Source organism: Ornithinibacillus caprae (assembly GCF_009728145.1).
Classification (GTDB): domain Bacteria; phylum Bacillota; class Bacilli; order Bacillales; family Amphibacillaceae; genus Ornithinibacillus; species Ornithinibacillus caprae.
Genome location: NZ_WOCA01000018.1, coordinates 1 through 57,671, shown reverse-complemented (window position 1 = coordinate 57,671; position 57,671 = coordinate 1). Strand labels below are relative to the sequence as shown.

The window sequence follows — 57,671 nt, the reverse complement described above, 5'->3', positions numbered from 1 at the left end:
AATAAGAGGTCAGGTGACAAACGAACGTGAGCAATCCATTCAAGCTGAAGTGACTGTAGAAGAAACAGGACATTCAGTAATGACGGACCGAGAAGGAAATTTCTTCTTAGGTCTACCTGAAGGAACGTATACGCTTCAAATTGATGCCTTTGGTCATCAATCCGATAGTTTTGAAGTGACAGTTACGAATGGAGAAGTAGTAGAAGAGGGCTTCGTTCTTCAATCAGAAAATATTGGAGAACTAACTGGAGAAATTCGAGCAAATGCTAGTGGAGATTTAATCGAAGGTGCTACTGTAGAAGTACTTGGAACTCCTTTGTTAGCCGAGACCGATTCAGAAGGTATGTTTACATTAGCAATTCCAGAAGGTAGCTATGAGGTTCGTGTAACAGCAGCAGGTTATCAGCCGCAATCATTGGATGTAACGATTGAAGCGAATGAGACAACAAGCGTACATGTATCTTTACAGGATTCCGAAGCCATTGCATTGATCGGATCTTCACTGAATCATAATCGTCTTATCCCATTCTTAGAAGAAAATGGGTATGAAATTACTCCATTTGATCGAGACGAACATGGATTAGTAAAAGAAAATATTGCCGATTTTGCGCTAGTTATCTTTAATGATTCTGCATTTAGTATGAGTGAAACAGACTTTACGGAACTAATTGATGCTGCCGACGATGCTCAGGTTAGCATGATATTTGCTAATCAATTTGGGGCAGGATCAATCAACCATTTACGTGATTACTATGGAGATCCTGAGTCAACTTCGACTGGTTTTGTACCAAATGTTATTGAATATAGAGTATTGGAAGAACACCCTATCTTTAGAGGGTATAGTGTTGATGATACAATTGATGTATTAGTAAATGAAGGAGCAAATCAACAATATGCTGTATTTGAAAACTATAGTGGTACAACGATTGCAGATATTACGCATCCTGAGGAAGGTCGCATCGGTTCTGGTTTAGCATATGATTTCAGGTCCAGCAACCATGTCCATGTTTTATTAGGAAGCCTTGCATCAAGTTCTTATGGAAGCCCTGAAAATAGATGGACAGAAGATGCTCGTACAATTTATATCAATGCAATTGACTGGGCACTAAATGCATCTCTTGGAGAAATCAATGGTGTGGTTCAGACAGCGGAAGGAGATCCAATAGCTGGAGCAACTGTTATGATTGAAGAAGCCAATATTTCTGTTCAGACGAATGACCAAGGAAGATATACTATTGGTGTGGGAATTGGAGAACATATGGTATCGGTTCAAGCTATTGGTTATGAGCCAGTTCAGGAGACAGTAATGGTCGAAAATGTCGGCGATGTAGTAGAATTGAACTTTACATTAGAAGAATCGGAACAAATGACGTTATATGGACAGGTGATGGAACAATCTTCTGGTGAGGGATTACAAGATGTTTCTATAACTGCTGAAGAAGTAGAAACCGGCATGGAATTCACTTCTGTGACGGACGAGGATGGAAACTATCAAATTGCCGAGCTATTAGAGGGAACATATGAGGTTACCTTTAATAAAGAAGGATATCATCCAGTAGTTGAGACGGTTACGATAGAAAATGGTCAGAACACAGAATTAAATGTCACGATTAGCTCCTATAACATAGCTGTTCTAGGTGATTATAAAGGGGAATTAAGTTCGTTATTACAGGAAAATAATTTAGCTGCTGAGGAAACAGACTGGAGTGTTATTGATCATACGAACCTTTACGATATTATTATCGTTAACTCCAGTAAGGGAACGGTTGAGGACATGGAAGCATTGGTGCAAGCTAGTGATGAACATCAAACAAGCCTTGTGTTCTTAGATACCTGGGGTACAGATGGTTCAATTCGATTACTTGGTGAAACGTTAGGTAATCCAAGTATGGACCAACAAGGCTACAATGAAGGAGACGTAATGATCTCCGGTGATCTTGATCATCCAATTTTTGCAGGGTTTGACACAGAATCAATTCAGGTATTAGCAGAGAAAAGTCCGTATGCTACATTCAAGGATTATCAAGGAAAAATTATTGGAAACGTAAAGGTTGATTCGGAAGAAAAAGGCGATTCCATTGCATACTCATTCCGAAGTAACGACCATGTACACCTGTTATTGTCAGCTTTTGAAGTAAATAATATGGTTGGTCCGAATCGAGGTTGGACTGAGGAAGGAACACAACTATTTGTTCAAGCAGTTGAATGGGCGAAAGATGCAGAAACAGAGTTACCAAGTCAGCCGCAATGGAAAAAGGATGAGGATGAATTCCGTGGTAATGGACAAATCGTTGTTGGTGGTAAAGCAGATCCAAATACAACTCTTCGGATTATGACTGATGGCCAACAAATTGCTGAAGTGACAACAAATCCAAGTGGAGTATTTACCACAAAACTTAATTTGGACGAAGGTACCTATGAATTGTTTGCAGAGGTTGTTAGAGAAGATGCAACCGTTCGAAGTGAGCCAATGCTAGTTACTGTAAAAGCAAAGGCTGGTAAGTCTAGATAAAGGAATCTTCAATCAGTGGGGCTTTTCTTCTTCCTCCACTGATTGTTAGATGAACGAATCGGACATTTACGGGCAGTTGATCCCCCACTTAACCTCCTTGGTTTCTCCTCGTAGGTTTGAAGTGTGGGGGTCTTACTGCACGTTATATGGGATAAATTTTTAAGGGATCATCTTATATGAGGTGATCCCTTTTAATTTGGATATACTTAGCCCAAATGTATATTTTAATGTTTTTCAGGAAAAAGTAATGTAGTGTTAGGTATTAAATCCCAAAAAGAATGTGGTGATCAAGTTGAAAAGAGGAATTCTAGCGACTGGTCTAGCACTACTTCTGGCATTTTTACCATTAAATGTAGATGTTACAGAAGCTGCTGCAGCGGAAAAATTAAATGTAGATACTGCTGAAACAAAGCATAACTGGAAAGAATATAGTACCGACTATGAAATAATTGAGGTCGGTACGCACGAATATACATATTGGAAAAATTTCATTCGGCACAAACGAACATGCCATATCTCGCATCGTATAAAAACGGTTGTCTATTACTGTGATATTCACGATCACACCAAATCAGAAACCTTTTTGGAAGAAATTATTCATAGTGAAAAACACCGGGATTAAAAATGGGAAAAGGATCAACTCCTTTTCCCTTTACATTTGCCTTAATAATAACCTGTAAAATTACTATCATCGTCTTTCTTTTTCTTCTTTTTCTTCATGATATCTTGTGCATCTGTCTCTTCAGCAAATTCCGTTTGTAATCTGGTTGGAATGGGTGGTCTATTACTTTTCGTCGCTGTATCATGACTTTCAAGATATGCATGTATTAATGGTTCCGCAACACTAATAAAAAATGCTGCAAATAAAGACGTAGTTACAATTGGTGTGCCAACGGCTAATAATAGGCTTCCAAGTATCCACAAGGATAAAAAGGCCAGTGGAAAGTCTGCTAAAGTTGCTATCGCATTCCCATATCTTGGAAGGATAACAAGGTCACCAATCAAATAAGCGATTCCTGTTACAAGTAAACTAATCCAAAATAAATTAATTAAGGAAGCATTGCCAAATATACCAAAGATCGAGTAAACGACGATAATATTTACGACTAATTTTATTCCTAATGTTTTTGCATGTTTCATTGTGGAAAACACCCTTCCTTTAAAATATACAACTTTTGAAAAACCTCTATTTGCATTTGATGAAAATTGTTCAGCACATGAAATGATGGTTGGAGCGTGTACTCCGCTCCGAAAATACACTTCGCTTTCCACGGACTAGCGTTAAGCCTCTAAACTTTTCCTTAGTATTAGCAAATGATAAAAAAATATCACATTTTAGCTAGTAAACCTAATAGAGAAGTTAATTATTTCGTGTTAAACTTAATTATTAGTAAACGATATTAATAAACGACTAGAGGTGAATGGTGTGAAGAAAACTCCTTCCACGAGAAATCGGAAGGTTAATGATAGAAATGAACATCAAGACCCCAGTATGATTTCTGAACTAAAATCATTATTTAAAGCAGGAGTTTTAGTTGCCAACGTACTGCCTGTATTAACCGGTTTTTTATTAGCACTTCATTTTAATCATTTATCATTTGTAGAACACTGGGATCTATTAGTGTTAACTCTTTTGGGAAGCACTTGTATTATGGCTGGTGCTTTGGCAATCAATAACTGGTATGACGTAGATATTGATACGGTGATGGAACGAACGAAGAGAAGACCTACAGTTACTGGAACCTTATCGTTACGGACGGTCCTTTTATTAGGTGTTTCTCTTAGTGTTGTAGGTACTGTTTTATTGCTATTTACGAGTATAGAAGCTACGATATACGCGCTTATTGGTTGGATAACATATGTGTTTTTATATACGATGTGGTCCAAGCGTAGGTATACGTTTAATACGCTAATAGGTAGTGTATCTGGAGCGGTAACCCCGTTAATTGGCTGGGCAGCTATCGAGTCGGCGAATCATATTGTACCGATTGTTTTATTTTTAATTTTGTTCATTTTTCAAATGCCACATACGTATGTCATTGCTATTCGAAAATATGAAGAATACAAAGCGGCAGGAGTCGCCATGCTACCTGTTGTAAAAGGATTTCAAGTAACTAAACGCCAAACAGTGTTATATATTGCGTTATTAGTTCCAATTCCGTTTTTGTTAATGTCACTCGGTACGTTATTTGTTATTTTAGCTACATTCGTGAGCGGTGGATGGCTGATTTTAGCTATTAGTGGATTTTATACGAAGGATGATCTGACATGGGCATATCGGATGTTTAAGTATTCCGTATACTATTTAATGATTATCTTTATGTTGATGATCGTCGTTACCATTTAGAGCTTGTTAGAATATCTATTATAAATACATGAAGTTAATAGGGAGGAAAACATGAAATATTTTGCCGTATTTTTACCAATGAAGGACGAGGAAAAAAGTAAGACTTATCGACAAGATCACTTAGACTACTTGGCGAAAAAGGCAGAGGAAGGTGCTGTTTTTGCCAAGGGGAGATTTACTGATGGTGCTGGTGGACTCATTATTTATATGGCTGATAGCATGGAAAAAGCGGAAGAGCTTGCTAAAAACGATCCGTATGTCGTTCAAGGTGCTAGAGGTTATGAGATTCATGAGTGGGAAATGAAACAGTAAATAAAAACGACCTATGCTGCACTGTGGCAGTACATAGGTCGTTTTTTTAATTTTCTCCGAGATAATCAAACACCGTGCTGATAAACATTTTTCCTATATCAACAATGGAACGTTCATCAATATTAAATTTAGGATGATGGTGTGGGTACGTTGCATTTATTTCTGGGTTTCCGCCACCAACAATAAAGTAAACTCCAGGTATTTCTTTTTGATAGAAAGCAAAATCTTCACTACCGTTCATTGGCTCGTTTTGTTTTACATTCTCTGCTCCAAATAGAGATGTAGCAACATTAGCAACTCGATTCGTTTCGGTCGGGTCATTCCATATAGATGGACAGTCTCTGACATATTCATAATCGAAATCGGCTCCAGCACCTTCACAAGTAGTTCTTGTAAGTTGCTCCATAGCTTCCTCAATAATGGAGCGTGCTTCTTCACTATAGGTTCTTACCGTTCCTTTTATCGTTGCAGTGTCCGGAATAATGTTATTTATTTCCCCACTATGGAAGGAACCAACTGTAACAACTGCTGGATGCTGAGGGCTAACCCGTCTGCTTACAAGCTGTTGTAGGTTAACAACTAATTGACTACCTGTTACTAATGGATCGATAGTTAAATGTGGCTCGGAACCATGTCCACCTTTTCCTCTTATAACAATATTAAAATCATCCTGTGCCGAAGAAAAATATCCTTCTTTTACACTCACTGTTCCTAGTGGTTCAGTGGACATAACATGCGCACCGTAAATAATGTCTACACCCTCCAAACAGCCATCCTCAATCATAGGTTGTGCTCCACCGGGAGTAGCTTCTTCTGCAAATTGATGGATAAATTTAATGGTGCCAGGTATTTGATCTTTTACTTCACTCAAAACCTTTGCAACCCCTAGCAATGTTGCAGTGTGCAGATCATGTCCACAAGCATGCATAACACCAGGAACCTTAGATTTAAATGGTACATCTGTTTCTTCTTGAATTGGGAGTGCATCAAAATCAGCTCTTAAAGCTACAGTCTTTCCTGGTTTTCCTCCAACTAGTGTTCCGACTACACCTCTTCGGCCGACACCTGTTTGAACATCTATTCCAAGGTTAGTAAGATATTCAGCTATTTTCTTAGGTGTGTTTACTTCATGATGTGATAGCTCAGGATACATATGAAGATCCCGACGTATATCAACTAACTCTGGATAAATTTCCTGAAGTCTATTAAAAAGATTCTCTAACATAACTACTACATCCTCCTGTTGACTATCAAACTAAAACGACAAAAATCGACAAGTGACAGGCACCGACAAATTACCAAATAAATAGGTGTGCGATGGTTACATAGATGATTGCTATGATGTGTTGGATTAGGATAAGTGGCCATATCCATTTTACCCATTTAATCCATGAGATTTTTGCGATTGCTAGTCCTGCTAATAGGACGGCTGCTGTTGGTGCAATCATATTTGTAATTCCGTCTCCGTACTGAAAGGCAAGTACTGCGGTTTGTCTGTCAACGCCAAGTAGGTCACTTAATGGTACCATAATAGGCATACTTAGTGCTGCTTGTCCGCTTCCAGAAGGAACAATAACATTTAGCATACTTTGTGTTAATAGCATTCCTATAGCTGAAAAACTTGATGGAAGTCCAGATACAACACTGGATACGCCATATAAAATAGTATCAATTGTATTAGAATCCTGTAAGATTGTTAGAATAGCATAAGCAAAACCTACGATTAAGGCACCGGTAACCAATTCTTCACAGCCTTTTACAAATGCTTCGGCAATTTGATTGACTTTAAGCTTACCAATAATACCTACAACAACCCCCATAACAAGGAATAATGCTGCAATCTCTGTAATATACCATCCTTGTAAAATTACACCAAGTGCTAATCCAATAATCGTTAGAACAAGAACTCCAAGAATGACTGCTTGTCTTTTTGTTAATGACTGTTGATTCATTACTTCTGGATCAATTTTGCGTTGTAAATCTTCTTTATACATAATACTCTTTGTTGGGTCTTTTTTTATTTTTCTTGCATACATCATTACATAGATAATAGATACTGCAACAAAAATGAACCAAAAGATAAATCTTACTCCCATACCAGAGAATGTAGGAAGACCAGCAATTCCTTGAGCAACCCCAACAGTAAATGGATTCATAAATGCGGAACCAAATCCAACATAAACACCTACAATAACGATTGCTGTACCAGTAATAGAGTCAAATCCCATCATAATAGCAAGTGGCACTAGAATAAGAACAAAAGGTATTGCCTCTTCGGCCATTCCAAATGTACCACCAGCTATGGCGAAGAATAGCATAATTGCTGGAATCATTAGTAATTCTTTTCCTGCTAGTCTTTTAGATAAAGAGCCAAATGCTCCTTCTAGTGTATTGGTTGCACGAAGAATACCAAATGCACCACCAACAATGAAGATGAAAAATATAATGCCGGCTGCATCAACCATACCGATATGGATCGATTGGAAAATATCGAAAAAGCCAGCTGGATTTGATTCAACGGTTTGGTATGTTCCATCTACTACGACTTCTCTACCATCTTCTGTAGTAGTGCGTTCATATTCACCAGCTGGAATAAAATACGTAAGAATTGCTACTAAAACAATAAAACTAAATAAAATGACAAATCCGTGGGGAAATTCAAATTTTTTCTTTTCCTGAGTTTTATTTGTACTCATGATGCTCATCCTTTTCTATAAAATATTGTCCAGCTTCAGCACCTAACGACTAGTACGACTTATCTTACCTTCGTACGATAACAGTTCGACAATAGTCGAACAACAAACATTGAACCACCTGCTTTGAGCAGGCGTAGTGGTACGTCGCTAAATGGGCACTTACGCTTTTTTAAGTTAGATGTGCATAGAGAGTAACTGAAAAGAGGGGATGTTGAGGAATGAAGTGGCCAAGTTCATCCTGTTTTTAAACATAAAAAAACAATGATAGAAAATAACATATCATTGTTTCTTTACAATATCCGTTATCCTCCATTTCGATCAGTAGTCCTCCATGCTTTTGTAATAGCATGACAGTATGCTTCTTTTTCAGAAGACATCCCAGCAATAATAAGATTGACAGCTTATTACGCTTCGGCAACTAATCCTTTCATCAACAATCATAGGTGTCATTCTCCTGTTGATTACTTATATTAATTGCACCTCTACCTCACCGATCTGATAAGGTCTACTATTAAATTACTTATCACTATACAAGATTCATAGAGGATATGCAAGAAAAAATAAGCTATAAGAAGGAAGATGGAAAATTTACAAAATAGCTAAAATTATCCCAAGTGTAACTAGCGGTGATACCACTAATACGTAAAAGATGAATCAAACAGTGGTTCACTGTTTGAAATACCACTTTAACCCGCATGTAACAGACAGTAAGACCCCCTACCTTAAAAATTCGATTTAGGTTGGGATCAACTGTCAGTAAAAGTTCTATCTTGTTCAAGGTCCTTAAGGTCATACTATTAAAGTGCTAACATTTGTGGGGATGAAGAATATCCAACTGATTTAAGGTTCACTTTATCTACTATAGGAGGTTGCACGGTATCTGTGATTTTCTGTTTCTTCAATTTTAGACGCAACATTTTCTGTTAGATTTTTCGTCATCTTTGGTACCATCGTTTTGAGCACCTTGTTTACCATAGGACCCATCATCCCTTTGGCAGTTATGTCAAGATTACTAGTCATATTTGTTTCCATATCATCAATGGATTGAGCAACAAAAGAGCCATCTCCTTTGACGTTTTCATTAAGGCCAGTTAAAACAAAGGTAACTTTTGATGGAGCTTCCCATTCAGTAATATCGACCTGCAGGTGAACGGTTTTCTGCATAATGCCAATGTCTCCTTTAAATTTCCAAGTCGAACGTTTATCACTAAGTATCTCATGTTTTATATACCCCGGAACAAGTGGTGCCCACTTATCCATATCACTCACAAAATCCCATACACTCCAAATAGGAATCTGTAGTTTTATTTGATGTCTTCCCTTCGGCATGATGAAGATACCTCCCTTATAGTCACTTTAAGAGTATATTAACTTAGCAATAGCGATATACATATTTTTTTCATAGACAAGCAGGATATTTTCTTTCGAGTATCGAAATAACTATAATACGAATAAAGGGGGAGAATTTAATGATCAAACGAGCAAACATAATCTCTGTAAATGAAGTAGACGATCAATTGAAAGAATATGTAGAAAATACCGCACCAGCTTTTGTTATAACTTATACAGCTGGTGAATTAATCGTCGTATTAAAGGAAAAAAAGACTTTCACTTATGAAAATATAAGGATGACAGCTGGCTCAATTGCAAAAGAGCTAAGCAAGCAACAAGTTGAGAAAGCAACAATAGCAATGAACAAGCTTACAGCTATGTTTTCTAATTTAGAAAGTGGAGCTGTTGCTACAGCGTTTGTTGAGGGATGGAATCTAGGAAATTATAAATTTCTTCCCTATAAAACAAATCCTAACAAGCATAAAACGGAGCTAGAGGTAATCGATCAAGAAGATTATTCTACATTTGTTCAATTAGGGATTCTACGTGCAGAAGCCACTTCTTTTTCAAGAGATCTAATGAATGAAATCCCTAGCACTTTAAATCCAGAAACATTCCCACAAATTTTAACGGATGAATTTGAAGGAACGGATGTCGCTGTTAATGTTTTAGATAAAGCAGCTATTGAAGATATGGAAATGAACGGAGTATTAACAGTTTGTCGGGGAAGTAATTATGATCCGTCATTTGTTGAATTAACGTACTGTGGCGATGGTTCTAAGCCTCTTGTTGCCCTTGTCGGAAAAGGAGTAACATTTGATACTGGTGGAATTAGTTTGAAAAAGGGAAAAGATATAAGTAGTATGCGCATGGATATGGGTGGTGCAGCAGCGGTGTCTGGTGCCATGAAATTATTGGCTTCATCAGGTGCAAAAGTTAATGTCGTTGCACTAATTCCAATGGTTGAAAACATGCCAGATAGCAATGCTGTGCTTCCAGGGGAAGTAATTCACTATAAAAATGGTTCGACGGTACAGGTTGGAAATACGGATGCGGAAGGTCGCCTCATTTTAGCAGATGGTTTAATTCGTGCGGGTGAAATTGGTGCAGAGTATGTTGTTGATATCGCTACTCTAACTGGAGCGATCTTAAATGCACTCGGAACGAAACTAGCTGGTGTATTTGGAAATGAAGAACTAGCTCAAGAAATGAAGAAGCTTGGTGACGTGAATGGTGATTACAATTGGCCAATGCCGTTAGTGGATGCTTATGATGCTTATTTAAATAGTGATTATGCTGATTTTAGTAATACTAGTTCAAAGGCAGAAGCAGGATCTATTACAGCGAGTCTCTTCCTTCGTCGTTTCGTCCCAGAAAATTGCAAATGGCTGCATGTCGATATGGCAGGTGTCATGATGGGACAGGAGAAAGGCTATTATTCTAAAGCGGCAACAGGGTTTGGAGCAAGATTATTAGCGGATTATACGGAGCATGTTTCCAAGTAATTATAGCAAATGTTTCGTGTGTAAATAGCTATGGATTCGGTGAAGATTTATATAGAAATCCTTTTAGAGAAGCAATTAGTAAATCATTTGCTTCTCTATTTTCGTGTGGTCATACCTGGAATACTTTTATGGAAATGAACAAGGGTAAAAAAATTTCTGGTAGCAGGATGATATTATCACGTTCAATAACTATGATATCTATATATATACCTAGTGTCGAAATTTGATGAACGATTATAATTTTAATTAGTTTAACGTAAAAAAAGCCATAATTATTTGATTTTAAAGATAATTATAATGATAAATTGAATATTTAGCGAATATCTATGTCGAAATTGGTTGAAAAATTGAAAAAGTATCAACTAGTATTATGGACCTAGACGTGATATAAGTAAATAGGAGTAACAATAAAGGAGGACTGGCTATGAATGAAGCGGAGAAATTGGCTATGGATGAACTAAAGAGAAGAGTTGAGCAACATGAAAAAACAATAGTTCAATTACTTGAAATAATTGCAGCTACTAATTGTCGTATTGCTGAGTTGTCTTCCAACCGATCTATTTCATCCTAAAAACATCATCTTAGATACTCCTTAACCTTTCCTCTAAGTTACTTAAAGAATCCCCAAGACCCCCAAATACCCGGAATGGTCTATCCCCAGGCTATTCCTAATCCTAAAAGTCTAGGAAGCCATCAAACTCCCCGGCTCCCTAGTTTTAGGATTACTCGAATCATCGTTTCGTAACTTAGACATTAACTTCTTTTAACATCTCTTCAATCGCATGTGCAACACCATGCTCATTGTTTACTTTAGTTGTAAAATCGCATTGCTTTTTAATTGCTTCATCTGCATTTCCCATTGCAACCCCACGGCCTGCCAGTGTTAACATACTTAAATCATTGTAATTATCACCTAAAGCCATCACATCCTTCATATCAATGCTCATGGATTTAGCAAATAAGGATAATGCAATTCCTTTTTGGGCTTGAGGATCATTAAATTCCAGATTAATACTTCCCGATGACGTGATTTTTACATTTGAATCTTCTTCGAACTGATTACGCACACGTTGTAATACTTCATCAGAAAGTGAGAAAGCAAGTATTTTGTAGACACTTAAATCTAGGTCGTTGAATAAATGATCAAAGTCGTTGGTAAATTGAACTTTTTCATCTTGGAAACGTTGATCAACTGCGACATGTAATTCCTCCCTAGAAATATTCGGATGTGCTGTAATCATAATATCGATGATAACTTGCTTGAAGTCATCTCGACTAATAGAGTAGATTCCTTTGTTAGTAAATACTTCGAAATACATATCTTCTTTTTCACAAATTGATTGAATTCTTTTGCAGACAGAAAGTTGCATTGGTTTATCACGTAATACGGTTTGATCTTGTGAATATGTTTTAGCTCCATTTAAAGAAATGATCGGTAATGTTAATCCTACTTCTTGAAGCGGTTGATTGGCTGCATCATAGGATCTACCCGTAGCGACTATTACTTGAATCCCTTGGCTTAAAGCCTTACGAATAGCTTCAGCATTTTCTTCACTAACATTGCCTCTTTCATTTAATAACGTACCATCTAAATCAGTTGCAATTAATTTCAATATTTTTCTCTCCTGACTTTTTTAACTGCTTATCTTACATTCACTGTACCATAAGTTAAATGGCAAGTCTCGTAAAGAAAACGTAAAAAGACTTGTTTTAAAACACAAGTCTTTTCATGGCATTTAAGTAAGCTTCCATAAGCTGTAGAAGTGCAGTTAAGAGGAAAATACAAGAGGTAATAATACCTAAAATACTACCAGTAGTTTTGCCACCATCTTTTCTCGTAAGAACCCTCCAATCTCTTCAAATATATATTATCCATAGTCTATCCCGCATATAACCGGCTGTACCCCCCACTTCAATGAAAAATACAAAGGGGGTTAGGTGGGGGAACAGCCAGTAAATGTCCGATTCGTTCATGTAACAATCAGGAGGAAGAACAAATACCCCATTGATTGAAACTTCACTTTATGTGATTTGTAAATTTTTTACTACTTTAATATTTATCCTTATGTCTGAATACATATAGTACAAACCATACGTTAGGACGGGGTCTGAATGAAACGTAACGATAACAAGGTTTTACAACTTATTATTTTACTTCTAGTAGTAGCAGTTGTTGTGGCACTATTTATTACTTTATTTACCTTTCTTTTTAAGTCATCTAAAGAACAAGCAAAAGAGACGGTCGAAACTTTCTATGCCTATGAACAAAATGGAGCATTTTCAGAATCATGGGATATGTTTCATCCATTGATGAAGGATAAGTTTTCGAAGGAACATTATTTACAAGATCGTGCTCATGTTTTTTTAAATCATTTTGAAGTAACCACGTTTGATTTTTACTTAGAAGATATTGAAAAGCTTACAAATTGGGAGATGGAGGAAGGTACAGAAATAATTTCAGAAGTGTATAAAGTTCCTGTTGCTCAAGTATACAAAGGTAAGTATGGGAACTTTACCATTTATCAAAATGTATTTACTACTGAAATAGATGGAGAGTGGACGATATTATGGAGCTATCAGAAATAATTGGTAGTTCCTTATGAATCTATTACGTTTAAATAAATAATACTCTCCTATAACCCTTTAACGCCACTGAGTTGCAAAGTAAGATTCCATACAAAAACAAACGTTGCTGCTTTTTGAGTAACGTTTGTTTTTATAGAATAAGAAGTATAAACTATGATTTTTTGCTATTAATCTAAAGCTATAACCCCAGTTAGTTATTGTTAATGGCTTGGTCAGCAAGTTGCATAATGGTCATATCATCCATTGGTGGGTTATGCAGTCCTGCCCGAACATCCCGATAATATCGTTGTAACGGATTTTTTTCTGATAGGCTTCTTGCACCAACAATACGCATCGCTAGATCAACAACTTGAATAGCATGATTAACGACAGATAATTTAACTGCACCAAGCTCTGTCTTCATTGTCTGGCGAGTATCGTGGTCGCTCTCATCCCACTTTTTCGCTACTCCATAAAGAAAGTGATCACTTTGCATGGTAAGTAACGCCATTTCCCCAATCTTTTGCTTAACAGTTGGAAGTTCAGAAATTGTACCATTGATACTATTAGGTGAATAGGATGAAGCAAATTCAATAGCATAATCCATTGCTGCCTTAGCAATACCGTTATAGCAAGCAGGAATGTGTAATAACCATCCAGTTGCGGACTGGTTCCTCGTAGTAATTGTTTCAACGAGGTCGTCCTCGTTTACAGTAACATTATTTAAAATTAAATCGTGACTTCCAGTTGCTTTCATTGCAATCGAATCCCAGGTCTCTTCTATTTGTACCCCATCAAGGTTTCCTTTTACTAGAAAATTCCCAATATCATCTGTATCATCTATACTTGCCCGCACAATAATGTAGTCAAGAACAGGCGCTAATGTTGTAAAGGTTTTTCTACCATTTATGATCCACTTATTTCCTTCTTTTTTAGCAGTAGTTTCAGGTTTTCCTCCTCTTGCAGGGCTACCTGTAGCTGGTTCAGTAGCGGCACTATTTAGCAGGGCACCTGTTTCGATCACGTCTTTTGTAAATTCTTTGTATTTCTCTTCCTTCCAAACTTGGTTTTCTCCTATATGTTTGGTAATTCCCATATGCCAACCAATAGCGAGTGCAGTAGAACCATCAGCTTTGGCTATTGTCTCTTGTAACTTAAGAAATTCATACAAGGATATCCCGAGCCCTCCAAATTGGTTTGGAATTGTTAAAGCAGGATAACCAATTTCCTTTAAGTCGTTAAAATTCTCAAAAGGAAAGCTCCCTTCTTTGTCATATTTATCTGCTCTTTCCTTGAAAGGTTTTACCTTTTGAGCTAAGGCTTGAACTCGTTCTTCTACTGTAGCTAATTCTTGTAATTTCACTATGCCATCCCCTTAAATCTGATTAGTTTAATCGGAATTATACATATATTATTTCACTCGCTACAGAAAAGTTCAAACTAAAGGCAAAATCCATGGATGTACCTAGTTAAAATAGTACTATCAGCCTCTTAAAAAAATATACTATTTGCGTATAATGATACTAACATCTTTGGTATGGCAGACAGTAAAATCAATAGGGGGAGTACGATGAGCCAAAAAGTAGCTATTTTGATTCTTCATGGAGCAGGTACACCCGAAGAAGATTTTGCAGATGATTTTATGGACCGTCTATCTTATCGAATAGGCAAAAAATTAAAGGTTAAAAATGTAGAGGAACATGTTGTTTTTGAACCTGTTTTTTGGTCGGCGATTTTTGAACCAGAACAGGAGGAATTATGGAACAGATTAAAAAATAGTGCTAGCTTAGATTTTAAAAGAACGAGACGGTTTGTACTAGAATTTTTGGCAGATGCTGTAGCCTATCAACCGACACTGCTTGAAGACCAAAATTATGACAAGGTACATGCTTTAGTAGCCGAAGCTATTCAACGCTTAAGAGAAAAAGCAGGGGACAAAGCTCCGCTATGTGTTATTAGTCATAGCTTAGGGACGATTATTGCTAGTAATTATTTTTATGACCTGCAATATAAACAGGAAAATATTGGTGCCAAAACAAAGCTTCATACAAATGATACTCCGATTGAAAAATGTCATACATTAACACTATTCTATACGTTTGGTAGTCCAATGGCGATGTGGTCATTGCGTTATATTGATTTTGGATATCCCATTCATGTTCCATCCTCACTGATGAAAAAATATCACCCTAATATAAAAGGGGAATGGTTAAATTTTTACGATAAGGATGATGTGTTAGCTTTTCCCTTAAAAGGAATTAATGAAGCTTATGATCAGGCTGTAACTGAGGATGTCGCAGTAAATGCTGGAGGGATTTTTACTAGTTGGAATCCGCTATCACACCTTAAATATGATACGAATAGAGAGGTAATAAAACGTATTACAAATGGTATTGTACGTACATGGAAAAAGGTAAACGATCGGTAAATAGCTGTTTAGAGAGACAGTTAGTTTTTAAAACTTTTTAAAGGAATGAGGATCTGCTTCACTAACTTCGATAGATTCTCATTCCTTTCATTTGCAGATAGGAAAGCATAGACTTTCCTATCCTGCATAAGACATTTACCATAAAGACCCTACGAATGCCAAGTTTTACAAAAATTTCCTACTAGCATTAATAAAGGACGCTTTAAATTCTTTGTTTGAAAAAGAAAACAGTTTTTTAAAAAATTGCCTCCCAAAAATGCAGGACATAGTCCACTGTATGTAGAAATATAATATAATGAAAATTCGTTATATTAAGATTTGAATACGCTTACAACAATTTGCTACTCAAATCTTTTTCATCAATAACAAAAGGAGGGTAGCTGACTGTGTAATTAAATTTTTAAATAGAAAGGAGTAATGAAAATGGAATTTGGTGTTCTTTCGTTATTACCACCGTTACTAGCCATTGTATTAGCGCTTGTTACTCGTAATGTTATTCCAGCTTTGTTTGCTGGTGTTTGGTTGGGCGCAACGATGGTACATGATTGGAATCCGTTGATGGGCATCTATGCCAGCTTTAGCGAATTTATCTTACCTAATCTAGGTGATGAGTGGAGTGCAACAGTATTACTTTATTGTGGATTGTTTGGAGTACTTGTGACGGTTCTACAAAAGACAGGTGGAGCTCACGCTATTGCACATGCAATCTCTAGAAGGGTAAAATCAGACCGTGGTGCACAGGGGTCAACAATGCTTTTTGGTATTATTATTTTCTTCGAAGATTACTTTAATGCACTAACTGTTGGTAGTGTTATGCGTTCTGTAACCGATAAGATGCGTGTTTCACGGGAAAAGTTAGCTTATATTGTTGATTCTACTTCCGCTCCAATGTGTTTACTTGCACCAGTTTCTACTTGGGTTGTGTTTGTTATGGGGTTAATTGGTGCACAATTTGTGGAGTTAGGTATGACAGGTTCGGAGTATATGACATATCTTGGAACCATTCCATTTAATTTTTATTCAATATTAGCTCTATTACTTGTAGCAATCGTCATTTATAAGAGATGGGACTATGGCCCAATGGCAAAGGCTGAGCATCGGGCAAGAACAGAGGGGAAATTGTTGCGGGATGGTGCAGAACCACCTTCCGATGATTCGATGACAGATGTACAGATGGTGGATGGTCATACACCGAAAATGCGAAACTTAATCGTTCCATTAGTTGTGTTAATTGGATTAATTCCACCTTTATTATTATGGACAGGTGGATTTCCTGAAAATGATTTAGTAACGGCAGTAGGAGAATCAAGTGGAGGCTTGTCAATCTTAATGGCAGCATTTGCCGCCGTAATTGTTGGCCTTCTAATGGGCATGCAACAGAAACTATTTAATTTTAAAGAATCAATTAATCTAGTAGTTACAGGGTTTAGAAGTATGATGCTAGTTTATATCATTTTAACACTTGCTTGGTCGATAGGAAGTGTGACATCTGCACTTGGTACAGCAGATTTCATCGTGAATCTAGCGGAACAAACTACAGCGCCAGCGGTTATTCCAGTGTTATTGTTTATCGTAGCTGGTATTGTTGCCTATACTACCGGTACTTCTTATGGGACATTTGCCATTATGGTTCCAATTGCGATGCCGCTAGCTGCATCCATGGATATCTCGATGTTTTTAGCGATTGCAGCCGTTCTAAGTGGTGGGATTTTTGGGGATCATTGTTCACCGATTTCCGATACGACTATTCTTTCATCAGCTGGGGCATCGAGTGATCATATTGACCATGTTAATACACAAATGCCTTTTGCGATTACAGCAGGCCTAAGTGGTATTGCTTCATTCCTAATTGCGGGAATCACTGGCTCAGCAATTATAGCACTTATTGTTGGAGTAGTAATTCTTGTCATATTAGCTTATCTCTTTAACCGAACATGGGGACTCAAACAAGCCGATGAATTAAAAGCCTCAGCTTAAAAATAAAGAAGTAACTACTTTTTATATTGCGGTAGTTACTTCTTTTCTATTATTATAGATTTTCATTAAAGATTGTACTATATAACGTTGGATAACCTTTCTAACAAGTTTCCTTTAATTGTGTTTCTTCTGCTTTATTGTATTTTATGTCTCCACCGATAATCGTCATTTCGATATCAGTTTGTAATAACTCATCGGCATCTTCCATCGTAAACGGATTTTTAGAATAAACCGTCATATCAGCTAATTTTCCTCTAGAAATTGTTCCTTTTGTGGTTTCTTCATTGGTTGCGTAAGCAGTTAGTTCTGTAAATAGACGAAATGCTTCATTCATGGATAATTTTTGTTCTGGATTATATTCCATATACGTTTCATCAGGAACTCTTCTCGTAACAGCAGCATGAATACCTAATAATGGATTTACTGGTTCAACTGGCGCATCTGACCCACCAGCACAAATAACACCAGCATCCAATAACGATTTCCATGCATAGGCAAGAGGTAATCGTTTTTCACCAAGACGTTCCTGTACCCAAGGGAAATCACTAGCTAAAAATCTAGGCTGAATATCCGCAACACGACTTGGTTTAGCAAGTCGTTTAATTAAATCTTCGGTAACGACTTGTGCGTGAATCAGCCGATCACGATAAGTTACTGTCGGAAATTGATCAAGTATATCTAGAATATTCTTAAGTGCTTGATCGCCAATGGTATGAACCGCAATAGGCATTGATAAATCACGAGATCTTTTTACAATGTCAAATAGTGTTTCCTGGTCGTACATTGCTTCACCATAGTTTCCTGGATCATCTGCATACTCCTCAGATAATAAAGCTGTTCTTCGGCCAAATGCACCATCAGCAAATAGTTTTACTGCTCCAATAGTTAATGTATCGTTACCATATCCAGCATACATTCATCACGTAAATCCGGAAGAAATTCATGATTAATTAACAGGTTAGAACGTAAACCAAGATTTTCTTCATTCAACAATTCATCGTAAATACGGTAGGTTTGATGCAACCCACCTAAAAATAGAGGGTCATTAGAATGTACGCTCGTTAAGCCTTGTTTGATGGAAAATTGTATAGCTAGTCTCATAGCATTCTTTAATTCTGAAAATGATTTTTTAGGAATATGTTGTAAAAAGATTTCTTTAGCTGACTCTAATACCAGCCCAGTTGGCTTTTTCGTTACTTCATCAAGAACGATTTTACCGCCTTCAGGAATACTGATATTTGGATGATAATGACTCACTTCTAATGCTTTACTATTTACAACATTGGCGTGACTGCAAATTCTAGCAATTAAAAGTGGGTTTCCTGGTGCTACATAATCTAGCTCTTGAATAGTTGGGATAGAACCATCCGAGAATAAATTCTCATCCCACCCAAAACCTAGTAACCATTCACCTTGGCTAAGCGTAGCTGCTTTTGCTTGAATTTTTCCTAGCATTTCCCGTTTTGAAGTAATGCCTGTAAGGTCTAGATTAATAAACTTATCTGCAATCATGGATAGATGAAGATGGCTATCTACTAAACCAGGTGTGACAGTTTTGCCGTCAAGTGAGATTACTTCCGTGTGGGCATTGTTCCAATGAAGTAACATATTCTCTGTAGAACCCATGTCAATAAAGCGACCACTTTCTATTACAACAGCTTGGACAGTTGGTTTGGTGGAATCAAACGTGTAGATATTTCCATTGGTATATATTTTTCTCATGGTGTACCTCTCCTTGTATTTTACTTTGTACACTGGAGAGAAAAACTGAATGAAGGGCATGGAACAATGCATAGTGGGCTTTTTAAGCACAAAAAAACAACGATAGAAAATAACCACCATTGTAAAACAATATACGTTATCCTCCATTTCGATCAGTAGTTCTCCATGCACATGACTCGCATGACAGTATGACTCTTATTCAAAGACATCCCAGCGATAATAAGTTTGACCCTTATTATGCTTCGGCAACAAATCCTTTCATCAACTCTCATCGTTGTCATTCTCCTGTTAATTACTTATATCTGCTGCACCTCTACCTCACCGATCTAATGAGGTCTTATATGAAATTGAGTATATATTATCAGAATTTAAAATGTAGTACAAGTTATTTTAAATAGAAAAGTCTCTTTAAAAAAATGTAATCATCCATTTTTAAGAAAAATATAGAAAAATAGTGGTAAAATTGAACTATTTTGAATTTTGCTTCATATAATTGTGTAACGTGTTTTTTGAATTCATTAAGCGTTAAAAATGTAAAGGAGGTCTTTGAAATGTCTGATGAAAAAAATGAAAATGTAGAAGAGAAGGTGGAAGATGCATTTGAAGAGCAAGACAGTTCAACATTAGAGGATGTGAAAAACAATAAAGGAATGGCTATTTTAGCTTATATTGGATTCCTTTTTATTGTTCCACTTCTAGCCGCAAAGGAATCTAAGTTTGCGATGTATCATACCAATCAAGGACTGGTTCTGTTTATTATAGGTTTTGCAATATATATTGTGGGATCAATCATTCCAGTTATTGGTTGGCTATTAATATTGCCATTAGGTAGTCTGTTTTGGTTAGTGTGGGCGGTTATAGGAATCATCAATGCAGCAAACGGGCAAGAAAAATCACTGCCTTTGATCGGAAAGATGCAAATCTTAAAATAGGAAGCATGCTACTGAGTATGAGAAAAACGGGGGAATGTAGTCTGTACGGATTTTAGCTCTATCCAAATTAGAACCTATACTTAACACTTGGTAAATCCAAGTGTTTTTGTTTTTAGAGCTGTCTTTTTCAAACTAAAATGGATCGAAAACACTAGAACGGTAACTCATCGGGGTGATGAGTGCCCAAAAGCAGATCGGAAACTCTGAAACGGTAACTCATCGGGGTGATGAGTGCCCAAATGCTGATCGAAAACTCTGAAACGGTAACTCATCGGGGTTATGAGTGCCCAAAAGCAGATCGGAAACTCTGAAACGGTAACTCACTCATCGGGGTTATGAGTGCCCAAATGCTGATCGAAAACTCTGAAACGGTAACTCATCGGGGTTATGAGTGCCCAAAAGTGGATCGGAAACTCTGAAACGGTAACTCATCAGGGTTATGAGTGCCCAAATGCTGATCGAAAACTCTGAAACGGTAACTCATGGGAGTGATGAGAGCCCAAAAGCAGATCACAAAACTCAAAACGGTAACTCATGGGAGTGATGAGAGCCCAAAAGCAGATCGGAAACTCTGAAACGGTAACTCATCGGGGTTATGAGAGCCCAAAAGCAGATCGGAAACTCTGAAACGGTAACTCATCGGGGTTATGAGAGCCCAAAAGTGGATCGGAAACTCTGAAACGGTAACTCATCGGGGTTATGAGAGCCCAAATGCTGATCGAAAACTCTGAAACGGTAACTCATCGGGGTTATGAGTGCCCAAAAGTGGATCGGAAACTCTGAAACGGTAACTCATCGGGGTTATGAGAGCCCAAATGCTGATCGAAAACTCTGAAACGGTAACTCATGGGAGTGATGAGAGCCCAAAAGCAGATCACAAAACTCAAAACGGTAACTCATGGGAGTGATGAGTGCCCAAAAGTGGATCGTAAAACCCAAAACGGTAACTCAACGGCGGAGTGCTATAAATAGGTATTTTATATTATCTTTAAAAAAATCTCTATATTCCTTGACAGGAATATTCCTAATGTGGAATAATGGATTCAACAACAAAGTCGACATAGTTAAGTTTAAAAACTCAGAGGTGGTATTCTACAAGTAACAACATGCGCCTTTTATTTTGAGAAAATCCACATGTAAGGAGAGAATGCAACATGAACGTACAAACATTTAGTGCACTGGCTGAACCCAATCGTCTTGCCATCGTCGATCTTCTTCTTGATGAACCGCTCCCGGTAGGAGAGATTGCGGAGAAGCTAAAGCTAAACCAGCCCCAAACTTCGAAGCACCTTCGCGTTTTAAGCGAAGCTGGTCTTGTCGAGGTTCAGGCAATGGCTAATCGTAGAATATATAAGCTAAGACCAGAACCACTTCAAGAGTTGGATAAGTGGCTTGACTCCTACCGTCGAATGTGGGAAGCGAAGATGGATCGGTTGGATGATTATCTCAATGTACTACAGGGGAAGAAACCACTTAATTGATGACTAGTTAGCAAACATTCGCAAAGTCTCTTCGATAAATTAGATGAAATTATTTCAATTAATACCACCCAATTCAGAGACAATTAGTCATCCTTGACGAAGGAAAACTTTGCTGTGTAGGAAAAAGGAAATGAAAGATTAACTAATTGAATGGAGGAATTAGAATGTCAATGAATGAATTAAAGTCTAGAGTAGAGGGCGATCAGGTGTTAATACTGGAACGCACTTTTGATGCACCCCGCGAACTCGTATTTGAAATGTTTAAAGAACCTGAGCATCTCAAGCATTGGTGGGGACCAAGCGGCTGGGACCTTCCAGTTTGCAAGATTGACTTCCGACCAGGTGGTACATGGCATTTTTGTATGAAGTGTATTGACCAAAATCAAGGAGAGTATTATGGTATGGAGTCATGGGGAAAAGTCGTTTACAAGGATATTATCGAACCAGAGATGATTCGTTACACTGATTACTTCTCTGATGCTGATGGTACTATCAACGAAACGATGCCATCATCTGAGATCACTTTAGAATTCGTCGATCTGGATGGAAAGACGAAACTAGTTAATCGTGCTGAATATGTATCTGCAGAAGCTCTCAACACGGTCATGGACATGGGAATGTTACAAGGAATCGCCGAAACTTGGAACCGTCTAGAAGAGCATCTTAACGAGGTAAAATAAGTACCATTCATTTGAAAGGAGGAGATATCAATGATAGAACAAAAAATTGTCCCACATTTATGGTTTAATCAAGAAGCAAAAGAAGCTGCACAATTCTATACATCCATATTTCCAAATTCTAAAATCACCAATATCACAACGATTCATGATACACCATCTGGTGATAGTGACACCGTTTCTTTTAATCTCGCGGGATATTCATTCATGGCTATAAATGGAGGACCACATTTTCATTTCAATCCATCGATTTCTTTTTTTGTAAATTTTGATCCTTCTAGAGATGAGAACGCTAGGGGAAATTTAGATCAACTTTGGGAAAAGTTGTCCCAAGGTGGTACTCCACTTATGCCACTTCAAGAATATCCATTTAGTAAGCGCTACGGATGGATTCAGGATAAGTATGGCCTGACATGGCAACTGATTCTCACCAACCCAGATGGTGAAGAACGACCATTTATCGTACCTTCATTGATGTATGTGCAAGATGTGTGCGGTAAGGCAGAGGAAGCCAGTGATTTTTATCTGTCTGTTTTCAATGAGTCAAGACGAGGGAGTATCGCACGGTACCCAGCAGGCATGGAGCCGGACAAAGAAGGGACATTGATGTTTACAGATTTTATGCTAGAGAAACAATGGTTTGCTGCTATGGATAGTGCTCAGTCGCATACCTACAAATTTAATGAAGCCATTTCACTTTTAGTCCAATGCGAAAATCAAGCAGAGATTGATTATTACTGGGAAAAGCTATCCTCAGATCCAAAAGCAGAACAATGTGGGTGGTTGAAAGATAAGTACGGTGTCTCTTGGCAAATTTGGCCAGAAGTTATGAGTGAAATGATGGCAAATGGGACAAACGAACAAATGGATCGATTAACAAAAGCATTTCTTAAAATGAAAAAATTTGATATAGAAAAATTAAAAGAAGCATTTAATGGTAACTAAAAATTATGTTACTGGAATAAATATGAGTATGAAAAAGCTGTTTAACGCCAGCTTTTTCATACTCATAATGGTTAAACTCTATGCTCAGTTAGTTATGAACGAATAGTTACTACACTCAAGTTTTCAAACTTATCCTACTTTCCATGCCTTAATGGATCTTGATAGAATAGCTTCTGCATTTCTTACTCGATCTGCGGTAGGGGGTTCAACACCTTCTAAAGGATATTCATATCCTAAAGCTTCCCATTTGTAAACGCCTAATTTGTGGTAAGGCAATACTTCTACCTTTTCTACATTGGGTAGAGTTTGAATGAAATCAGATAAATTGTATAGGTCTTCATCAAAATCGGATTTTCCTGGTACAAGCACATGGCGAACCCAAATAGGGACTTCTTTCTCAGCTAGATAATTAGCGAAGTCTAGAATATGTTCATTGGATAGTCCAGTCAATTTTTTGTGTTTAAGTGGATCTATTTGTTTTAAATCTAGTAAAACTAAATCAGTTAGACTAAGAAGTTCATCTAATGATGTTAAGAAGGATGGAGAGCGTGAAAAACATCCTCCTGAAGTATCAATTGTTGTATGAATATCATATTTTTTAAGTTCTTTAAACAGCTCAACTAAAAATTTCGTATGCAAGAGTGGTTCTCCACCACTCACAGTAACACCACCGCCTGATGCTTGAAAGAAGGGAAGGTAGGACGTTATGTCTTTCATTAATTCTTCGACCGTTACTTCCTTACCATCACCCATTTTCCATGTGTCTGGATTATGGCAAAATTGGCAACGCAACAAGCACCCTTGCATAAATAAAACATAACGTATTCCAGGACCATCAAGTGTCCCACAAGTTTCAACAGAATGAATTCTACCTTTCATTTTGAAATCCTCCCCTTATTTGGCAGATGTAACGAAGGCAATCTACATAAAGACTTGGCCGGTGCCTGTCACTTGTCGAAAATCGACAAGTGACAGGCACTCCTCGAATAAAATGCTAGCGGCTTTCGTGGAATGTGCGGTTGATGACGTCTATTTGTTGTTCTCTGGTTAGTTTGATAAAGTTAACCGCATATCCGGATACTCGGATTGTTAACTGAGGGTATTTCTCAGGATGATCCATTGCATCTAATAAGGTCTCCCGTTCAAAAACGTTAATGTTTAAGTGGTGTCCCCCTTTGATGGTATAGCCATCTAATAAACCTACTAGGTTTACTTTTCTTATGTCATCATCTCTTCCTAATGCTTTTGGTACGATGGAAAATGTATTACTAATTCCATCCATAGAATAGTCGAATGGCAGTTTAGCAACCGAAGTTAAGGATGCCAGAGCACCTTTGGTGTCGCGTCCATGCATTGGGTTTGCTCCTGGTGCAAATGGTTCGCCAGCTTTTCTACCATCTGGCGTTGTACCAGTTTTCTTACCATAAACCACATTAGATGTAATGGTTAAAATAGATTGTGTTGGTACAGCATTACGATAGGTTTTATGTTGCTTAATTTTATTCATGAATCGTTTCACGAGATTAACTGCAATTTCATCAACACGATCGTCGTTATTTCCGTATTTCGGAAATTCACCTTCAGTTACAAAATCAACTGCTATACCGTGCTCATCACGAATCGGTTTTACTTTTGCATATTTGATTGCACTTAATGAATCAGCTACCACAGACAATCCAGCAACACCACAAGCCATCGTACGGAGCACCTCTCGGTCGTGTAATGCCATTTCTAATCGTTCGTAGCTGTATCTGTCATGCATATAGTGAATGACATTCAATGAATTGACATATAAACCGGCAAGCCAATCTAACATATTGTCATATTTACTTATCACTTCCTCATAATCAAGATACTCAGAAGTAATTGGTTCATAGGAAGGTGCTACTTGAATACCTAATTTTTCATCTTTACCACCATTAATTGCATATAATAATGCTTTTGCTAGATTAGCTCGTGCACCAAAAAATTGCATTTGTTTACCGATTTCCATAGGTGAAACGCAGCAAGCAATACCATAATCGTCTCCGTAGATGTCACGCATAATATCATCATTTTCATATTGTATGGAGCTAGTTTGAATGGACATGTTCGCGCAAAAACGTTTAAATTTATCTGGTAATTTTTCAGACCATAATACGGTTAAGTTAGGCTCTGGAGCAGGTCCCAAATTTGTTAACGTGTGTAAAAATCTAAACGAGTTTTTGGTAACAAGTGGTGTACCATCCTTAGAGATACCTCCAATGGATTCTGTTACCCATGTTGGGTCTCCGCTAAATAGTTCATTATAATCTGGTGTACGAGCAAATTTGACTAAACGAAGTTTCATAACAAAGTGATCAACTAGTTCTTGTGCTTCCTCTTCGGTCATCACACCATTTAGAATATCCCGTTCCATGTAAATGTCTAAGAAGGTAGAAACTCGCCCCAGACTCATAGCTGCACCATTTTGTTCTTTAATGGCTGCTAAATAGGCAAAATATAACCATTGAAAAGCTTCATGTGCATTTGTTGCTGGTTCTGTAATGTCATAACCATACAGATTAGCTAGTTGTTTCAACTCTTGTAATGCACGAATTTGCTCCATTGTTTCTTCACGGTCACGAATGACGTCATCAGACATGACACCATTTCCACCAATGATCGCTAAGTCATCTTGCTTTGCTTTGATTAATCGATCGACACCGTATAATGCCACTCTTCGGTAGTCACCTATGATACGGCCACGTCCATAAGCATCCGGCAATCCAGTAATAATCCCTGCTTTACGTGCTAGTTTCATTTCTGGTGTATATGCATCAAATACCCCTTGATTATGCGTTTTTCGATAATCAGTAAAAACATGCTCTACATCTTCATCTATTTCGTAACCATATGATTCTAAAGCGGCTTTTGCCATTCGAATTCCACCAAATGGTTGAAGTGATCGTTTGAATGGTTCGTCTGTTTGAAAACCAACAACTTTTTCAACTTCTTTATTTAAATATCCTGGACCATGAGATGTAATGGTAGAAACAATGGAAGTATCCATATTTAGGACTCCACCATTTTCACGTTCTTGTTTTGTTAAATCCATTACTTGTTCCCAAAGCTGCTTCGTGTTTTCTGTAGGACCAACTAAGAAGGACTCATCCTCTAAATAAGGGGAGTAGTTTTGAATGATAAAATCACGTACATCAATTTCTTTTTTCCATTTTTCTCCTAAAAACCCTATCCATGCTTTTGTAGCCATTTAAATCCCTCCAACTTATTAATTAATTTGTGAAATAATGAGCAATTCAAATCAAAATAATTACTTTCTTAAATACATAATAACATGTATTCCAAAATATCATTGTGAAAAATGTAACAAATTTGTGTAGATTTCTGTTTGTCTTATATTACCAGCATTTTAAGTTAGTTAATCTGTTATAATGACAGCAGTTTTTGAGTGAAACAGTATACGAGGTAGTATGTTTTTAAGAATAAGGTGCACATCACAATACATAAGGAAAATAATGAATGATCGTTCATTATATGATATAATACATTTAATTTATCTGAATTTTAAGAAACGAAAAAGGGGGAAAAGTATTTGAATCAAGCGGAACGTGTATTGACTGAGCCGAAAAAGAAGAGAAAACGAAATTGGAAGAAGTATAGTCTTATCATAGCTGGAGGTATGCTGATCATAACTATTACAGCGTTCCTTTTTGTAAACGGATACATAAACAAATCATTACCTAAGATAGAAGGAACAATTACCCTACCAATGCTAGAGGATGAAGTTTTAGTTATTACAGACGAGCATGGAATTCCACATATTAAAGCAACTAGTGATCATGATTTATATATAGCACAAGGATATTTACAGGCTCAAAATAGAATGTTTCAAATGGAATTATCCCGTAGACAAGCCTCTGGAACGCTGAGTGAAGTTGTCGGGGAAGCAGCTGTTAACCAGGATAAATATTTTCGTACCTTGGGATTAAGAAGAGCAGCAGAAAAATCATATGATATATACTCAGAAGAAAATAAACAAGTTTTAGAGTGGTTTGCAAATGGAGTTAATGCATATATGGAGGAAGCAATAGATACAAATAGCTTACCAGTTGAATTTTTGCTGATGGGAGCAAACCCTGAACCATGGACACCAATTGATTCCTTGACTATAGGTAAATTTATGGCTTTCGATTTAGGGGGGAATTGGGAACGACAAGCATTTAATTATGATGCATTGAATCGATTCGACGAAGAAAAAGCATATGAATTATTTCCAAACTATCCCGAAAGCAAGCCAACGATTATTGGAGAAGATGAAATTGATATAGCAGCAAGTTTTGAACATGCCGTGATTCCACATGCATTTAATGGTAGTAATAACTGGGTTGTTAGTGGGGAAAAGACGGATTCTGGACTCCCATTACTTGCGGATGATCCACACCTTGGTTTAGCTACCCCGTCTATATGGCTCCAAATGCATTTGGAGACGGACGACATGAATGTAAGTGGCGTTATTTTCGCTGGAGTACCAGGAATCATTTTAGGTCATAATGATCAGATAGCATGGGGAGTAACAAATACAGGTCCAGATGTACAACAACTATATATTGAAAAGCGAAATCCTGATAATCCAAATGAATACTTATATGAGGAGCAATGGGAAGAAGCGACGATTATTGATGAACCAATCCGTGTAAAAGATGGAGAAACAATTGATTATCAAGTAGTAGAAACGAGAAATGGACCAATCGTTTCTGAATTTGCTGAGGATAGTGGGAAAAATACGGTTTTATCCTTACGTTGGACAGCATTAGATCCAACAACTGAATTAGAAGCGATTTTGGAAATCAATCGTGCATCCAACTGGGACGAGTTTGAAAAAGGATTAGAGAAATTCCTTGTCCCTGCACAGAACTTTGTATTTGCTTCAACGGATGGGACGATTGCTTATAAAGCAAATGGGCTTATACCGATATACCAAGAAGGGGAAGATGCGCTATTACCTTTACCTGGTTGGGAAGCAGAGCATGAGTGGCAAGGCTATATTCCATTCGATGAATTACCGCGTGTTGTGAATCCAGATAAAGGATTTATTGCTACGGCAAATAATAAAATTATTGGTGAGGATTACCCGTACCATATTAGTAATGTTTGGGCACAGCCATACCGGTTTGAACGAATAGCGGAAGTATTAGAAGACACGGATCGGCTAACTGTAGAAGATATGCAGGCACTGCAAATGGATATTACTAATTTGCAAGCTAGGGAGTTTGTTCCATTATTTATAGAGACATTAAAAGATGTTGAACTAGGATCGAATGAAGAACGAGCTTTAGCTTCATTAGAAGAATGGAATTTCATGGATCATGTCGATTTTGAACAACCATTAATTTTTCATCATTGGCTGGATGAAATGGAAGCTATATTATATCACGATGAAATTCCTGAAAGTGTTATGGGGTTGTTTGGCAGTCGTGGACAAACAACCGATGAACTACTTCGAAAAGCAATAAAAGGTGAAACGTCAATTTGGATCGAGGAAAACGGAGGAATAGAATCGGTTTTAAAAGATTCCTTGGAAAATACAATTAGGAAGCTTTCCGAATCGTACGGGGAGGACGTTACCACTTGGCGCTGGGGGGATTTTCATCATGTACATTTTGACCATCCATTATCCGGAATCCATCCCGTTCTTGCTTATTTCTTTAATCGAGAGGATCCTCTTCCAGTCGGGGGAAGTGCTGTGACACCAATGGCAGCAGCATATAATGCAAACACGGGTGAAGTAAATCATGGAGCCTCATGGCGATTTGTTATTGATACAAGTGACATGAATGTTGGATATCATATTGTTGGACCAGGTCAAGAAGGACATTTTCGAAGTGAATGGTATCACGATCAATTAGATAATTGGGTTCATGGTGAATACCATGTTACGACATTGAATCCGGAGGAAGGGAAGACGTTGCAGTTAGTACCAGAGTAATTCCGTATATATTTGTTCAACCATCAAAAACTAGAGAGGAACAGAATTATTTCTGTTCACAAAACCCACAAGGAGTGATCAAGGATGGCAAGAAACAATAATAAATTGTTAGTGCCAGGTGCGCAAAATGCAATGGACCGCATGAAAGAGGAAATTGCAAACGAATTCGGTGTTCAGCCTGGGGCGGACACGACTGCACGTGAGAACGGATCTGTGGGGGGCGAGATGGTCAAACGAATGATCAAACTTGCCGAATCTAGTATGCAAAATTCAAAACAGTAGCATACGCGAAAAAGGAGCCTGTAAAGGGCTCCTTTTTGTTGTATATAACCGAATCGGATAAGAACCAAGCCGGTTGGCAAATATCTATAGTAACTGCAACGTTGTAATACAAGTACAATCATTTTCAAATGTAGAGAATTCTGACTCAACTACTTTTCCATCTTGTTTAATTGTAATGGAGTATGTTTTGTCTCGTGGTAGCCATAGGTCAAAAAATCCATTCTCCATGGTTGATAATGTTTCATCTACAACTACGTTACCTTCTGTATCTTCAATATAAACATCAAATTCTTCCTCGACCATTTCACCTTGACAACCTGTTAAGCTATGGTTTGTACATGGATGGGTTTCATTGATGTAGGGGGCGATAGATACGAAAAATTCTTCTTCAGGCAGTTCATAAACCGTTTCATTTTCATCATTTTCAGTTACGATTAATTGTGTTGATGTAATAGAAGCAGTTTCATCCTCAAAGTTACCAGTACTGTATTCTTGTACTAACTCTTTCATATTTTCTATATCGCTTTCTTGTACAGTGTTATCTTCGTCTGTATCCCCACAAGCTACTAACAAAAAAGCAAACAATAAACTAACTCCGATTGTTTTTAATTTCATGTAAGTCCACTCCTTGTCTCTTGCTATTTAGCATTATATCATGATCCGTATCACAAATAAGTAATTTCCTTCAGTTGACACAATTTCTACATTTTTAATCTAAATTAGATATTAGTTGATTATTTTTAACCAAAAGTTCAGAATGATTATACAAAAAGGAAAAGGGGTTGTGAAATGGATATTTCCACACGTATTGGAGAGGGAAAGTTTAATTTTCGTACTGGTGTAATCGCTATGGATGATGAACGTGTATTGTTACATAAAAATGAATATGATGAACATTGGGCACTTCCCGGTGGAAGAGTAGAAATGTTTGAAAGTACAGGGAAAACGGCTGTTAGAGAGATGAAAGAAGAACTAGATGTCGATGTTTCGGTTGAACGCTTATTATGGTTTACGGAAAACTTTTTCGATTTTGAAGGGGAAGCATTTCATGAGATTGCCGCTTATTATAAAGTAAGAATAGATGGTCCGATATACAAAGGTAAGGACCCTTTTTATGGGAAGGAAGGGGAGCGTGTATTGATTTACCAATGGTTCCCTATTAGTCAATTAAGTGAAATAGAATTGTATCCAGCATTTTTAAGGGAAGGATTAAACGATCTTCCAAAACACACAATGTTTCTGACAATAGATCAATAGGGGGAAAGATACTTATGGATGTTTGGTATGTAAGCTATGGTTCTAATCTATGTAAAGATCGATTTATGTGCTATATCAATGGCGAACGTCCACCTGGTGCTGATAGACCAGAAGTAGGTTGTACGGATAAAACGCCACCAAAGGCAAGCGGGAAAGTAGAAATGCCTTATGCTCTTTACTTCTCCAAGCAACGAAGTAAATGGGGATTAGGTGGAGTAGCGTTTATTGATCATTCCATAACGAAGAATGAGCCAACTATAGGTAGAAAGTACTTGATTACCGATGAACAATTTACTGAGGTTGTTGCCCAAGAAAATAATTGTGATTTTATTGATATTAACTTTCAAAAGGTAATGACTAATGGTTTCTTATCTATAGGGGATGGTTGGTATGGTAGGATCGTTTATTTGGGTGAACTGAATGGTGCTCCAATGTTTACGTTTACTACGAATGAACCAATGGGGAACATGGAAATAAATACGCCATCTGCAGCCTATTTGTCTACTATTGCTCAGGGAGTTATGGAGCTTGGTTATAAGCAAGATGAGATAATGGACTATTTTCTTAATAAGAAAGGAATCAAAGAAAACTTTACCAAAGAAACATTAAAAGAATTTCTCCGATATTAAAAAGCTAACACAGTTGGTTTTGTTTTGGAAAAAAATATACGATTTAGCATACTTAGGATAGGTTAATTACTTATTAAACAGACAGAAATACCTCATTTCTGTCTGTTTTTTAGTCTTACAATGAATAGGATTCACCATCAGCTGGTACGAGCACAGGATAGCAAATCTTTTTCATGAATAAAAGCTTTTAATAGCAGCTTAGAGAGCCTTTGAAAATCCAAGGCTTGTTGCTATTCGTCTTATTTCTCCATAGAATCGGAACTAATAAATTTTTCCGTTTACTTTCCATCTCTAAAAGTGTTTCCTAGCCAGTGCTGCAACTTTTTCTGGTGCTTTGTAGGTTAATCCTTCATCATGTATTACTTGGAAATAGTTGAAATCACTTGTATGTAGTTCGCCAAAGTCTAACCTAGGAATTAGTCGTGCGTGAATTGGTGAACCTGTATTGGCGAAGGTTAGTCCCATATTAAAGCTGGCTAATCCTTGTTCTGCTAGTGTAGCAAATATAGCTTGTAATCCTTTAGCAAAATGACTCCAGTCTTGGTCTGTTAGATCTTCTATGCTGCTTTTATCTCGAAAAATACTAATAAAATCATTATGTCCCTTTGGTGAATAGGCGTGTAACCAGGCAATATTACCATTCTCCCCAATCCACCTTTCTCCTACCTCTTTTTCGTATTGATATAAGGAAGACAAATAGTCTACTTCATGATTTTCCTGGAATGCTCTACATTTTCTTTCAAAGCGATTTTGATAGTTTGTTGCGGATTCTGAAATAATCACATGGAGATGTGGGTGTAACATACTTCCTCCTGATAATGGAAGGTAATTCCAATTGATTGAAATGTAAACGGGCTTTTCTTCTCGATCGATTACTCTTTTTATATAGGTTTGACAAGCTATAAAGGCATCCTTTAACAGAGATGTAGTGAATTCTTCTAGACGTATGAAATGCTGATCGGAAAAAATGGTAACACCATTATATTTACTATAGGGGAATAGATTTGGAAATACGATTGCTTTTCCATGAGTGATATTATCTTGCTCCTTTGAAAAGATTGGTGTCTGTTCATGAATGTTTTCTAGGCAAAATGGACAATTTTCCCCACCAGTTTTTTCTGCCATATCCGTATAATTAGGAGGTGTTAGCTTTATGCCGGGGTCAACTACAATACGTGATGATTCACCGGTTAATGGATCAAATCGTAATTCGGTTTTCCTTTCGATTTTCTCCCCATCACGTTTGTAGAATGTAAAAATTTCTTCTTGCTTTAAAAATAGAGAATCCAATGATAATTCCTCCTTTAGCTATATATCTCCATTATGTCCATATGTATATAAAAATAGTAAATGTTATAATCACAACTAGTTACATTGAAAAAAGTAAAAACCATACTTATTTATTGTATGGTTTTTCAGTTAAATATAATCTTCCTCTTGTAATATTTAAACCACATTTACAAGTTCTCTTGAAGTGATATTCATTTACTTCAAAAGCACCTTTACCAATTCCTAACTCATTACTTCCGCACTTCGGACATTTCTTATATCTACTTACCCACCACCAAATTTTTAATGAATTAATTTTATCAAATAATAATGTTTGCTTCATTTTAAATTCCCTCCCGAAAATTATAAAAGAATATCATGAATACTCTAAATATAACTTTATATACAAATAGCTGCATCAATCATATCAATATCAAAATAATGTATTGTGTTATTCTCAAAATCAATAAACTGAATTTGTTCACTATCTCGGTCATAATGTTGTACTCGACCTGTATAAGACAATGACAATTCTCTTTTTAATACAGTTATATCTAAATTTTGTTGGTATTTCTCTGCAGTTAATAATAAACTTATTAACCTAGATTGATTATTTAATTTTTTATTTTCCATAACGATTCTCCTAGCAAGTTGACTTTCTAAAGCAAATTCGCTCGTAGAAGTTCAAGATCTCATTCCTTGCATTCACTAGTTGTTCAATATCAAAATAATTATAATCCGATTTAAAACCTCTATAAATTTTAGGATTACTTACTACTCAAGATATAACTTACTTCTTTCTGTAAAGAGCCTATTTGTTCTTCAAATATTCCTTTTTGGGCATGTGCTATGACAAGATCTATTCTTTTTATTAATTTTTCAAGATAATCTTTTGCGTATAAAGCCATAGCATTTTCTCTCCATTTTAAATTTTTCTAAAACTGTTTCCAATTATTGATGATAATTGCTTGTTCATCTTTAATGCTTGAGACTTGTTTTTTTAAATTATCCTTATTTACTTTATCTTGATTAGCCATATCAACAGAATCTAAAAATAATTGATGCTGCTTATTTATAAGATTTGATAAAGACTGATTTATTTCAAAGAAATTAGGATTAACGTCATAGGGTTCAACCAGTTTAACCAATTCCCTAGATGATTCAATCACATTGTCTTTCAGAACTTTAGCAAACTGTCCATTCGAGGTATCTCCAGTATACAAACCATCTAATGAATTGTTATACGTACTCATTAATGAATTCGCTGTTTGTAATGCCTCTTGAAGATATGAGTCATATTCCTGAACTTCTTCTATTGAAATACCTTCTGCATATTGACCTTCCTCATTTTTAGAGCTAGAACATCCTGTAACTATTGTTAAAGTCGTAAAGATGGAAACTATAATTAATAATTTCTTTTTCATTATTATTCCTCACTCCCTTTTGTTTCCTGAACACTTCCTTCTATTCTTTGTTCAATTCTTTCTTCTAGCTTTGACAGATATTTTTTATCCTTCATGATCTCTTCTTTGTTGTTTCGAACTAACTCTTCATACGATACTTTAAATGTAGATTTCATCCAACCTCTCTCCTTTTCCAAAAAAATAAGCCCAAAAAACACAGCTTCCGCTACGTTAAATAGGCTTATCCTTTAGTTATTAATTTGTTAATGAAATTATACAACACCAATGGTTATTAAACAACTTCTTTAGCCGTAAGTTGAAACGGAATATAAGTCTCTAATGAATATAGAAACGATAAGCTGTCTTTAATAATTTCTTTTACCGACATATGACTAGGTGCATCTATACGATATCCGTTATCAAGATAAAGTTTTCGTTGGTAACTAGATTTTCTTGCATTAAGATAAGCAGTAGAATCACTGCTAAACCAACTATACTCCAATAATAACTCATTGGCTCCACCTAAGAAGTGAAAAGTTGGAAACTTAGAAAAAACTTGATTTAGTATATCTCTTACTAAATCTTTTCGTGATGGATAGGCTACACTAAGTTGGACAGATAAAATAAGGGCTTGTAAACTTAGACTATTAACTTAAGGGAGCCTGACTAAGATGACACGTCAACGTCGAACTTTTACACCCGAATTTAAACTGCAATTAGTGAAGCTTTATGAAAATGGTAAATCTCGTACAGATATTGCTAGAGAGTATGATATCACACCTTCTGCGTTAGATCGTTGGATAAAAAATCATCAGGAAACAGGTTCATTCGCCGCCAAGGATAACCGTTCTGAAGAGGAGAATGAACTGGCTCGATTACGTAAGGAAAATCAACGTTTAATGATGGAGAATGATATTTTAAAGCAAGCAGCGCTGATCATGGGACGAAAATAGATGTGATTCGAAATAACACTCACAAATATTCAGTATCAGCAATGTGTAACGTCCTCAATATTCCAAAAAGTACGTATTACTATCATGCCAATTCACATGGAAAACGTGTGCGGGAATCTAGTAAACCGATAATATACCGTTATCAAAGGGGGGTTCTATTTGAGAACCCCCTCAGCTTGTAGAGAAAGTAGGTGTTTTTTCTCTACAAGCTTTTTTAATTCTGTCATAACTATTTCATTAAGTAAGAAATTTTTATTGAAAATAAACTCCCAAACACACACCTAGAGGTTTTAGGAATTAATAACATAAATATTATCATAACCAAGACATACGCAGGCATTAAGATAATTTCTTTTTTTACCACTCTAACCACCTCAATTTTTTAAATAATTTACTCTTTTCTATTGAATTCGGGACGCTACCCGAAAATAAGGTGAATTATGAAAGGGTTTATTTTATTTAATTCAGTATCCATCGTAGTTTATTAATACTGTATGTTGGTCGCAATATTTTAAAAAGAAGATATTATTTAAATTATTAGATTTATTTTAATGCGCATGTTATGGTAAATATGATATAAATAACAAAAATTTACAAAAAGAAAGGAGGGAATTCTATGAGACTAAAATCTTCAATAGTTATTTCTTTAATAGTCGCACTTACTTTCATCGTAAATCCATCCCAGTCACTAGCTGATGGTACTCATAAGGTAAATAAAGATGGTGATGTATCGGTTTTCAGTACCAATGTAAATTTAAATAGAGGGCAATCGAGTGTAACATCATCTAGTACATACATATCTTCTGGCACTCAAATAGTACTAGGTGGAGCAACTAGAAGTGGTTCTTCTAGCGCTGTTTATTTAGACCTTCTAATTAATGGACAAACTCATGTTAGTATGCATCTTCCTACAGGAGGAGTACACAAAAGTAGTCTATTGAATGCACCTAAATCAGGAAATTATCAAGTTAGATTAAGATGTTCCAGCTCGTCCAACAACTGCGAAGCATATGGAGGAGTAGGATATTAAATTTAAGAAAGTATATTACCTTATAAGTCTTTCCTAAGGTAATATACTTTCTATAAATCTGTGTAACTGATCTTCATTTAATTCCCCTACGTAATGTTCTACTATATCGCCATCGGCATTAATGAAATAAGTTGTTGGTAAATAGTAAACCTTATATTCATTGCTGATAGATTCATCTTCTAACAAAATAGGAAAATTCAAGAGAGGATTGTCATTTAAAAAATTATTTATGGCTTCTTTGGATTCACCTACATTAACAGCTAGGATCTCAAAGTCTTGTTCTTTGTATTCATTGTAAACTTTTTGTATTAATGGCATTTCTCTTTTACAAGGTCCGCACCAACTTGCCCAAAAATTTATCATAATTCCTTTTCCCTTAAATTCATTTAGTTCAATTTCATATCCGTCTAGCGTGGAAAGTTTGAAATTAGAAGCTTTATCAGATTCAGTTCTATTTTCAGTTTTAGGGGTATCATTTATATTTAGAACTAAGATTACGATCAAACCAAAAAGTAAAAGAAAACCAGCGATTTGAGGAATTTTTTTAAAAATTATTATCTCTCCAATCATTTAATTAACTTTGATCCATACCTCTTTCTTCAATAACATTATAGCATATTCCTATTAGTTTTTGATTTCTTGGATTAAATTATAAAAAAATTGCAACAAATAAAGAGGACGATTTATTCAGATTCAAAATCCTGAGGCTACCCCTTTATATAGATTTAGAGCAATTCAATGTACTCCTAACTGAAAGCATCCCTGGATCACTCTAAGCCTATATATAAGGGGTTTTATTGAATTATACAATAATTTCAATCATTTTGATCGCAAGAATAAAGATAGAATGTACTAAATCTATTTATATAAAAATTCAATATAAAAAACAAAGAATATATAACAAATTTCCACTGCTAAATATTTTTAACTGTAGAATCTAATCTATTATAAAAAAACTCTTATGAATCAAAATAGAGCTAATAAAGACGTTTTAATCTAAATAATGTAATAAAAGGATATTAGTTATTTTAAAAAACTTCATACAAGCCCATTCTCGTTACATTAACAATCATTACAAATCAAATACATTTGTTTCCAATATGTTAAATCAACTTTCCTCTTAACATTTCCAATAACAAATCCCCCTTGGTTCCCATTGGAAGCCAGGGGGGATTAGAGTCCGAAAAATTATTTACTTCTTTGTTTTTTTTCATACACTTTTATTGAAATGAATGATGCTATATAAATAATCATTAAAATAATAGTTATTACTAGACTAATATTTTCTATAGCAAATATCGAAGAATTATTGTTTTTATATACTACAAAAAACGATATCATTAATATTGCATTACCAACCATTAATATAATTAGACTTTTTTTAAGTTTTTTCATAATTATCAATCCTTTTTTAAGTTTTTTTCGTTTGAATTATTAGACTTTTGAAACTACCATATGTTACTATGGTTCTAAGAAAGAAAAATAACATAGTATTAGGAGGCTAATTTTGAAAAGAAAAATTATTGTTTCATTCTTGTCCGTATTACTTGTTTCTAGCACTCTACTTGCACCAATTTCTTTTGCTTCTAATGATAAAGGCAACAACGACATTATTCAACCCCAAGCTATAACTTATCCAGTAGAAAAACCAATCCATGACACTGCTTTTATTTCAAATTCTCAACTTGGAGAAATGCTAGACCAGAGAAGACAATCAGTAGGTTGGTTCTCTATAATAACTACACTTGCATCTCTCATCCCAGCCTTTACTGCAGTCGGTGCAGCAAATGGTGTAGCAGTAGCATTTAGTGGTATGAGTGAAACACAACTTGAAAGAGCTTATCGAAATGGTAATGATATATATGTTGCCATTTTAAATGCTAATGGAGAACCTACAGGTAGTTTATCTAAAGAAGCTGTAGTAGTTCCTTCTGGCGTTCCAATTATTTTTTCTTATCAACCTTAATAGAAATTTATTTTAAAAAGGACTTTAACTAATATATTGGTTAAAGTCCTTTTAATGCAAATATATAGGGTTCTCAGAGTCTATTAGTCTTAAGTTTAATAAGCTCTTCTAGGACATGTTGACTTTACCAAGCCATATAGTAAAAACCTTGTGCTTTGCCCAAACCCATTGTGGAACTCTTCCCCATCCCCCCTCTAATCGAAGTCCCCAACCCCTCAAATCCTTGGAGGTTCAGGTATAGCGAGTTCGTAAACTCCTTAATTCTTGGTCGTGAAAACCATCCTCCCTGCGATTACCGTTGACAAACACCATATAAAGCAATCCTGTAAATTTGTTAATTATTATGCTCTTTCCTCCTAAAATATAAAAAGTCCTAGTGTTATATAGGACTTTATTTTTTCCTCATATTTTAGAACCTTTATTATCAAGAATTTTTTCACACTTATGTCATTATGTCAATATACAAATAACACAAAAACATAATATTTCAAAATGTCACTAAGTGTATGATGTAATATACTAAAACAAATATAATAACAAAAGAGTTCCAATAAAATGCATCCTTTGTTGAACTCTTTTTTAAATTATTAATTATATACACCAAAAACCGTGCGGTATTTAAATATATATATATAATTATGCACGACCTCAAATTTAAGAATTTATGAGTGCATGGCTAAAAAAGTATAAATATATCAATTTTTTTAGATTATAAATTTTACTTTTCACTTTTAAACGAAAATCAAAAAATCAAATTTGATTCTCGAGCAAATCTCGAATTTCATTTATTCTCTCAATTAAATCCTTATCGCGTTTTTCTAAATGATTGTGTATAAATTTATTCTCTAGCAACATGCTGTATAAACAGTAATGTATAATTATTTAAAGTATTATGATAAATTTACTGTATAGATATTAGGGGGAATCTTATACACCATGCAGAAGATTTCGTTGAAAACAAAAATTCTCGTTTTAATTACAGGATTAATTGTATTGGTCACGATATTATTAACTGCGATCAATGCATATTTGGAGTCCAAAGATATTGAAGAACAAATTGGACAGCAGGCACTTCATGTAGCAACGACGATATCTGTTATGCCAACAATTGTTGAGGCTTATAAATTAGAAAACCCTTCTGAAGTTATACAACCGATTGTAGAAGAAATTAGAGAATTCATAGGTGCGGAGTTTATCGTAGTTGGAAATCACGACAGTATTCGCTATGCGCACCCTGATGAAGAAAAAATAGGCAAGAAAATGGTAGGTGGAGATAATGACCGAGCCCTACTGCATGGGGAATACTACACGTCTAAAGCAGTTGGAAGTTTAGGTCCTTCATTAAGAGGGAAAGCTCCTATTTTTAATAAAAATGGTGAAGTGATCGGAATTGTATCAGTTGGTTTTATGGTAGATGATATCAGAACGATCGTATTTAATCGGTTATTAAAAATTAGTGGAGCATCACTCATCGTTCTATTGATTGGTATTATAGGAGGAATCCTTTTAGCAAAAAATATCCGTAAAGAAATATTTGGATTAGAGCCATATCAAATTGCTTCATTATTCCGTGATCGAAATGCAATTTTATCTTCTGTGAAAGAGGGTATTATTGCTATTGATCATCAAGGTATGATTACGATGATGAATGAATCGGCGCAGCGCATTTTGGGTTTATCAAAGGATCATGTACATAAACGGATTGAAGATGTATTTCCAAATACGAGGATGTATCATGTGTTAAGCTCTGGTGATACAATGAAAGATGATGAAATGATCTTGAATAATCGTCAGGTAATTGTAAATCGAACTCCAATTGTAAGTGATGAAGGTAATGTAGTTGGGGTGGTTGCTAGTTTTAGAGATAAAACGGAGATTAATGAAATGCTTACTACATTAACAGAGGTTCGAAAGTATTCCGAAGATTTACGTGCACAGACACATGAATTTACAAATAAATTATATGTATTATCCGGTTTGCTTCAGTTGGGGCACTATGATGAAGCAATTGAACTCATTCAGACAGAGTCCAAAATGAATATTGTTCAAAATAAAGTGTTGTTACAACAGATTCAAGATCGAACGGTACAAGCTATTTTATTAGGTAAGATTGGCAAAGCTTCCGAGAAAAAAATAGATTTTAAGATTGATGGGAATAGTCATTTGAAAAAGTTACCAAAGCATATTGATTTATCAAAACTTATAACTATTTTAGGTAATTTACTAGATAATGCAATGGAAGCTGTGGAGCATAAAGATGAAAAAATTGTAACTTTTTTTGTAACAGATATAGGTAGAGATGTTGTATTTGAAGTATCGGATGGTGGAGATGGAATAGCTGAAGAACAGGTGGAACGATTATTCGAACTAGGTTATTCGACGAAACAAGGAAATGACCGTGGATTCGGACTTGCGCTTGTTAAACAAACGGTACATGAGCTTGGTGGCCATATTGAGTTTCATAATCAATCAAATGGTGGTGCAGTCTTTTCTGTCTTTCTACCAAAGTAAAAATAAGGTGTGTTTTCAAACAAGTTGGGGTTTTCTTCACATCTAACTAGTATAAAGGGGGAAGAGTATGATCGATGTGATTATCGCAGAGGACGATTTTAGAATTGCTAATATTCACGAGGAGTTTCTGAAAAAGCTAAACGGCTTTAAAGTAGTTGGAAAAGCGTTAAATGGGCAGGAAACAATAAAACTAGTATCTGAAAAAAAGGTCGACCTTATCCTACTAGATATATATATGCCTGATATTCTGGGGTCTGATTTAATTCAAGAGATTCGTAACATCGATTCTAATATCGACATAATTATGATTTCTGCTGCAACAGAAACGGATATCGTTGGAGAAGTTATTCGAAATGGAGTATTTGACTATATTATCAAACCAGTGAAAATGGATCGTTTTATTGAAACGCTAGAACGATATAAGGATATGAAGGAGAAATTAGAAAACAAAAAAGAAGTTGATCAATCCTTTTTAGATAACTATTTTGGTCGTCATTCGGATGAAAACTCATCAATTAAACAAACACCGAAAGGAATCGATCCATTAACACTAGAAAAAATAAAGGAAATCCTCCATCAAATTAAGGAAGGTATTACAGCAGAAAAAATGGGAGAAGAAATTGGCGCCTCTCGGACAACGGCAAGGCGTTACTTAGAATACTTAATTTCAACAGGTGATATTACAGCGGAATTGGAATACGGTATTGTTGGTAGACCAGAGCGTCGTTATCAGTTGAAAAAGTAAAGGAAGTACAAAACAAAGTATAGCGCTATAATAGCAGGGGAATTCATTTATGAATTTTTCTGCTATTTTTGTATGCTGTATGTGGGAATTTATTAGAAGGAAAAAAACGAGCTGAATGAGATGAGAAAAGTCTTTCTTGGAGGATATGAACATATCTATAACAGAATCTCGTGAACAAAATGAACAAAATAGATAAAAAGAACATTTTATTTTTTATTTTGGAAACGGTTACATCATGTGAATATTCACTTATATTGGAACACAAGGCTAGTGTTTTAATTTTACAAGTAATAAGACAAGGGGGAATTATTTAAAATGAAAAAATATTTGTTAATGTTATTATTTGTATTTCTCACCGTTCTTGCGGTTGCATGTTCCAACGATGAAACATCAAATGGAGATGCTAATGGTGACTGGGAACCTGAACAACCAATTGAAATTGTAGCGCCAGCTGGGGCAGGTGGCGGTTGGGATACAACTGCTAGAATGGCTGCTAAAGTTTTCAGTGAAGAGGGAATCATTGAAGAAGATATTGGTGTAGTTAATAAGCCAGGTGGCGGTGGAGCTGTAGGTTGGGCTTATATCGCTGGACATGAAGGTAGTGCACATAATTTATTTGTTGCATCTCCACCACTTATCTTAGTTCCACTAAATGGGCAATCCGAGTATGGGTATGATGATTTTACACCACTTGCTAATATGATTGCTGATTATGGTGCATTCGCAGTAAGAGAAGACGCGCCATGGAATGATTTAAATGAGCTATTTGAGGATATGAAGGAAGATCCTGAAAGTATTTCAGTAGTTGGTACATCTTCTCCTGGTAGTATGGACCACATCCAATTTGTGCAAATTGCCAAGGCTGCTGGTGTTGATGTAACAAAAATAAAATATGTAACGGACCCTGAGGGGGTTGGGTTAACGCAGCTACTTAATGGAAGTGTGGAAGTATTCTCTACAGGTGTTTCTGAAACTATTGAACAAGTTAAAGCTGGCACAATTAAGGTTTTAGGTGTCACTGCTGAAGAAAGACTGGAAGGAGAAGTATTAGAAGAATTCCCTACAGCAATTGAACAAGGAATTGATGCTACATTCGTTAACTGGCGTGGATTCTTTGGACCACCAAATATGGATGAAGCGGCAGTTAAATATTATGAAGCTAAATTTAAAGAGCTAAGTGACTCAGAAGAATTTGCTGATATCCGTAGTCAATATGGATGGAATGAAATGTACATGGATAGCGAAGAATATAAATCTTTCTTAGATGAACAAAATGAAGAAGTTCAATCATTATTAGATGAATTAGGACTAGGAGAATAAAAAAACCTGTGTGTGAAGTCAATGATTACGGTCATTGGCTTCCACTTCTATATTTAGCATTTAGGTGGTGACAACATGTTAAAAACGTTAAATCAAAAGGTCAGTCTTGTTTTACTAGCGATTGCTGCTGGGTATTTATTACTTTCCTACCAACTGCCATCTTATCCATATGCGATTGTTGATGCAGATGTTTTACCTAAGGGATTGGGATATCTGTTAGTCATATTAGTTATTGCTTTATTTTTTACAAAGGATTCTGAAACGGAAGAACAAAAAGCAAGAAGAAATATTCCTAAAAAGGACATATTAGCTTTACTAGCTGTTTTTGCCTTTGTGTTCTTTTATATCTTTTTATTAGAAATTTTAGGCTTTGTTTTGACAACAGCATTATTTATTTTCTTCTGTTCGTGGTTTTTAGGATATAAAAAACATCTAACCAATATTATTGTTGCTGTGTTATTTCCATTATTTATGTATTTTACATTTACTGAATTTCTCCAAATTAGTTTACCACAAGGAATTTTACCGTTTTAAGGAGGGTAGCATATGGGTTCATTAGAAGGTATTTTAACAGGATTTCAAGTTGCATTTAGTGTAGAAGGAGTATTGTTTGTATTAATAGGTGTATTTGTAGGGACTTTCATCGGTATGCTACCCGGTTTAGGGCCAATTAGTGCGATTGCTGTCATGATTCCAGTAACATTTGGAATGGATCCAACACCAGCATTAGTGATGATGGCAGGTGTTTATTATGGTGCGGTGTTTGGGGGATCAACATCATCGATTCTATTAAATGCACCGGGAATTTCAGGCACAGTTGCTACTTCATTTGATGGATATCCAATGGCACAGCAAGGAAAAGCAGGTAAAGCACTTGCGATTGCTGCCATTTCTTCTTTTATAGGTGGTACTATAAGTGTACTTTTACTAATGATGTTGGCACCAATGCTTTCAAGTGTGGCTATTTCTTTCGGGCCACCAGCCTATTTTGCACTCATGTTTTTAGGATTAACTGCAATTACTAGTTTATCAGAAGGATCAACTAGTAAAGCGTTGATTTCAGCAGTAGTAGGGTTTATGGTGGTGACAATTGGAATTGATGCACAAACAGGAACCCAGCGATTTACATTTGGAAATGCTAACTTACTAGAAGGAATTGATTTCTTAGTTATTGCATTAGGATTATTTGCATTAGCTGAAGTTTGTACGTTGATCATTAAGCGAAAAGATCTTTCCTTGGATAACACCCATAAGCTTGGAAGCTTAAAAATAACCAAACAAGAGGCAAAAGAAATGAGTGGACCAGTTACTAGACAATCATTTATGGGATTTGTCCTAGGGGTATTACCAGGAGCTGGGGCAACGATTGCTTCCTTTATTGGCTATATTACAGAGAAACGGATTGCTAAGAAACCAGATGAGTTTGGGAAGGGATCAGTTCGTGGGCTTGCTGCACCTGAAGCGGCGAATAATGCGGCAACTAGTGGTGCGTTTGTTCCACTACTAAGTTTAGGTATACCTGGATCTGGTACAACTGCTGTTTTACTAGGTGCGTTCTTAGTATTAGGAGTTCAACCTGGTCCGTTATTAATGACAGACCGCCCAGAAATTTTCTGGGGAATCATTGCAAGTATGTACATCGGTAATGTATTTTTATTAATCTTAAATCTACCATTAATTCCATATATCTCAAAAATATTAAAAATACCTCGTCCATTACTTATTTCGTTAGTGATTATGTTTAGTATTATTGGAGTTTATGCAATTAGCTTTAGTACTTTTGATTTGTATATGCTTCTCCTATTTGGGGTGGTAGGGTTTTTAATGAGACTATTTTCATTTCCGGCTCCGCCATTTATTCTAGCGTTTATCCTAGGTGGGATGATGGAGCAGTCCTTTAGGCAATCCCTTACAATTTCAAATGGTAATTATATGATCTTTGTTAAAGAACCAATTTCGTTAACGCTGTTATTAATTGGATTATTATCCTTTGCTTTTCCGATTATTGGGCATTTACGCAAACGTAAGGGGTAATTGACTATGAAGAAATTATTAAGGGAAATACATTTGAATAAAAAAGTGATGCTATATCTATTTTTAGGTATGGCATTGTTTTTTTCTTTACGTATAGGGTATTCTTCATTTTTGGGAAACTTCTCATCCGAGCAACAGTGGACATTGGTTTTATTAGCAATTGCGATGATGTTATGGATTACAACTCCTATTCCAACTGGAGTCAGTAGTATCTTAATTCTTGCATTGATGCTGATTTTTGGACTTGTACAATCTATTGATGAAGCAGTAGTTGGCTTTTTATCACCAGCACTGTATTTCATTCTAATGTTATCTATCATTAGCCAAGCATTAGTGAAAGTAGGAATTGATAAGATTATTGCTCGTTTTTTATTCAAAATAAGTAAGGGTGGTCCGCGCTTTATCATTATAGGTTTGCCATTATTTATTTTAGTATTACCTATTCTACTACCTTCTGCAGTAGCAAGATTTAAGATGTTATTTCCTTTGATTAGCCGGTTAAATAGTTTTTATGGTCTTTCTGATAAAAGCTTGTTTAAAAAGTATTGTGTCTATGTCATTGGAATGATGAATCAAAACGCAACCATGATCATCTATACCGGTGGGGGCTTTCCTATTTTAGCATCACAACTGATTCGAGATTACCATGTCGCAGAGTTAGGTTGGTCAGATTGGTTTCTACTAATTGCTCCACCTTTATGGTTAGGATCTCTAGTTGTCGTTGTGTTTGTGTGGCAGTTTCTAATCTATCATTCACAAGAGAATTTATCTCTTGTGAATGTAACCGGAGAGATTGAAGAACAACATGAACCTATACCAACAAAGATCTGGCTAGTAGTATTTGGGTTTCTAGCGATGATCATAACCTGGATCATTACAGATCAACAGCGGGTCCCTTTATTACTACCACCAATGCTATTCGTCGTATTTTTATCCCTTCCCAAAATTGGTTTGGTGACAAATAAAGTAATTAGGGAATTTGATTGGGAAAATTTTTTGTTATTAGGAGCATCGTTTTCATTAGGAATGTTAATCGAAGCGAATGGAACGGCAACGGTTTTAGCTAGTCAATTGCTTGAAATAATCCCTGAGCATGCAGGTACTACTTTAAAAGTTATCATTATAGCGGTCATTATATTTATCCTGCGTTTCTTTTTTATCATGCCTTCATCTGCAATGATTGTCATTTTTCCGATCGTGATCTCATACTCGACATTAATTGGTATTCCTCCATTACAATTGGCTTTCTTAATTGTTATGGTTATAGGTAGTATGATGATTTTGCCCATTCATGCGACGACAACCTATTTAGCATTCGAAACAGATGTTTTAACCAAGAAAGAACATTATACAATTGGGATAATTTCAAGTCTGTTTTTTATGGTAATCGCGATTGTAGCTGCATTATTTTATTGGTAAAGTAAAAAAGTATTCGGAATAATATATATTATTTGCGGTTTTTCTAACAAAAAATATGTATTGAATGGTATTATTTAATTAATATATGTCCAAGGAGGAATTGTATGAAACCATTAATTGGTGTTACGTCATCTATGGAAATAGATCAATCGTATTATATGGTTCATTCGGATAATGCTAACGCAATTACACAAGCTGGTGGTATGCCAGTAATGCTTCCATACTTAGGTAAGGAAGAGGATGTGGAAGAGATCTCAGCAAGATTAGACGGATTGTATGCTACAGGTGGATATGATATTGACCCTACTTTATTTGATGAAGAACCACATCCAAATCTTGGAACCATTATTCCAGCACGAGATGCGTTTGAAATTACCCTAATGAAAAAGCTGCTTGAACTGGGAAAGCCTATTTTAGGTGTTTGTCGTGGAGCGCAAACCCTTAATATTGCTGCAGGTGGAGATATGTATCAAGATATTTATGCACAGGCAGACGGGGATTTATTACAACATCAACAAAAAGCTCCAAAGGAACATGGATCGCATTTTGTCCATGTTTTAGAAGGGTCTTTACTACATAAGTTGACTGGTAAGACAAAACTACGTGTCAATAGTCGACATCATCAAGCAAATCGTAAAGTAATTGAACCTTTCCAGATAAGTGGAAAAGCAAGTGACGGAATTATAGAAGCGATTGAGAGTAAAGAACATTCATTTGTGCTTGGACTTCAGTGGCATCCGGAGAGTATGGCACCAACTAATGACGAGGCATCACTACGTATTTACGAGGCTTTCATTAAAACAAGTAAATCCAATTAAAAGAGGGATAGTATGAAAATAATTGATACTCATTGTGACGCACTATTAAAATTACAATTAGCTAATCGTGGACAATATTATGGGGAACATCCATTAACCTTTGCTGATTCAACGAAGCTGGAGACGAATCTAGGTTATTTGCAACAGGGAGAGGTTATGGCACAGTTTTTTGCCATTTTTATAGATCCAGAGGTTCCTTCTGATGAAAAGTGGCAGCACGCCTTAGAGCAGGTAGACTTATTTTATACAGAGATTATCGATAAAAATCCAGCCATGAAACATATCAAAAACTGGCATGATTTTGATACCTTAAGGGAAGGTGAAATTGGTGCTGTACTTACCCTTGAGGGAGCAGATGCATTTGGTAATGATTTAATTAAGCTTCGTCATTTGTACCGTTTAGGGGTCATGTCAGTAGGCTTAACGTGGAATAATGCAAATCTCTGTGCAGATGGTGCAGGTGAACCACGTGGCGGTGGATTAACTCTGTTAGGAAAAGAAGTGGTCCAACTTAATAATGATCATCTTGTATTTACGGATGTTTCTCATTTAAGTGTGAAAGGTTTTTGGGATGTGATGGAATTAGCAAAATATCCAATTGCTAGTCATTCGAACGTAAAAGCATTATGTGACCACCCGAGAAATTTAGATGATGAACAAATTAAAGCTATGTTTAACCATAATGGCTTGATCCATGTTGTGTTCAATCCACCCTTTATCAATAAAGATCGTCGTGATGCAACAATAGATGACTTAATAAAGCATGTGGACTATTTATGTGAATTAGGTGGAGTAAATCAAATTGGTTTTGGTTCAGATTTTGATGGTATTTCTTGCTTTGTAGAAAACTTGGAGAATACTGCAAAATATCAGCAGCTAATTAATGAGTTATTAAAACGTTATTCAGAGGATCAAGTGAGAGGCTTTGCTTATCGAAATTTCTTAGATCATCGTCCACAATAAATAAGAAATATACTCACCCCCAATTGTTAGGTACCAGTCTAATAATTGGGGTTATTTGCGCGTTTCCATAAAGGCTTGCAATCAAGAGTATAAGGGCTTCTAAAAAATCCAAGTTTTCTAATATCACCAGAGGGGTTCTTGTTCGTTACTGAATTCGATGTAAAAGGGATAGGTACCTATTACGATGAACAGTGTAATGAATATTAAAAAAGCAGCGAATGGAATAGTGAAATCAAATATTACAACCATAGGTATAATTGCTACTGGAAAAACAGTGTAAGATGCGGATTTCTTTCTAAAAGCTGCACTCAGGTATTGTTTTTTACTGCAATTTGGACACCTGGATCGGAACAACATCTTTAACGTCTGTAGGTATGTTAGCTTTTTCTGGCAGTTTTGACAGATAGGCATTCCAAAACCTCCTTTTTTAAACTCGCTATTATTATATCATAAAATTCTGATTATAATTTGAAAGTTATAAGCATAAGAAAATAATATTTTCATATAATGATAGGATTACCATAGGAATATTTTTCACAAGAACGGCATACATATGGTCTGTAGAGTATTTTTCTCACCAAGAGAGGATGAAGCAGAATGTGTGGAATTACTGGTATTGTAAATTGGCGCAACGATGTACGTTTGGAGCGTCAAACATTAGAAAAAATGACGGAAACCTTATCTTTAAGAGGTCCGGATGATACACAACTTTGGGTTAAACAACATGTGGGGTTTGGTCATAAACGACTGTCTGTAATCGATCTTGCAGGTGGAAAACAGCCAATGTCTAAAGAAGTGAATGGGAAAACATATACGATCGTTTATAATGGTGAGTTATATAATACCGATGAAATACGCAATGAATTAAGGAAGAATGGGTATTCTTTTACCACTACTTCTGACACAGAGGTGCTGTTAACGGCGTATATGGAGTGGAAAGAATCATGTGTGGATTATTTAAATGGAATTTATGCTTTTGGCGTATGGGACGAAGCTGCGGAACATTTGTTTATGTCTCGTGATAGGTTAGGTGTAAAACCATTGTTTTTTCTAGAAAACAATGGGCGGTTTATGTTTGGTTCAGAATTAAAAGCAATTTTAGCCCACTCGGACGTAAAAGCAGAAGTGGATCGAGATGGTCTTGCAGAAGTATTTGGACTTGGACCATCTAGAACACCAGGTCATGGGATTTTTAAAGGATTTCGTGAGTTAAGAGCAGGACATTCCTTAATATTTTCCAAGGACGGGTTAAAGGTATGGAGATATTGGAATGTGGAGAGTAAGGAGCATGAGGATTCTGTAGAGGAAACGGCACAACGTGTAAGAGATCTTTTTGTTGATGCGGTTGAGCGACAATTGGTTTCAGATGTTCCTGTTTCCACGTTTTTGTCTGGTGGAGTGGACTCCAGTGCTATTACTGCAATAGCTGCAGATTATTTTGAAAAAGAAGGGAGAGGTATACTTCCTACGTTCTCGGTTGATTATGAGGGGAATGAAAAACATTTTGTTGCCAGCAAGTTTCTACCATCTAATGATCGACCGTGGATTGAAAAAATGGTAAATGCTTTTGCTACAGATCATCATGACGAAATCATTTCTGGTAGTGAGTTGGCTGGACTGTTGAAGGAAGCGGTTGAGTTGCGAGATCAACCAGGGATGGCAGATATTGATTCCTCGTTACTATGGTTTTGTAGAAGAATCAAGCAACATACGACGGTAAGTCTTTCAGGCGAATGTGCAGATGAAATATTTGGTGGATATCCTTGGTTTTACGACCCAGAGGGTTCTTCAGATGGGTTTCCATGGATGCGATCACTAGATTCAAGAAGCGATTTATTACATTATGAATGGCAAAAGAAATTAGATTTACAGGGGTATTCGTATGATCGATATCAAGAAACGATTGCAGAAACACCACGTTTAAATGGAGAAAGCAGAGAGGATGCGCGTCGCAGGGAATTATTCTACTTAAATATGCATTGGTTTATGGCTCAATTACTAGATCGCAAGGATCGTATGAGTATGGGAGCTAGCTTAGAGGTACGTGTACCATATGCAGACCACAAACTAGTAGAATATGTGTGGAATATTCCGTGGGGAATGAAAAAGCTAGAAGGTAGAGAGAAAGGAATATTGCGTAAAGCACTAGAAGGTATTTTACCAGATGAAGTGTTATATCGTAAGAAGAGTCCGTATCCAAAGACATTCCAACCGGAGTATACAAAGCAAGTTGTTGAGTGGATGGAAGCTATTTTAGCAGATGCTGATGCTCCATTATTCCAATTTTTACGTCGAGATAAAGTTGAAGCGATTGTCAGGAGTGAAGGAAAGGAATTTAAAGATCCGTGGTATGGTCAGCTTATGAAAGGGCCACAATTGATTGCACATTTAGGTCAAATCGACCATTGGTTACGCACGTATAATGTGACCGTTAATGATTAAGGAAAATCCCCAAGTTAGTGATTACTTGGGGATTTTTATCAGCATGAAACTTTTTTCTTTGTTTCCGTTCCTTTCATTTTCCCCACACTTTTTACTACATAAAGCAGATATACCATCATGCCTGGATTATTTGCTTTTGATTCTCTACTGTCACAATCATAGGAACACTAGTATTCCGAGTATTTAGCCATATTTCTTCGCTCTCCAAGTAATTTAGAGTTTCAGCAAACTTAACACGTAATCCAAATACTTGCTTATTATTTAATATATATTTTTAACCGAATGTCGTATTGAAGAAATGGTTTCTCGATCGGACAAGCACTAATTTGGGAAGTCAATCTATCATTGCGAGGACAAGGGTATAAGGAAAGAGGATTCTATTACAACATATGAAACAGATAAATTAATAGAGGTACTATACTTCTCTTTATTAAATATGCTTGTTTACTTTAGCTGATAATAATCATAATAAAAAATTTAACTTGAGGGAAACTATATGATGAGGTGATTATATGGATAAAGAAGATTTAAAACTTACTTCTGCTGAAATAGGAACATTGTGGGGCGAATATATAAATGGTACAGCCGTTGATATTGTAAATAAATATATGATATCCATTATAGAAGATGAAAAAATAAAACTGCTATTCGAAGACGCAATAAAGATATTTGATAAACAAAAAAGTCAAATAAGACAATTCATTGAAAACCAAGGATTCCCAGTACCGGTTGGCTTTACTGAATCAGACCTTAACATAGGGACCAAACGGTTATTTTCTGATATCTTCTGTTTGCATTATTTACATACTATGACACTACATGGTTTGCTTGGGCATTCAACATCCCTTAGTTCTTCTGTTAGGAGAGACTTGCGTCACTTTTATGATTCATGTACTAATGAAGGGATGAATATGTATCATCGAACTACTGAATTACTACTTGAAAAAGGGCATTTTCAAAGAGATCCGTACTTTTACCCCGAAGAGAATCCTGAGTTTGTTTCAGGACAACAATTTATAGATGGTTTCTTTGGAAACAAGCGCCCTTTAGCAGCAACAGAAATTATTGCCATATCCCTTAATCTCAAAAAGAAAATAATGGAAAAATCACTTTCAATTGGATTTAGTCAAGTAACACAATCAAAAGAGGTTAGGAAATTTTTAGAGAGTACACAGAACACTTCTGATCAGCAAATTCAATCACTAAGTAAAATACTAAAAGGTGATAATTTGCCTGTTCCAATGTCTTGGGAATCAGAGGTTACAACTTCAACAGATTCCCCTTTTTCAGATAAGTTAATGTTGTATCATATTGGATTTTTATTACAATCTGCCCAATCATATCATGGCGCTGGTCTTGCCTCTGCTATGCGGGTAGACCTCGTAACAACCTACGAAAAAATAATATTAAAAAATCTTATGGTTACAAAAGAATGGTTTAATTTAATGACCAAAAATAAATGGTTAGAACAACCACCACTAGCTCCAAATAGAAAGGAAATTGCAAAAGATAAGTAACACTTGATATAAAATAGATGGAGGAATATTTAATTTAATAATGATTCCTCTTTTTTACGGCCAATTATTCACATAATAAGAAGCTTACAGAATATCTATGGCTGGTTAACGCAATCACTAATTGCTTATGATAGAGAATATTAGCAAAATAGGTGAAAATTAATGAAGATAGATAAAACTAATAAGAAAAGAAAATTGGAAGTTTTATTATGGAGTGTTGCTTTACCGGGCTTTGGCCAGTTGCTAAACGGTTAATATATAAAAGGGATACTATTAGTTGTCTTGGAACTATTAATCAATGTTATGGGGAACTTTAACACAATCATTATATTAAGTTTTAATTTTATGATTGAGGAAGCAATAGCTGAAACCAATTATTCATGGCTTATGTTTTATCCTTGTTTATATTTCTTTTCTATTTGGGATGCGTATAAGGATGCTGGAGCAGAGGAAGAAAAAACCTTTGCTTTTTTGCCATTTGTATTCTCAGCCTACTTTGTTACTGTAGGCGTAATATTTTCACCTACTCTTACACTTTTTGGACACTTACTAGGTCCAACTTGGCTCCCTTTGTTATTCTTACCAATTGGTTTAGTTATCGGGGTAATCATAAGATGGGTATTATTAAAAGTAGAAGAAATCTGAGCATATATTTTCGTTTACTATTATGAAAATACATATAAATCTCATTTTTTCTGCTAACTACATAGGACAATCTTTCATCTTCAGTAAGTCAAATCTAGTAATTTACTGTAATATCATCATATATTTTATCTTCACTACTCCTACGTGCATCATTTTACTTCATTCGATTACAACACAAAAAGAAAGTCATACTAAAATAATTATATAACTTGTGAAGGTGAACACTTCAAAAAACTTTATTTTCGTAGGTTATAAGATTGACAGAATATAATTATTTTCGTACTATTAAATAAAGTGAATCTTCAATTAGAAGAGAATTTTTCATATTAATTGTAAGACCCTATATGGAGGACTATGAAAGAAGTCCTCTGAACGATAGTATATAGACTATAAAGGAGTGTTTACATGGTTTCGTTTGATCATCAATCTTATCCTTATGCAACAAAACGACATGCTACATATGCCAAAAATGGTATGGTTGCTACTTCTCAGCCACTTGCGGCACAGGCTGGGTTAGAAATTTTGAAAAAAGGTGGAAATGCAATTGATGCTGCGATTGCTACTGCAGCTTGTTTAACTGTTGTTGAGCCAACTTCCAATGGAATTGGTGGGGATGCATTTGCCCTTGTATGGACGAAAGGAGAATTACATGGTTTAAATTCAAGTGGTAAATCTCCAAAAAGTATTTCAATTGATGCAGTAAAAGATGCTGGTCATGAAGAAATTCCAACCCACGGGTGGGTTCCCGTAACTGTTCCAGGTGTTCCAGGGGCATGGGCAGAGTTATCCAAAAAATTTGGTAAACTTCCACTTTCAGAAGTTCTTGAGCCTGCAATCAAACACGCTGAAGAGGGGTACCCACTTTCTCCAATTTTAGGTAAGTATTGGAAAGGTGCGTACAATATTTTCAAAGAGAAATTAACCGATGATGTATTTAAGCATTGGTTTGATACATTTGCTCCAAAGGGAAGAGCACCAGAAATTGGAGAATTATGGTCTTCTAAAGGTCATGCAGAGACACTGCGTTCGATTGGAAATACAAATGGGGAATCATTCTACCGTGGGGAATTAGCCGAGCAGATCGCAACGTTCTCAAAAGAAACTGGTGGATATTTAACGGCTGAGGACCTCGCTGATTTCGAACCTGAATGGGTGAAACCGATTGGTGTAAACTATCGTGGCTATGATGTATGGGAAATCCCACCTAATGGGCAAGGAATTGTTGCACTACAAGCATTGAACATGTTAAAGGGTTTTGATTTTCCAGAAAAAGAATCTATTGATACGTATCATAAACAAATTGAAGCAATTAAGCTTGCATTTGCTGATGGCGAGAAGCATGTAACCGAAGAAAAGCACATGCAATTCACATCAGAGCAATTATTAAGTGAAGCATATGCACAAGAACGTAGAAAATTAATTGGCGATGAAGCTATTTTACCTGAAGCAGGTGAGCCTTCCCTAAGTGGTACCGTGTATTTAGCTACTGCTGATGGGGAAGGGAACATGGTTTCATTTATTCAAAGTAATTACATGGGCTTTGGTTCAGGCTTAGTTGTTCCTGGTACAGGGATAGCGTTACAAAATAGAGGGCATAATTTCTCTATGGATCCTAACCATGTCAATGCATTAGCTGGAGGAAAACGTACGTATCATACCATTATTCCAGGGTTCATGACAAAAGGTGATCAGCCTGTAGGACCGTTTGGGGTAATGGGTGGATTCATGCAACCACAGGGACATGTTCAAGTCGTGATGAATACGGTCGACTTTGGGTTAAACCCTCAAGCTGCATTAGATGCACCACGCTGGCAATGGATGAAAGATAAAGTGGTAGAGGTTGAGAATCGCTTCCAACATCATCTTGCTCTAGGATTATCAAGAAAAGGTCATCAAATAAAAATTGCTCTAGAACCAAATAGCTTCGGACGCGGGCAAATTATATGGCGTGACCCAGAAACAGGAGTTCTTGTTGGTGGTACGGAGTCGCGTACAGATGGTATTGTTGCATCTTGGTAATTAAACATTAGAATGAAGGTTTGTTTGAGATGAAAAATCAATGGAATATTTTTATAGCATTTTTTAGAGTGGGGATGTTGGGCTACGGTGGTGGCCCTGCTTCGATCCCACTTATTCATAAAGAAGTAGTAGATAAGTATAACTGGATGAGTGATGAAGAATTTGGTGACATGCTTGCATTAGGTAATACCCTCCCTGGACCTATTGCAACAAAGCTAGCCGGGTATATTGGATATCGCGTATCTGGTTTATTAGGGATGATTAACGCTGTTTTAGCTTCTGTTTTACCAACCATTGTACTAATGATTGTATTTTTAACTTCTCTTTCAGCTTTTAAAGATTTTGATTGGGTGAAGGGAATGACTGCAGCTGTCGTACCGGTTGTAGGGGTAATGCTAGCAGTATTAACTTGGCAATTTTTCAGTAAAGCGATAAAGGGCATGGGATGGTTACAAACAGTGATCATGTCTATTATTGTCTTTGCTTTATTGCAATTATTAAATGTTCATCCAGGTATCATCATTGGTGTATTAATCGTTTTAGCCTTAATGATGAGAGATCAAGCTTCTAAGAAACGTAAGGAAGGTAGTCGATCATGATTTTGTATTGGGAAATATTTTTAGCATTTTTCATCCCTGGAATTTTGGGCTACGGAGGTGGTCCAGCGTCCATTCCGTTGGTTGAAAATGAAGTGGTTATGCGATATGAATGGATGACTGTTCAAGAATTTAGTGAAGTTTTAGCTTTAGCTAATTCCCTTCCAGGTCCAATTGCTACAAAAATGGCTGGCTACATTGGTTATGAAATGGGTGGGGTATTAGGTGCGTTTGTCGGTGTGTTTGCAACCGTAGCACCGTCATTAATCCTTATGATCGCTTTGTTAGGAGTATTGATGAAATTTAAAGATTCACCTAAAGTGAAGCGATTAACCATGTTTGTGCGCCCAGTTATCGCAATTTTGCTTGGTCTAATGGCATGGAGATTTTTCTTTGAATCATACGAGGGAATCGGTTTATTGCATACGATCTTATTAACGGTCGGAAGCTATTTATTAATTGAACGGATAAAAATACATCCTGCATTTGTTATTGTCGGTGCGTTTGTGTATGGTGGATTTTTGCTGTAAACGTTAAAAGCTAAGGTGCTCACTTTCTGAGTTCCTTAGCTTTTTCATTATTTTACTAAACCGAGCTTTTTTAATCCATAATATATACCGGATTCGGTTACAGTTGTAGTTCTCTGGTTGGCATATTTGAACAGCTCTGGATGTGCGTTCCCCATTGCGAAACCTTCTCCAACTGTTTGTAACATTTCTTTATCATTCATTCCATCCCCAAAAGCAATTGCAGCCTCTTTCGGTATGTCTAAACGTTGCAATACGTGGTTTACTGCTTCTCCTTTGTTTACCGTTTTTCTTATGACATCATAAGTGTTTTCAATTCCAGCGACGGTTACTGGTGAAAGATGTATACCGTCTTCAAACTCGTAAAGGGATGTTTGTGATGAACCTAAGTTCATGATGGTAACACCTAATATTTGGTTTGTAACATCTGTATTAATGGTTGCATTATTCATTACTTGAAATGTATGAAGGAAAGTTTTAACTAATGGTTTTTCCATCGTAGTAAAGTAATTTTTTTCACTAGTATATAGCACAAGCTCATGATCATTTTCGTTAGCAATTGTTAAAAACTCATTAATGGTTTCCTCCTTCATTGGCTCGTCCAAAATGATTTCATTTTGATATACAGCATAAGCGCCGTTATAGCCAATAAATGACTCAATTCCAAGCTCTTCAGCAAGTTCACCAATCTCATGTAATGGTCTTCCTGTCGAGAGAAAAACTTCAATTCCTTGTTCTTTTACTTGTGAGATTGCTTCTTTTGTTAAATCCGTGTACGTGTGATCTGGTTTCAAAATCGTTCCATCAATATCTAAGAAGAGTATTTGGTATGTCATTGTAGTCTCCTTTGCGGTAGTTAGTCTAAGGTTAGTTTAACATATTTGGAGTAGAGAAGGGGATTTGGGAGTTGAGAGGTGGGATTATCGGACGTGAGAGCGAGAACATCGGACACAAGAGCGGGAATATCGGACACAGGAGGGGGAACATCGGACACAGGAGAGGGAACATCGGACACAGGAGCGGGAACATCGGACACAGGAGAGGGAACATCGGACACAAGAGAGGAAACATCGGACACAGGAGAGGGAACATCGGACACAGGAGAGGGAACATCGGACACAGGAGAGGAAACATCGGACACAGGAGAGGGAACATCGGACACAAGAGAGGAAACATCGGACACTCGCGTGAGAACATCGGACACAAGAGAGGAAACATCGGACACAGGAGAGGGAACATCGGACACAAGAGAGGAAACATCGGACACAGGAGCGAGAACATCGGACACAGGAGAGGAAACATCGGACACAGGAGAGGAAACATCGGACACAAGAGCGAGAACATCGGACACAGGAGAGGAAACATCGGACACAGGAGAGGAACCATCGGACACAAGATCGAGAACATCGGACACAAGATCGAGAACATCGGACACAAGATCGAGAACATCGGACACAAGATCGAGAATATCGGACACAGGAGAGGGAACATCGGACACAGGAGCGAGAACATCGGACACGAGCGACGGAACATCGGACACAGGAGAGGAAACATCGGACACAGGAGAGGGAACATCGGACACGAGAGAGGAAACATCGGACACAGGAGACGGAACATCGGACACAGGAGCGAGAATATCGGACACAAGAGAGGAAACATCGTACACAAGAGCGGCACCACTAGACCAATCCCAATCAATACAAAAACAACCGCACATTACATTGTGCGGTTGCCAGGCTGTCGAAAAACCCTCGACAGCCTGTTTTTTATTTAGAATACTTTAACAATTCACCGCGTTAATTTGTTATAATATAAGTAACAATATAAGGCGGTGGTAACTGTGTTTCATACTAGAAATAATACTCAAAATGAAGTGGAATTTGTAAGTATAGAAGACTTAGTACCCCAAGATCATTTACTTCGTAAG

General features: G+C 36.4%; 51 protein-coding genes, 3 pseudogenes and 2 riboswitches (1 of these 56 running past the window's edge). Of the genes and pseudogenes, 35 read left to right on the top strand and 19 right to left on the bottom strand.

All coding sequences use genetic code 11. The features are described 5' to 3' along the window. Both GMD78_RS17745 and GMD78_RS17740 read left to right on the top strand, forming a co-directional pair. Positions 1-2,512 carry the 3' portion of a carboxypeptidase regulatory-like domain-containing protein gene (locus GMD78_RS17745; protein WP_155670768.1) on the top strand. It extends 6,578 nt beyond the left edge of the window, so only the last 2,512 of its 9,090 coding nucleotides appear in the window; the start codon falls outside the window, past its left edge; the stop codon is at positions 2,510-2,512. Positions 2,513-2,804: 292 nt separating this feature from the next. Further along, the gene (locus GMD78_RS17740; RefSeq protein WP_246187694.1) at positions 2,805-3,134 is read left to right on the top strand and encodes a hypothetical protein; all 330 of its coding nucleotides are present in this window, start codon (positions 2,805-2,807) and stop codon (positions 3,132-3,134) included. 41 nt (positions 3,135-3,175) lie between these two features. On the opposite strand, the gene GMD78_RS17735 is transcribed toward GMD78_RS17740, so the two are convergent. Next, on the bottom strand, positions 3,176-3,652 hold the full coding sequence (locus tag GMD78_RS17735; protein WP_155670766.1) for a YndM family protein: 477 nt from the start codon (positions 3,650-3,652) through the stop codon (positions 3,176-3,178). Positions 3,653-3,938: 286 nt separating this feature from the next. Between GMD78_RS17735 and cyoE the strand changes: the two genes are divergently transcribed. Further along, on the top strand, positions 3,939-4,859 hold the full coding sequence (cyoE, locus tag GMD78_RS17730; protein ID WP_343042423.1) for a heme o synthase: 921 nt from the start codon (positions 3,939-3,941) through the stop codon (positions 4,857-4,859). 51 nt (positions 4,860-4,910) lie between these two features. After that, positions 4,911-5,171, top strand: a complete 261-nt coding sequence (locus GMD78_RS17725; RefSeq protein ID WP_155670763.1) for a YciI family protein — start codon at positions 4,911-4,913, stop codon at positions 5,169-5,171. A 46-nt stretch (positions 5,172-5,217) separates the two neighbouring features. On the opposite strand, the gene GMD78_RS17720 is transcribed toward GMD78_RS17725, so the two are convergent. The 3 genes from GMD78_RS17720 to GMD78_RS17710 form a co-directional block, all read right to left on the bottom strand. Further along, positions 5,218-6,396 (bottom strand): M20 metallopeptidase family protein, encoded by a 1,179-nt coding sequence (locus GMD78_RS17720; RefSeq protein ID WP_155670761.1) that lies wholly within the window; start codon positions 6,394-6,396, stop codon positions 5,218-5,220. Between the two features lie 70 nt (positions 6,397-6,466). Next, positions 6,467-7,867, bottom strand: coding sequence for a YfcC family protein (locus GMD78_RS17715; RefSeq protein WP_155670759.1), 1,401 nt, complete (start codon positions 7,865-7,867; stop codon positions 6,467-6,469). A 314-nt stretch (positions 7,868-8,181) separates the two neighbouring features. Continuing rightward, positions 8,182-8,360, bottom strand: a riboswitch (Lysine riboswitch). 359 nt (positions 8,361-8,719) lie between these two features. After that, entirely contained in the window at positions 8,720-9,196 is a 477-nt protein-coding gene (locus GMD78_RS17710; protein ID WP_155670757.1) for an SRPBCC family protein, read from the bottom strand. A gap of 140 nt (positions 9,197-9,336) precedes the next feature. On the opposite strand from GMD78_RS17710, the gene GMD78_RS17705 reads away from it, so the two are divergent. After that, positions 9,337-10,704, top strand: a complete 1,368-nt coding sequence (locus GMD78_RS17705) for a leucyl aminopeptidase family protein (protein ID WP_155670755.1) — start codon at positions 9,337-9,339, stop codon at positions 10,702-10,704. A gap of 424 nt (positions 10,705-11,128) precedes the next feature. Continuing rightward, the gene (locus tag GMD78_RS17700) at positions 11,129-11,275 is read left to right on the top strand and encodes a hypothetical protein (protein ID WP_155670753.1); all 147 of its coding nucleotides are present in this window, start codon (positions 11,129-11,131) and stop codon (positions 11,273-11,275) included. Between the two features lie 175 nt (positions 11,276-11,450). On the opposite strand, the gene GMD78_RS17695 is transcribed toward GMD78_RS17700, so the two are convergent. Further along, entirely contained in the window at positions 11,451-12,317 is an 867-nt protein-coding gene (locus tag GMD78_RS17695; protein ID WP_155670750.1) for a Cof-type HAD-IIB family hydrolase, read from the bottom strand. Between the two features lie 499 nt (positions 12,318-12,816). Here GMD78_RS17695 and GMD78_RS17690 point away from each other — a divergent pair, with 499 nt between their 5' ends. After that, positions 12,817-13,290 (top strand): alpha-galactosidase, encoded by a 474-nt coding sequence (locus GMD78_RS17690; RefSeq protein WP_155670748.1) that lies wholly within the window; start codon positions 12,817-12,819, stop codon positions 13,288-13,290. A gap of 190 nt (positions 13,291-13,480) precedes the next feature. Here GMD78_RS17690 and GMD78_RS17685 read toward each other — a convergent pair whose 3' ends face one another. Beyond that, entirely contained in the window at positions 13,481-14,632 is a 1,152-nt protein-coding gene (locus GMD78_RS17685) for an acyl-CoA dehydrogenase family protein (protein ID WP_343042422.1), read from the bottom strand. A 207-nt stretch (positions 14,633-14,839) separates the two neighbouring features. Here GMD78_RS17685 and GMD78_RS17680 point away from each other — a divergent pair, with 207 nt between their 5' ends. Next, positions 14,840-15,697, top strand: a complete 858-nt coding sequence (locus tag GMD78_RS17680) for a chemotaxis protein (RefSeq protein WP_155670746.1) — start codon at positions 14,840-14,842, stop codon at positions 15,695-15,697. 423 nt (positions 15,698-16,120) lie between these two features. Further along, positions 16,121-17,674, top strand: a complete 1,554-nt coding sequence (locus tag GMD78_RS17675) for a Na+/H+ antiporter NhaC family protein (RefSeq protein WP_155670744.1) — start codon at positions 16,121-16,123, stop codon at positions 17,672-17,674. Between the two features lie 100 nt (positions 17,675-17,774). Here the strand turns inward: GMD78_RS17675 and GMD78_RS17670 are convergent. Beyond that, positions 17,775-19,396: pseudogene (locus GMD78_RS17670) on the bottom strand (amidohydrolase). A gap of 148 nt (positions 19,397-19,544) precedes the next feature. Further along, positions 19,545-19,720: riboswitch (Lysine riboswitch) on the bottom strand. Between the two features lie 227 nt (positions 19,721-19,947). Here GMD78_RS17670 and GMD78_RS17665 point away from each other — a divergent pair. From GMD78_RS17665 to GMD78_RS17650, 4 genes are all read left to right on the top strand, one after another. After that, positions 19,948-20,328 carry a DUF4870 domain-containing protein gene (locus GMD78_RS17665; protein ID WP_246187693.1) on the top strand — a complete coding sequence of 127 codons (381 nt, stop codon included), beginning with the start codon at positions 19,948-19,950 and terminating at the stop codon, positions 20,326-20,328. A 1,154-nt stretch (positions 20,329-21,482) separates the two neighbouring features. After that, positions 21,483-21,809 carry an ArsR/SmtB family transcription factor gene (locus GMD78_RS17660; RefSeq protein ID WP_155670741.1) on the top strand — a complete coding sequence of 109 codons (327 nt, stop codon included), beginning with the start codon at positions 21,483-21,485 and terminating at the stop codon, positions 21,807-21,809. A 164-nt stretch (positions 21,810-21,973) separates the two neighbouring features. Further along, positions 21,974-22,489, top strand: coding sequence for an SRPBCC domain-containing protein (locus GMD78_RS17655; protein ID WP_155670738.1), 516 nt, complete (start codon positions 21,974-21,976; stop codon positions 22,487-22,489). A 30-nt stretch (positions 22,490-22,519) separates the two neighbouring features. Further along, a complete protein-coding gene (locus GMD78_RS17650; protein ID WP_155670735.1) occupies positions 22,520-23,431 on the top strand; it encodes a VOC family protein in 912 nt (303 codons plus the stop codon). Between the two features lie 129 nt (positions 23,432-23,560). On the opposite strand, the gene pflA is transcribed toward GMD78_RS17650, so the two are convergent. After that, the gene (gene pflA / locus GMD78_RS17645; protein ID WP_155670733.1) at positions 23,561-24,310 is read right to left on the bottom strand and encodes a pyruvate formate-lyase-activating protein; all 750 of its coding nucleotides are present in this window, start codon (positions 24,308-24,310) and stop codon (positions 23,561-23,563) included. A 115-nt stretch (positions 24,311-24,425) separates the two neighbouring features. Further along, entirely contained in the window at positions 24,426-26,663 is a 2,238-nt protein-coding gene (pflB, locus tag GMD78_RS17640; RefSeq protein ID WP_155670730.1) for a formate C-acetyltransferase, read from the bottom strand. Between the two features lie 429 nt (positions 26,664-27,092). Between pflB and GMD78_RS17635 the strand changes: the two genes are divergently transcribed. Further along, positions 27,093-29,399: a penicillin acylase family protein gene (locus GMD78_RS17635; protein ID WP_155670813.1), complete on the top strand. Its 2,307-nt coding sequence runs from the start codon at positions 27,093-27,095 to the stop codon at positions 29,397-29,399. Between the two features lie 84 nt (positions 29,400-29,483). Next, positions 29,484-29,681 carry an alpha/beta-type small acid-soluble spore protein gene (locus GMD78_RS17630; protein WP_155670728.1) on the top strand — a complete coding sequence of 66 codons (198 nt, stop codon included), beginning with the start codon at positions 29,484-29,486 and terminating at the stop codon, positions 29,679-29,681. Between the two features lie 84 nt (positions 29,682-29,765). On the opposite strand, the gene GMD78_RS17625 is transcribed toward GMD78_RS17630, so the two are convergent. Further along, a complete protein-coding gene (locus GMD78_RS17625; protein ID WP_155670725.1) occupies positions 29,766-30,296 on the bottom strand; it encodes a CueP family metal-binding protein in 531 nt (176 codons plus the stop codon). A gap of 174 nt (positions 30,297-30,470) precedes the next feature. On the opposite strand from GMD78_RS17625, the gene GMD78_RS17620 reads away from it, so the two are divergent. Continuing rightward, positions 30,471-30,938 carry an NUDIX hydrolase gene (locus tag GMD78_RS17620; RefSeq protein ID WP_155670723.1) on the top strand — a complete coding sequence of 156 codons (468 nt, stop codon included), beginning with the start codon at positions 30,471-30,473 and terminating at the stop codon, positions 30,936-30,938. 14 nt (positions 30,939-30,952) lie between these two features. After that, positions 30,953-31,567, top strand: a complete 615-nt coding sequence (locus GMD78_RS17615; protein WP_155670720.1) for a hypothetical protein — start codon at positions 30,953-30,955, stop codon at positions 31,565-31,567. 291 nt (positions 31,568-31,858) lie between these two features. On the opposite strand, the gene GMD78_RS17610 is transcribed toward GMD78_RS17615, so the two are convergent. The 6 genes from GMD78_RS17610 to GMD78_RS17585 all read right to left on the bottom strand — a co-directional run bounded on the left by GMD78_RS17610 (position 31,859) and on the right by GMD78_RS17585 (position 34,415). After that, positions 31,859-32,857, bottom strand: coding sequence for a hypothetical protein (locus GMD78_RS17610; RefSeq protein ID WP_155670718.1), 999 nt, complete (start codon positions 32,855-32,857; stop codon positions 31,859-31,861). Between the two features lie 106 nt (positions 32,858-32,963). Then, positions 32,964-33,179: a DUF3797 domain-containing protein gene (locus tag GMD78_RS17605; RefSeq protein WP_155670716.1), complete on the bottom strand. Its 216-nt coding sequence runs from the start codon at positions 33,177-33,179 to the stop codon at positions 32,964-32,966. 56 nt (positions 33,180-33,235) lie between these two features. Further along, on the bottom strand, positions 33,236-33,469 hold the full coding sequence (locus tag GMD78_RS17600) for a hypothetical protein (RefSeq protein WP_155670713.1): 234 nt from the start codon (positions 33,467-33,469) through the stop codon (positions 33,236-33,238). A 134-nt stretch (positions 33,470-33,603) separates the two neighbouring features. Next, positions 33,604-33,744: a hypothetical protein gene (locus tag GMD78_RS17595; RefSeq protein ID WP_155670711.1), complete on the bottom strand. Its 141-nt coding sequence runs from the start codon at positions 33,742-33,744 to the stop codon at positions 33,604-33,606. 27 nt (positions 33,745-33,771) lie between these two features. Then, positions 33,772-34,260, bottom strand: coding sequence for a hypothetical protein (locus GMD78_RS17590; RefSeq protein ID WP_155670709.1), 489 nt, complete (start codon positions 34,258-34,260; stop codon positions 33,772-33,774). Positions 34,261-34,262: 2 nt separating this feature from the next. Then, positions 34,263-34,415: an FbpB family small basic protein gene (locus tag GMD78_RS17585; RefSeq protein ID WP_155670811.1), complete on the bottom strand. Its 153-nt coding sequence runs from the start codon at positions 34,413-34,415 to the stop codon at positions 34,263-34,265. Positions 34,416-34,910: 495 nt separating this feature from the next. On the opposite strand from GMD78_RS17585, the pseudogene GMD78_RS17580 reads away from it, so the two are divergent. Then, a pseudogene (locus GMD78_RS17580) lies at positions 34,911-35,326 on the top strand (transposase); the annotation flags it as partial. A 482-nt stretch (positions 35,327-35,808) separates the two neighbouring features. Next, positions 35,809-36,222: a hypothetical protein gene (locus tag GMD78_RS17575; protein ID WP_155670705.1), complete on the top strand. Its 414-nt coding sequence runs from the start codon at positions 35,809-35,811 to the stop codon at positions 36,220-36,222. 33 nt (positions 36,223-36,255) lie between these two features. Here GMD78_RS17575 and GMD78_RS17570 read toward each other — a convergent pair whose 3' ends face one another. Continuing rightward, a complete protein-coding gene (locus tag GMD78_RS17570) occupies positions 36,256-36,792 on the bottom strand; it encodes a redoxin domain-containing protein (protein WP_155670703.1) in 537 nt (178 codons plus the stop codon). Positions 36,793-37,729: 937 nt separating this feature from the next. Between GMD78_RS17570 and GMD78_RS17565 the strand changes: the two genes are divergently transcribed. The 9 genes from GMD78_RS17565 to GMD78_RS17525 all read left to right on the top strand — a co-directional run bounded on the left by GMD78_RS17565 (position 37,730) and on the right by GMD78_RS17525 (position 47,998). Continuing rightward, on the top strand, positions 37,730-38,188 hold the full coding sequence (locus GMD78_RS17565; protein ID WP_155670701.1) for a hypothetical protein: 459 nt from the start codon (positions 37,730-37,732) through the stop codon (positions 38,186-38,188). A 936-nt stretch (positions 38,189-39,124) separates the two neighbouring features. Then, complete coding sequence (locus tag GMD78_RS17560) at positions 39,125-40,699, top strand: ATP-binding protein (RefSeq protein ID WP_155670699.1); 1,575 nt, start codon at positions 39,125-39,127, stop codon at positions 40,697-40,699. A gap of 67 nt (positions 40,700-40,766) precedes the next feature. Further along, positions 40,767-41,444 (top strand): response regulator, encoded by a 678-nt coding sequence (locus GMD78_RS17555; protein WP_155670697.1) that lies wholly within the window; start codon positions 40,767-40,769, stop codon positions 41,442-41,444. A gap of 315 nt (positions 41,445-41,759) precedes the next feature. After that, a complete protein-coding gene (locus tag GMD78_RS17550; RefSeq protein ID WP_155670695.1) occupies positions 41,760-42,764 on the top strand; it encodes a tripartite tricarboxylate transporter substrate binding protein in 1,005 nt (334 codons plus the stop codon). 75 nt (positions 42,765-42,839) lie between these two features. Then, on the top strand, positions 42,840-43,298 hold the full coding sequence (locus tag GMD78_RS17545; RefSeq protein WP_155670693.1) for a tripartite tricarboxylate transporter TctB family protein: 459 nt from the start codon (positions 42,840-42,842) through the stop codon (positions 43,296-43,298). A 12-nt stretch (positions 43,299-43,310) separates the two neighbouring features. Next, a complete protein-coding gene (locus tag GMD78_RS17540; protein WP_155670691.1) occupies positions 43,311-44,798 on the top strand; it encodes a tripartite tricarboxylate transporter permease in 1,488 nt (495 codons plus the stop codon). Positions 44,799-44,804: 6 nt separating this feature from the next. Further along, positions 44,805-46,217 carry an SLC13 family permease gene (locus tag GMD78_RS17535; protein ID WP_155670689.1) on the top strand — a complete coding sequence of 471 codons (1,413 nt, stop codon included), beginning with the start codon at positions 44,805-44,807 and terminating at the stop codon, positions 46,215-46,217. A gap of 104 nt (positions 46,218-46,321) precedes the next feature. Further along, positions 46,322-47,035 carry a gamma-glutamyl-gamma-aminobutyrate hydrolase family protein gene (locus GMD78_RS17530; protein WP_155670686.1) on the top strand — a complete coding sequence of 238 codons (714 nt, stop codon included), beginning with the start codon at positions 46,322-46,324 and terminating at the stop codon, positions 47,033-47,035. Between the two features lie 12 nt (positions 47,036-47,047). Further along, entirely contained in the window at positions 47,048-47,998 is a 951-nt protein-coding gene (locus GMD78_RS17525; RefSeq protein WP_155670685.1) for a dipeptidase, read from the top strand. Positions 47,999-48,121: 123 nt separating this feature from the next. Here the strand turns inward: GMD78_RS17525 and GMD78_RS21990 are convergent, their stop codons facing one another. Beyond that, entirely contained in the window at positions 48,122-48,409 is a 288-nt protein-coding gene (locus tag GMD78_RS21990) for a TIGR04104 family putative zinc finger protein (protein WP_155670684.1), read from the bottom strand. 186 nt (positions 48,410-48,595) lie between these two features. On the opposite strand from GMD78_RS21990, the gene asnB reads away from it, so the two are divergent. From asnB to GMD78_RS17490, 6 genes and pseudogenes are all read left to right on the top strand, one after another. Then, entirely contained in the window at positions 48,596-50,440 is a 1,845-nt protein-coding gene (gene asnB, locus GMD78_RS17515) for an asparagine synthase (glutamine-hydrolyzing) (RefSeq protein ID WP_155670682.1), read from the top strand. Positions 50,441-50,952: 512 nt separating this feature from the next. Then, the gene (locus tag GMD78_RS17510) at positions 50,953-51,957 is read left to right on the top strand and encodes a DUF3231 family protein (RefSeq protein WP_155670680.1); all 1,005 of its coding nucleotides are present in this window, start codon (positions 50,953-50,955) and stop codon (positions 51,955-51,957) included. 162 nt (positions 51,958-52,119) lie between these two features. Then, positions 52,120-52,602 (top strand): annotated as a pseudogene (locus GMD78_RS17505) (hypothetical protein). A 405-nt stretch (positions 52,603-53,007) separates the two neighbouring features. Beyond that, on the top strand, positions 53,008-54,621 hold the full coding sequence (locus GMD78_RS17500) for a gamma-glutamyltransferase family protein (RefSeq protein WP_155670678.1): 1,614 nt from the start codon (positions 53,008-53,010) through the stop codon (positions 54,619-54,621). Between the two features lie 29 nt (positions 54,622-54,650). Then, positions 54,651-55,220, top strand: coding sequence for a chromate transporter (locus GMD78_RS17495; RefSeq protein ID WP_155670677.1), 570 nt, complete (start codon positions 54,651-54,653; stop codon positions 55,218-55,220). After that, on the top strand, positions 55,220-55,747 hold the full coding sequence (locus GMD78_RS17490; protein WP_343042425.1) for a chromate transporter: 528 nt from the start codon (positions 55,220-55,222) through the stop codon (positions 55,745-55,747). Before GMD78_RS17495 ends, GMD78_RS17490 begins: the two co-directional genes overlap by 1 nt. 47 nt (positions 55,748-55,794) lie before the next feature. On the opposite strand, the gene GMD78_RS17485 is transcribed toward GMD78_RS17490, so the two are convergent. Next, entirely contained in the window at positions 55,795-56,580 is a 786-nt protein-coding gene (locus tag GMD78_RS17485; RefSeq protein ID WP_155670672.1) for an HAD family hydrolase, read from the bottom strand. Positions 56,581-56,651: 71 nt separating this feature from the next. Here GMD78_RS17485 and GMD78_RS17480 point away from each other — a divergent pair, with 71 nt between their 5' ends. After that, positions 56,652-57,518: a hypothetical protein gene (locus tag GMD78_RS17480; RefSeq protein WP_155670670.1), complete on the top strand. Its 867-nt coding sequence runs from the start codon at positions 56,652-56,654 to the stop codon at positions 57,516-57,518. Positions 57,519-57,671 lie beyond the last annotated feature (153 nt).

Bases quoted from the DNA above. Each gene is read 5' to 3' on its own strand.
- GMD78_RS17735 (WP_155670766.1), bottom strand. From the start codon at position 3,652: ATGAAACATGCAAAAACATTAGGAATAAAATTAGTCGTAAATATTATC.
- GMD78_RS17725 (WP_155670763.1), top strand. From the start codon at position 4,911: ATGAAATATTTTGCCGTATTTTTACCAATGAAGGACGAGGAAAAAAGT.
- GMD78_RS17720 (WP_155670761.1), bottom strand. From the start codon at position 6,396: ATGTTAGAGAATCTTTTTAATAGACTTCAGGAAATTTATCCAGAGTTA.
- GMD78_RS17715 (WP_155670759.1), bottom strand. From the start codon at position 7,867: ATGAGTACAAATAAAACTCAGGAAAAGAAAAAATTTGAATTTCCCCAC.
- GMD78_RS17710 (WP_155670757.1), bottom strand. From the start codon at position 9,196: ATGCCGAAGGGAAGACATCAAATAAAACTACAGATTCCTATTTGGAGT.
- GMD78_RS17705 (WP_155670755.1), top strand. From the start codon at position 9,337: ATGATCAAACGAGCAAACATAATCTCTGTAAATGAAGTAGACGATCAA.
- GMD78_RS17700 (WP_155670753.1), top strand. From the start codon at position 11,129: ATGAATGAAGCGGAGAAATTGGCTATGGATGAACTAAAGAGAAGAGTT.
- GMD78_RS17690 (WP_155670748.1), top strand. From the start codon at position 12,817: ATGAAACGTAACGATAACAAGGTTTTACAACTTATTATTTTACTTCTA.
- GMD78_RS17680 (WP_155670746.1), top strand. From the start codon at position 14,840: ATGAGCCAAAAAGTAGCTATTTTGATTCTTCATGGAGCAGGTACACCC.
- GMD78_RS17675 (WP_155670744.1), top strand. From the start codon at position 16,121: ATGGAATTTGGTGTTCTTTCGTTATTACCACCGTTACTAGCCATTGTA.
- GMD78_RS17665 (WP_246187693.1), top strand. From the start codon at position 19,948: ATGTCTGATGAAAAAAATGAAAATGTAGAAGAGAAGGTGGAAGATGCA.
- GMD78_RS17660 (WP_155670741.1), top strand. From the start codon at position 21,483: ATGAACGTACAAACATTTAGTGCACTGGCTGAACCCAATCGTCTTGCC.
- GMD78_RS17655 (WP_155670738.1), top strand. From the start codon at position 21,974: ATGTCAATGAATGAATTAAAGTCTAGAGTAGAGGGCGATCAGGTGTTA.
- GMD78_RS17650 (WP_155670735.1), top strand. From the start codon at position 22,520: ATGATAGAACAAAAAATTGTCCCACATTTATGGTTTAATCAAGAAGCA.
- pflA (WP_155670733.1), bottom strand. From the start codon at position 24,310: ATGAAAGGTAGAATTCATTCTGTTGAAACTTGTGGGACACTTGATGGT.
- pflB (WP_155670730.1), bottom strand. From the start codon at position 26,663: ATGGCTACAAAAGCATGGATAGGGTTTTTAGGAGAAAAATGGAAAAAA.
- GMD78_RS17635 (WP_155670813.1), top strand. From the start codon at position 27,093: ATGCTGATCATAACTATTACAGCGTTCCTTTTTGTAAACGGATACATA.
- GMD78_RS17630 (WP_155670728.1), top strand. From the start codon at position 29,484: ATGGCAAGAAACAATAATAAATTGTTAGTGCCAGGTGCGCAAAATGCA.
- GMD78_RS17625 (WP_155670725.1), bottom strand. From the start codon at position 30,296: ATGAAATTAAAAACAATCGGAGTTAGTTTATTGTTTGCTTTTTTGTTA.
- GMD78_RS17620 (WP_155670723.1), top strand. From the start codon at position 30,471: ATGGATATTTCCACACGTATTGGAGAGGGAAAGTTTAATTTTCGTACT.
- GMD78_RS17615 (WP_155670720.1), top strand. From the start codon at position 30,953: ATGGATGTTTGGTATGTAAGCTATGGTTCTAATCTATGTAAAGATCGA.
- GMD78_RS17605 (WP_155670716.1), bottom strand. From the start codon at position 33,179: ATGAAGCAAACATTATTATTTGATAAAATTAATTCATTAAAAATTTGG.
- GMD78_RS17600 (WP_155670713.1), bottom strand. From the start codon at position 33,469: ATGGAAAATAAAAAATTAAATAATCAATCTAGGTTAATAAGTTTATTA.
- GMD78_RS17595 (WP_155670711.1), bottom strand. From the start codon at position 33,744: ATGGCTTTATACGCAAAAGATTATCTTGAAAAATTAATAAAAAGAATA.
- GMD78_RS17590 (WP_155670709.1), bottom strand. From the start codon at position 34,260: ATGAAAAAGAAATTATTAATTATAGTTTCCATCTTTACGACTTTAACA.
- GMD78_RS17585 (WP_155670811.1), bottom strand. From the start codon at position 34,415: ATGAAATCTACATTTAAAGTATCGTATGAAGAGTTAGTTCGAAACAAC.
- GMD78_RS17575 (WP_155670705.1), top strand. From the start codon at position 35,809: ATGAGACTAAAATCTTCAATAGTTATTTCTTTAATAGTCGCACTTACT.
- GMD78_RS17570 (WP_155670703.1), bottom strand. From the start codon at position 36,792: ATGATTGGAGAGATAATAATTTTTAAAAAAATTCCTCAAATCGCTGGT.
- GMD78_RS17560 (WP_155670699.1), top strand. From the start codon at position 39,125: ATGCAGAAGATTTCGTTGAAAACAAAAATTCTCGTTTTAATTACAGGA.
- GMD78_RS17555 (WP_155670697.1), top strand. From the start codon at position 40,767: ATGATCGATGTGATTATCGCAGAGGACGATTTTAGAATTGCTAATATT.
- GMD78_RS17550 (WP_155670695.1), top strand. From the start codon at position 41,760: ATGAAAAAATATTTGTTAATGTTATTATTTGTATTTCTCACCGTTCTT.
- GMD78_RS17545 (WP_155670693.1), top strand. From the start codon at position 42,840: ATGTTAAAAACGTTAAATCAAAAGGTCAGTCTTGTTTTACTAGCGATT.
- GMD78_RS17540 (WP_155670691.1), top strand. From the start codon at position 43,311: ATGGGTTCATTAGAAGGTATTTTAACAGGATTTCAAGTTGCATTTAGT.
- GMD78_RS17535 (WP_155670689.1), top strand. From the start codon at position 44,805: ATGAAGAAATTATTAAGGGAAATACATTTGAATAAAAAAGTGATGCTA.
- GMD78_RS17530 (WP_155670686.1), top strand. From the start codon at position 46,322: ATGAAACCATTAATTGGTGTTACGTCATCTATGGAAATAGATCAATCG.
- GMD78_RS17525 (WP_155670685.1), top strand. From the start codon at position 47,048: ATGAAAATAATTGATACTCATTGTGACGCACTATTAAAATTACAATTA.
- GMD78_RS21990 (WP_155670684.1), bottom strand. From the start codon at position 48,409: ATGCCTATCTGTCAAAACTGCCAGAAAAAGCTAACATACCTACAGACG.
- asnB (WP_155670682.1), top strand. From the start codon at position 48,596: ATGTGTGGAATTACTGGTATTGTAAATTGGCGCAACGATGTACGTTTG.
- GMD78_RS17510 (WP_155670680.1), top strand. From the start codon at position 50,953: ATGGATAAAGAAGATTTAAAACTTACTTCTGCTGAAATAGGAACATTG.
- GMD78_RS17500 (WP_155670678.1), top strand. From the start codon at position 53,008: ATGGTTTCGTTTGATCATCAATCTTATCCTTATGCAACAAAACGACAT.
- GMD78_RS17495 (WP_155670677.1), top strand. From the start codon at position 54,651: ATGAAAAATCAATGGAATATTTTTATAGCATTTTTTAGAGTGGGGATG.
- GMD78_RS17485 (WP_155670672.1), bottom strand. From the start codon at position 56,580: ATGACATACCAAATACTCTTCTTAGATATTGATGGAACGATTTTGAAA.